Annotated in this window: 53 protein-coding genes (1 of these 53 only partly in view); 29 read left to right on the top strand and 24 right to left on the bottom strand. The window is 71.2% G+C overall.

Annotation, left to right across the window (positions count from 1 at the left end; genetic code table 11):
* Window positions 1-433: the 5' portion of a glycosyltransferase family 2 protein gene (locus ACFYPM_RS21050; RefSeq protein ID WP_387199413.1), read on the bottom strand. The gene continues 245 nt to the left of window position 1, outside the view; 433 of the gene's 678 nt are visible here — the first part of the coding sequence; its start codon is at window positions 431-433; its stop codon lies beyond the left edge, outside the window.
* A 147-nt stretch (window positions 434-580) separates the two neighbouring features.
* Between ACFYPM_RS21050 and ACFYPM_RS21055 the strand changes: the two genes are divergently transcribed.
* Window positions 581-1,936 carry a hypothetical protein gene (locus ACFYPM_RS21055; RefSeq protein WP_387199416.1) on the top strand — a complete coding sequence of 452 codons (1,356 nt, stop codon included), beginning with the start codon at window positions 581-583 and terminating at the stop codon, window positions 1,934-1,936.
* Here the strand turns inward: ACFYPM_RS21055 and ACFYPM_RS21060 are convergent.
* Window positions 1,908-2,987 carry an NAD-dependent epimerase/dehydratase family protein gene (locus tag ACFYPM_RS21060; RefSeq protein ID WP_387199419.1) on the bottom strand — a complete coding sequence of 360 codons (1,080 nt, stop codon included), beginning with the start codon at window positions 2,985-2,987 and terminating at the stop codon, window positions 1,908-1,910. The two genes, ACFYPM_RS21055 and ACFYPM_RS21060, sit on opposite strands and share 29 nt — an antisense overlap.
* A 149-nt stretch (window positions 2,988-3,136) precedes the next feature.
* On the opposite strand from ACFYPM_RS21060, the gene ACFYPM_RS21065 reads away from it, so the two are divergent.
* The gene (locus ACFYPM_RS21065; protein WP_387199654.1) at window positions 3,137-3,832 is read left to right on the top strand and encodes a response regulator transcription factor; all 696 of its coding nucleotides are present in this window, start codon (window positions 3,137-3,139) and stop codon (window positions 3,830-3,832) included.
* Window positions 3,825-4,841, top strand: a complete 1,017-nt coding sequence (locus ACFYPM_RS21070) for a sensor histidine kinase (RefSeq protein WP_387199422.1) — start codon at window positions 3,825-3,827, stop codon at window positions 4,839-4,841. The genes ACFYPM_RS21065 and ACFYPM_RS21070 overlap by 8 nt, the downstream gene beginning before the upstream one ends.
* 9 nt (window positions 4,842-4,850) lie before the next feature.
* Here ACFYPM_RS21070 and ACFYPM_RS21075 read toward each other — a convergent pair whose 3' ends face one another.
* Complete coding sequence (locus ACFYPM_RS21075) at window positions 4,851-5,603, bottom strand: hypothetical protein (protein ID WP_387199425.1); 753 nt, start codon at window positions 5,601-5,603, stop codon at window positions 4,851-4,853.
* A gap of 255 nt (window positions 5,604-5,858) precedes the next feature.
* Between ACFYPM_RS21075 and ACFYPM_RS21080 the strand changes: the two genes are divergently transcribed.
* From ACFYPM_RS21080 to ACFYPM_RS21090, 3 genes are all read left to right on the top strand, one after another.
* The gene (locus ACFYPM_RS21080) at window positions 5,859-6,773 is read left to right on the top strand and encodes a phosphotransferase (RefSeq protein ID WP_387199428.1); all 915 of its coding nucleotides are present in this window, start codon (window positions 5,859-5,861) and stop codon (window positions 6,771-6,773) included.
* Window positions 6,774-6,899: 126 nt separating this feature from the next.
* Complete coding sequence (locus tag ACFYPM_RS21085; protein WP_387199430.1) at window positions 6,900-7,445, top strand: hypothetical protein; 546 nt, start codon at window positions 6,900-6,902, stop codon at window positions 7,443-7,445.
* 181 nt (window positions 7,446-7,626) lie between these two features.
* Window positions 7,627-8,502, top strand: coding sequence for an endonuclease/exonuclease/phosphatase family protein (locus ACFYPM_RS21090; RefSeq protein WP_387199433.1), 876 nt, complete (start codon window positions 7,627-7,629; stop codon window positions 8,500-8,502).
* A 110-nt stretch (window positions 8,503-8,612) separates the two neighbouring features.
* On the opposite strand, the gene ACFYPM_RS21095 is transcribed toward ACFYPM_RS21090, so the two are convergent.
* From ACFYPM_RS21095 to ACFYPM_RS21105, 3 genes are all read right to left on the bottom strand, one after another.
* Window positions 8,613-10,673, bottom strand: a complete 2,061-nt coding sequence (locus ACFYPM_RS21095; protein ID WP_387199436.1) for a tetratricopeptide repeat protein — start codon at window positions 10,671-10,673, stop codon at window positions 8,613-8,615.
* A gap of 134 nt (window positions 10,674-10,807) precedes the next feature.
* Window positions 10,808-11,140: a hypothetical protein gene (locus ACFYPM_RS21100; RefSeq protein ID WP_387199439.1), complete on the bottom strand. Its 333-nt coding sequence runs from the start codon at window positions 11,138-11,140 to the stop codon at window positions 10,808-10,810.
* Window positions 11,141-11,313: 173 nt separating this feature from the next.
* Window positions 11,314-11,796: a hypothetical protein gene (locus tag ACFYPM_RS21105; protein WP_387199442.1), complete on the bottom strand. Its 483-nt coding sequence runs from the start codon at window positions 11,794-11,796 to the stop codon at window positions 11,314-11,316.
* 264 nt (window positions 11,797-12,060) lie between these two features.
* Between ACFYPM_RS21105 and ACFYPM_RS21110 the strand changes: the two genes are divergently transcribed.
* From ACFYPM_RS21110 to ACFYPM_RS21120, 3 genes are read left to right on the top strand one after another with little or no spacing between them, the layout of a single operon-like run.
* Entirely contained in the window at window positions 12,061-13,590 is a 1,530-nt protein-coding gene (locus ACFYPM_RS21110; protein WP_387199445.1) for a family 43 glycosylhydrolase, read from the top strand.
* 36 nt (window positions 13,591-13,626) lie between these two features.
* Complete coding sequence (locus tag ACFYPM_RS21115; protein WP_387199448.1) at window positions 13,627-15,066, top strand: glycoside hydrolase family 43 protein; 1,440 nt, start codon at window positions 13,627-13,629, stop codon at window positions 15,064-15,066.
* Window positions 15,067-15,118: 52 nt separating this feature from the next.
* Complete coding sequence (locus ACFYPM_RS21120) at window positions 15,119-16,612, top strand: RICIN domain-containing protein (protein ID WP_387199451.1); 1,494 nt, start codon at window positions 15,119-15,121, stop codon at window positions 16,610-16,612.
* 84 nt (window positions 16,613-16,696) lie between these two features.
* Here the strand turns inward: ACFYPM_RS21120 and ACFYPM_RS21125 are convergent, their stop codons facing one another.
* Window positions 16,697-17,008, bottom strand: coding sequence for a hypothetical protein (locus ACFYPM_RS21125; RefSeq protein ID WP_387199454.1), 312 nt, complete (start codon window positions 17,006-17,008; stop codon window positions 16,697-16,699).
* Window positions 17,009-17,109: 101 nt separating this feature from the next.
* On the opposite strand from ACFYPM_RS21125, the gene ACFYPM_RS21130 reads away from it, so the two are divergent.
* Window positions 17,110-18,702, top strand: a complete 1,593-nt coding sequence (locus ACFYPM_RS21130; protein ID WP_387199457.1) for a mucoidy inhibitor MuiA family protein — start codon at window positions 17,110-17,112, stop codon at window positions 18,700-18,702.
* Window positions 18,703-18,729: 27 nt separating this feature from the next.
* Here the strand turns inward: ACFYPM_RS21130 and ACFYPM_RS21135 are convergent, their stop codons facing one another.
* A complete protein-coding gene (locus ACFYPM_RS21135) occupies window positions 18,730-19,359 on the bottom strand; it encodes a TetR/AcrR family transcriptional regulator (RefSeq protein WP_387199460.1) in 630 nt (209 codons plus the stop codon).
* Between the two features lie 60 nt (window positions 19,360-19,419).
* Here ACFYPM_RS21135 and ACFYPM_RS21140 point away from each other — a divergent pair, with 60 nt between their 5' ends.
* The 4 genes from ACFYPM_RS21140 to ACFYPM_RS21155 all read left to right on the top strand — a co-directional run bounded on the left by ACFYPM_RS21140 (window position 19,420) and on the right by ACFYPM_RS21155 (window position 22,371).
* Window positions 19,420-19,713, top strand: coding sequence for a hypothetical protein (locus tag ACFYPM_RS21140; protein ID WP_387199463.1), 294 nt, complete (start codon window positions 19,420-19,422; stop codon window positions 19,711-19,713).
* 4 nt (window positions 19,714-19,717) lie between these two features.
* Window positions 19,718-20,404: a class I SAM-dependent methyltransferase gene (locus ACFYPM_RS21145; RefSeq protein ID WP_387199466.1), complete on the top strand. Its 687-nt coding sequence runs from the start codon at window positions 19,718-19,720 to the stop codon at window positions 20,402-20,404.
* Between the two features lie 171 nt (window positions 20,405-20,575).
* On the top strand, window positions 20,576-21,286 hold the full coding sequence (locus tag ACFYPM_RS21150) for a ThuA domain-containing protein (protein WP_387199469.1): 711 nt from the start codon (window positions 20,576-20,578) through the stop codon (window positions 21,284-21,286).
* The gene (locus tag ACFYPM_RS21155) at window positions 21,256-22,371 is read left to right on the top strand and encodes a Gfo/Idh/MocA family protein (protein ID WP_387199472.1); all 1,116 of its coding nucleotides are present in this window, start codon (window positions 21,256-21,258) and stop codon (window positions 22,369-22,371) included. The genes ACFYPM_RS21150 and ACFYPM_RS21155 overlap by 31 nt, the downstream gene beginning before the upstream one ends.
* Before the next feature lie 186 nt (window positions 22,372-22,557).
* Here the strand turns inward: ACFYPM_RS21155 and ACFYPM_RS21160 are convergent, their stop codons facing one another.
* Window positions 22,558-23,475, bottom strand: coding sequence for a cyclase family protein (locus ACFYPM_RS21160; protein WP_387199475.1), 918 nt, complete (start codon window positions 23,473-23,475; stop codon window positions 22,558-22,560).
* A 258-nt stretch (window positions 23,476-23,733) separates the two neighbouring features.
* Here ACFYPM_RS21160 and ACFYPM_RS21165 point away from each other — a divergent pair, with 258 nt between their 5' ends.
* Window positions 23,734-25,188: an alkaline phosphatase PhoX gene (locus ACFYPM_RS21165; RefSeq protein ID WP_387199477.1), complete on the top strand. Its 1,455-nt coding sequence runs from the start codon at window positions 23,734-23,736 to the stop codon at window positions 25,186-25,188.
* Window positions 25,189-25,248: 60 nt separating this feature from the next.
* On the opposite strand, the gene ACFYPM_RS21170 is transcribed toward ACFYPM_RS21165, so the two are convergent.
* Window positions 25,249-26,994 (bottom strand): RICIN domain-containing protein, encoded by a 1,746-nt coding sequence (locus ACFYPM_RS21170; RefSeq protein WP_387199480.1) that lies wholly within the window; start codon window positions 26,992-26,994, stop codon window positions 25,249-25,251.
* Window positions 26,995-27,429: 435 nt separating this feature from the next.
* Between ACFYPM_RS21170 and ACFYPM_RS21175 the strand changes: the two genes are divergently transcribed.
* Complete coding sequence (locus tag ACFYPM_RS21175) at window positions 27,430-27,894, top strand: hypothetical protein (RefSeq protein ID WP_387199483.1); 465 nt, start codon at window positions 27,430-27,432, stop codon at window positions 27,892-27,894.
* A gap of 78 nt (window positions 27,895-27,972) precedes the next feature.
* Window positions 27,973-29,268 carry a GAF domain-containing protein gene (locus ACFYPM_RS21180; RefSeq protein WP_387199486.1) on the top strand — a complete coding sequence of 432 codons (1,296 nt, stop codon included), beginning with the start codon at window positions 27,973-27,975 and terminating at the stop codon, window positions 29,266-29,268.
* Here the strand turns inward: ACFYPM_RS21180 and ACFYPM_RS21185 are convergent.
* Window positions 29,258-29,635 carry a winged helix-turn-helix transcriptional regulator gene (locus tag ACFYPM_RS21185; RefSeq protein WP_387199489.1) on the bottom strand — a complete coding sequence of 126 codons (378 nt, stop codon included), beginning with the start codon at window positions 29,633-29,635 and terminating at the stop codon, window positions 29,258-29,260. The two genes, ACFYPM_RS21180 and ACFYPM_RS21185, sit on opposite strands and share 11 nt — an antisense overlap.
* Window positions 29,636-29,706: 71 nt before the next feature.
* On the opposite strand from ACFYPM_RS21185, the gene ACFYPM_RS21190 reads away from it, so the two are divergent.
* A complete protein-coding gene (locus ACFYPM_RS21190) occupies window positions 29,707-30,468 on the top strand; it encodes a hypothetical protein (protein ID WP_387199492.1) in 762 nt (253 codons plus the stop codon).
* Between the two features lie 6 nt (window positions 30,469-30,474).
* Here the strand turns inward: ACFYPM_RS21190 and ACFYPM_RS21195 are convergent, their stop codons facing one another.
* The 7 genes from ACFYPM_RS21195 to ACFYPM_RS21225 form a co-directional block, all read right to left on the bottom strand.
* Entirely contained in the window at window positions 30,475-31,599 is a 1,125-nt protein-coding gene (locus ACFYPM_RS21195; RefSeq protein ID WP_387199495.1) for an LLM class flavin-dependent oxidoreductase, read from the bottom strand.
* Window positions 31,596-32,639, bottom strand: a complete 1,044-nt coding sequence (locus tag ACFYPM_RS21200; protein WP_387199657.1) for an aldo/keto reductase — start codon at window positions 32,637-32,639, stop codon at window positions 31,596-31,598. Before ACFYPM_RS21200 ends, ACFYPM_RS21195 begins: the two co-directional genes overlap by 4 nt.
* 23 nt (window positions 32,640-32,662) lie before the next feature.
* A complete protein-coding gene (locus ACFYPM_RS21205) occupies window positions 32,663-34,000 on the bottom strand; it encodes an LLM class flavin-dependent oxidoreductase (protein ID WP_387199498.1) in 1,338 nt (445 codons plus the stop codon).
* The gene (locus ACFYPM_RS21210; protein ID WP_387199501.1) at window positions 33,997-34,734 is read right to left on the bottom strand and encodes an ABC transporter ATP-binding protein; all 738 of its coding nucleotides are present in this window, start codon (window positions 34,732-34,734) and stop codon (window positions 33,997-33,999) included. The genes ACFYPM_RS21205 and ACFYPM_RS21210 overlap by 4 nt, the downstream gene beginning before the upstream one ends.
* Window positions 34,710-35,546, bottom strand: a complete 837-nt coding sequence (locus ACFYPM_RS21215; protein WP_387199504.1) for an ABC transporter permease — start codon at window positions 35,544-35,546, stop codon at window positions 34,710-34,712. Before ACFYPM_RS21215 ends, ACFYPM_RS21210 begins: the two co-directional genes overlap by 25 nt.
* The gene (locus tag ACFYPM_RS21220; RefSeq protein ID WP_387199507.1) at window positions 35,543-36,607 is read right to left on the bottom strand and encodes an ABC transporter substrate-binding protein; all 1,065 of its coding nucleotides are present in this window, start codon (window positions 36,605-36,607) and stop codon (window positions 35,543-35,545) included. The genes ACFYPM_RS21215 and ACFYPM_RS21220 overlap by 4 nt, the downstream gene beginning before the upstream one ends.
* A 440-nt stretch (window positions 36,608-37,047) precedes the next feature.
* Window positions 37,048-37,212 (bottom strand): hypothetical protein, encoded by a 165-nt coding sequence (locus tag ACFYPM_RS21225; protein WP_387199510.1) that lies wholly within the window; start codon window positions 37,210-37,212, stop codon window positions 37,048-37,050.
* 150 nt (window positions 37,213-37,362) lie between these two features.
* On the opposite strand from ACFYPM_RS21225, the gene ACFYPM_RS21230 reads away from it, so the two are divergent.
* Window positions 37,363-37,860: a hypothetical protein gene (locus ACFYPM_RS21230; protein ID WP_387199513.1), complete on the top strand. Its 498-nt coding sequence runs from the start codon at window positions 37,363-37,365 to the stop codon at window positions 37,858-37,860.
* On the opposite strand, the gene ACFYPM_RS21235 is transcribed toward ACFYPM_RS21230, so the two are convergent.
* Complete coding sequence (locus ACFYPM_RS21235; RefSeq protein WP_387199516.1) at window positions 37,850-38,206, bottom strand: winged helix-turn-helix transcriptional regulator; 357 nt, start codon at window positions 38,204-38,206, stop codon at window positions 37,850-37,852. The two genes, ACFYPM_RS21230 and ACFYPM_RS21235, sit on opposite strands and share 11 nt — an antisense overlap.
* A 73-nt stretch (window positions 38,207-38,279) precedes the next feature.
* Here ACFYPM_RS21235 and ACFYPM_RS21240 point away from each other — a divergent pair, with 73 nt between their 5' ends.
* The 8 genes from ACFYPM_RS21240 to ACFYPM_RS21275 all read left to right on the top strand — a co-directional run bounded on the left by ACFYPM_RS21240 (window position 38,280) and on the right by ACFYPM_RS21275 (window position 48,125).
* Window positions 38,280-39,077, top strand: coding sequence for a group II truncated hemoglobin (locus ACFYPM_RS21240; protein WP_387199519.1), 798 nt, complete (start codon window positions 38,280-38,282; stop codon window positions 39,075-39,077).
* 9 nt (window positions 39,078-39,086) lie between these two features.
* Window positions 39,087-40,256 (top strand): MalY/PatB family protein, encoded by a 1,170-nt coding sequence (locus ACFYPM_RS21245; protein WP_387199522.1) that lies wholly within the window; start codon window positions 39,087-39,089, stop codon window positions 40,254-40,256.
* Between the two features lie 164 nt (window positions 40,257-40,420).
* Complete coding sequence (locus ACFYPM_RS21250; RefSeq protein ID WP_387199525.1) at window positions 40,421-41,137, top strand: alpha/beta fold hydrolase; 717 nt, start codon at window positions 40,421-40,423, stop codon at window positions 41,135-41,137.
* A gap of 317 nt (window positions 41,138-41,454) precedes the next feature.
* Window positions 41,455-41,754, top strand: coding sequence for an acyl carrier protein (locus tag ACFYPM_RS21255; RefSeq protein ID WP_387199528.1), 300 nt, complete (start codon window positions 41,455-41,457; stop codon window positions 41,752-41,754).
* Entirely contained in the window at window positions 41,754-43,025 is a 1,272-nt protein-coding gene (locus ACFYPM_RS21260) for a beta-ketoacyl-[acyl-carrier-protein] synthase family protein (RefSeq protein ID WP_387199531.1), read from the top strand. The genes ACFYPM_RS21255 and ACFYPM_RS21260 overlap by 1 nt, the downstream gene beginning before the upstream one ends.
* Before the next feature lie 38 nt (window positions 43,026-43,063).
* Window positions 43,064-45,103: a 3-oxoacyl-[acyl-carrier-protein] synthase III C-terminal domain-containing protein gene (locus tag ACFYPM_RS21265; protein ID WP_387199534.1), complete on the top strand. Its 2,040-nt coding sequence runs from the start codon at window positions 43,064-43,066 to the stop codon at window positions 45,101-45,103.
* Window positions 45,104-45,114: 11 nt separating this feature from the next.
* Window positions 45,115-47,085, top strand: coding sequence for an asparagine synthase (glutamine-hydrolyzing) (asnB, locus tag ACFYPM_RS21270; protein WP_387199536.1), 1,971 nt, complete (start codon window positions 45,115-45,117; stop codon window positions 47,083-47,085).
* Window positions 47,082-48,125, top strand: a complete 1,044-nt coding sequence (locus ACFYPM_RS21275; RefSeq protein ID WP_387199539.1) for an NAD-dependent epimerase/dehydratase family protein — start codon at window positions 47,082-47,084, stop codon at window positions 48,123-48,125. Before asnB ends, ACFYPM_RS21275 begins: the two co-directional genes overlap by 4 nt.
* Before the next feature lie 5 nt (window positions 48,126-48,130).
* Here ACFYPM_RS21275 and ACFYPM_RS21280 read toward each other — a convergent pair whose 3' ends face one another.
* From ACFYPM_RS21280 to ACFYPM_RS21290, 3 genes are read right to left on the bottom strand one after another with little or no spacing between them, the layout of a single operon-like run.
* Window positions 48,131-51,004, bottom strand: a complete 2,874-nt coding sequence (locus tag ACFYPM_RS21280) for an FAD-binding and (Fe-S)-binding domain-containing protein (RefSeq protein WP_387199542.1) — start codon at window positions 51,002-51,004, stop codon at window positions 48,131-48,133.
* A 25-nt stretch (window positions 51,005-51,029) separates the two neighbouring features.
* Window positions 51,030-52,199: an anhydro-N-acetylmuramic acid kinase gene (locus tag ACFYPM_RS21285; protein ID WP_387199545.1), complete on the bottom strand. Its 1,170-nt coding sequence runs from the start codon at window positions 52,197-52,199 to the stop codon at window positions 51,030-51,032.
* 11 nt (window positions 52,200-52,210) lie between these two features.
* On the bottom strand, window positions 52,211-53,770 hold the full coding sequence (locus ACFYPM_RS21290) for a sodium:solute symporter (RefSeq protein WP_387199548.1): 1,560 nt from the start codon (window positions 53,768-53,770) through the stop codon (window positions 52,211-52,213).
* Between the two features lie 263 nt (window positions 53,771-54,033).
* Here ACFYPM_RS21290 and murQ point away from each other — a divergent pair, with 263 nt between their 5' ends.
* Window positions 54,034-54,927, top strand: a complete 894-nt coding sequence (gene murQ, locus ACFYPM_RS21295) for an N-acetylmuramic acid 6-phosphate etherase (RefSeq protein ID WP_387199551.1) — start codon at window positions 54,034-54,036, stop codon at window positions 54,925-54,927.
* Window positions 54,928-55,016: 89 nt separating this feature from the next.
* Window positions 55,017-55,160 (top strand): hypothetical protein, encoded by a 144-nt coding sequence (locus tag ACFYPM_RS21300; RefSeq protein ID WP_387199554.1) that lies wholly within the window; start codon window positions 55,017-55,019, stop codon window positions 55,158-55,160.
* A gap of 88 nt (window positions 55,161-55,248) precedes the next feature.
* On the opposite strand, the gene ACFYPM_RS21305 is transcribed toward ACFYPM_RS21300, so the two are convergent.
* Both ACFYPM_RS21305 and ACFYPM_RS21310 read right to left on the bottom strand, forming a co-directional pair.
* Window positions 55,249-55,527, bottom strand: coding sequence for a hypothetical protein (locus ACFYPM_RS21305; RefSeq protein ID WP_387199557.1), 279 nt, complete (start codon window positions 55,525-55,527; stop codon window positions 55,249-55,251).
* 13 nt (window positions 55,528-55,540) lie between these two features.
* A complete protein-coding gene (locus ACFYPM_RS21310) occupies window positions 55,541-56,467 on the bottom strand; it encodes a hypothetical protein (RefSeq protein WP_387199560.1) in 927 nt (308 codons plus the stop codon).
* Window positions 56,468-56,471: the final 4 nt, after the last annotated feature.

Below are 56,471 nucleotides of genomic sequence, written 5' to 3' on the forward strand. Positions count from 1 at the left end.
GGCTGATGTCGTACACCGGCACGCCGCGACGCCGCAGGAGCGCGGCCACCAGCGCGTTTCCCATCCGGGCGTGCCACGGCCAGGCCTGCGCCGAGATCGGCCGACGCCTCCCGACGGCGAGATCCGCCCGACCGTCGAGCACCGCCGCGACGAGCCTGGGCAACTCGGCCGGGTCGAACGAGCCGTCCGCGTCGAGGACGCAGACCAGCTCCGCGTCCGCCGCCAGCAGGCCGGTGTGCACCGCCGCGCCGTACCCGCGTCTCGGCTCGTGGACGACACGCGCCCCGTACTCGGCCGCGACGGCCGGCGAACCGTCGGTGGAGCCGTTGTCGACCACGATGGCCCGGTAGCCGGGTGGCAGCCCGCTCAGGACGGCAGGCAGTGCGGCCGCCTCGTCCAGGCAGGGCAGCACCACGTCGATCGTTGTGTGCATACCGGCGACGCTAGGCCCGCCACGGGCCGTCCGGACCGCCGTCGCTCCTTACGAATCGCTTACGCGGCAGGGGATCTTACGAGTCCCTGACGTCGCGCCGTCGCGATGTCGGATCCCTGGTCGGAGGTCGTATCGTCGGCCGTCACCATGACCATGATGACCCGGCCGGGACGACCCCGGTCCGCCGACCTGATCGTCCTCGGCGCCGAGGTGGCTCTGCTCGTCGCCGCCGTCGCCGTCGGCGCACTGCTCAACCATCGGGGCGTGCGGCTCCATGCGGACGCCGCCCCGCTCTACGCCGCGTGGCAACCGCATCTGGGTCCCGGCACTCCCGCCGCGCTCCTCGTCGCGGCGCTGTTCGTCTGGCGGGGCACGCGCTGGGGAGCCACCGCGCGGTGGCCACTGCTGCTGGTCGTCGGCTACCTCGGCGCGGTGCTCTGGACGCTGTCGCTGGCCCTGGTGGACGGTTGGTCCGCCGGGTTGACCGAGCGGCTCACCGTGCAGGCCGAGTACCTGCACGAGGTACCCCGGGTGACGGATGTCGGTGCGATGGTGGCCGGCTACGCCGATCGGATCCTCGACTTCCAGCCCGACTCGTGGTCCACCCACGCCGCCGGTCATCCACCGGGAGCGTTGCTGTTCTTCGTCGTCCTGGAGCGGATCGGCCTGGGCGGCGGTACCGCCGCCGGCCTCGCGTGTGTGCTGCTCGGCGCCACGGTCGCCGTGTCGGTGCCGGTGACGCTGCGGGCGCTCGGGGCCGAGGGCGCCGCTCGGGCGGTGTGGCCGTTCCTGGTCCTCTTCCCGGGGGCGGTCTGGGTGGGCGCGTCCGCCGACGGGATCTTCGCGGCGGTGATCGCCGCCGGACTGGCGCTGCTGGTGGTGGGTGGCCGACCCGGGGCCGTACTCGGCGGGCTGCTGCTCGGCTTCGCGCTCTATCTGTCGTATGGGTTCGTCCTGGTCGGGGTCCTCGTGGTGACCGTGGTGCTGCTGCGGGCACGGGACCGCCTCGGCGTGCTCCTGGTCGCGGCGACGGCGGTCGCGGTCGTTGTCGCCGGGTTCAGCATCGCCGGTTTCTGGTGGCTGGACGGCTACCACCTGGTGGCGCGTCGTTACTACCAGGGCTGGGCGGCGGATCGCCCGTACGGCTACTGGATCTGGGCGAACCTCGCCGCCCTGCTGCTCTTGACCGGGCCGGTGCTCGGGCCGGCGCTGCGCCGGGTGGTGGCCGCCGTGTCGATCCGACCACCACTCCCGACGACCCTGCGGCAGCGGATCGTCAGCGCCGGACCCACCGTGTGGTTGCCCGTCGCGGCGGCGGTGGCCGTGCTCGCGGCGGACCTGTCCGGGCTCAGCAAGGCCGAGGTGGAGCGGATCTGGTTACCGTTCGCCGTCTGGCTGCTGGTCGCCACCGCGCACCTGCCCGCCGGACACCGACGGTGGTGGCTGGCGGCCCAGGCCGGCACGGCTCTCGCCGTCAACCACCTACTGTGGACGGTGTCCTGACCGACGCCGGCTCCCGCATCACCGCGGTGGTGAAGTCGGCGACGCCGGCGGTGAAGCCGACCCGGGCGGTGAAACCCAGCAGCCGGGCGGCGCGGGCCGGATCGGCCACGACGTGCCGGACGTCGGCCACCCGCCCGCCGCCGACGATGACCGGCAGGGGTCCGCCCATCGCCGATGCCAGCTCGTGGGCCAACTCGCCGACGGTGTGTGGTTCACCGGAGCAGACGTTGACCGGGACCAGGGGCTCCGGGGCCGGTGTCGTCAGGGCCAGCAGGTTGGCCGCGGCGATGTCGTTCACGTGCACGAAGTCGCGCCGCTGCCGACCGTCCTCCAGGACCCGGGGCGCCTGCCCGGCGGCCAGGGCCGACCGGAAGATCGACGCCACCCCGGCGTACGGGGTGTCGCGGGGCATCCGCGGCCCGTAGACGTTGTGGTACCGCAGCGCCCAGACCGAGCCGCCGGTCTGCCGGGCCCACGCGCCGGCGAGGTGTTCCTGGGCCAGCTTGGTGGCGGCGTACGTGCTGTGTGGTTCCAGTGGCGCGTCCTCGGGCACGAGATCGGGGGAGAGCGTCAGGTCGCAGCGGGGGCAGGTCGGCTCGTACCGGCCCTCGGCCAGGTCGGCGGCGCGACGTCCGGCCGGCCGGACGATTCCGTGGACCGGGCAGTGGTAGCGGCCCTCGCCGTAGACCACCATCGAGCTGGCCAGCACGAGGCGGCGTACGCCGGTGGTGTGCATCGCGGCGAGGAGGGTGGCCGTGCCGAGGTCGTTGTGGGCGGCGTAGCGGGGGGCGTCGGCCGGGTCGACGCCGTGGCCGACCATGGCCGCCTGATGGCAGACCGCGTCGACTCCGGCGAGCAGCCGGGTCAGCAGCTCGTGGTCGCGCACGTCGCCGAGCACGAGGTCGTGTCGCTGCGCCCAGGGCGGTGCCGTCGCACCGTGCGCCTCCGGCAGGAGCGCGTCGACGGCCACCACCTGGTGCCCCTCCTCGCCGAGCAGGTCGGCGACGTGGGAGCCGATGAACCCGGCAGCACCGGTGACAAGTATCCGCATTCCGGTCACCGTAGGACCCCGCGTACGCGCACACCGGCTGCTGCGCGCAGCCGTAAGAACCTCGTTAGGTTTCGCCGGTGCGGTCGGCGCCCACCGGCTGGCTACGCTGGGCGGATGGACAGGTCGACGGGCCGGAGCGGGGGACGTTCGTGACGCAGCGGGTGCTGGTGGTCGACGACGACCAGACCGTCAGTGACGTCATCTGTCGATACCTCGAACACGACGGCTTCCAGGTCAGCCACGCCGGGGACGGGGCGGCGGCGCTGGCGGCGGTGGCCCGCCAGGCGCCGCACCTGGTCGTGCTCGACCTGATGCTGCCCCGGATCAACGGCCTGCAGGTGTGCCGGGAGCTGCGCGCCCGGCCGGATGGCATTCCGATCATCATGTTGACCGCGCGGGGGGACGAGTCCGACCGGATCCTCGGTCTGCAACTCGGCGCGGACGACTACCTGACCAAGCCCTTCTCGCCCCGGGAGCTGGTGCTCCGGGTCCGTTCGGTGCTCCGTCGCGCCGCCAGCGGGCCGCCACCCGAGCGGCCGGAGGCGCTTCTCGACGGCAGCCTGGTGGTGCAGACCACCTCCCGGACCGCCCGCCTCGCCGATGCCGACCTGGTGCTGACGTTGCGCGAATTCGACCTGCTCGTCCACCTCATGCGGCACCCGTCCCGGGTGTTCAGCCGGGCCGAACTCCTGGAGCAGGTCTGGGGCTGGAACTTCGGGGACCACTCCACCGTGACCGTGCACGTACGCCGGCTGCGCGAGAAGATCGAGGACAACCCCGCCGATCCGCGACGGATCGTGACCGTCTGGGGCGTCGGATACCGGTACGAGCCAGCCGATGCGTGACCTACTGCTGATCTTCGCGATCGCCCTCGGCGCGGCACTGGGCATCGGGCTCGCCGGCGCGCTGCTGCTGCGCGCGCTTCGGCGCAGCTCGATCACCGTGCACCTGAGCGTGCTGCTCGCCACCACGGTGGTCGCTGTCGCCGTGGGGGTGCTGGCGGTCGCGGAGGCGATGTTCCTCTCCGCACACGACCTCGAGGTGGTGCTGATCACCGTCTCGGCGGCAGGGGTGGTCAGCCTCGCCGTCGGCGGGCACTTCGGCCGTCGACTGGCCCGCGCGGCGGTCTGGCGCGACCAGGCCCGGGAACGGGAACGGCAACTGGAGAAGGGTCGACGCGACCTGGTCGCCTGGGTCTCCCACGACCTGCGTACCCCGCTCGCCGGGCTGCGGGCCATGGCAGAGGCGCTGGAGGACCGGGTGGTCCGCGATCCGGACACCGTCGACGAGTACCACCGAAGGATCCGCCTGGAGACCGACCGGATGACCCGACTCGTCGACGACCTGTTCGAGCTGTCCCGGATCAACGCCGGAGCGTTGCGGTTGTCGCTGACCGCGGTGCCGCTCGGTGAGGTGGTGTCGGACGCGCTGGCCAGCACCATCCCGTTGGCCGACGCCCGTCGGATCAAGCTGATCGCCAGCGAGTCGGGCTGGCCGACGGTGGCCGCGAGCGAGCCGGAGTTGGCCCGGGTCGTCGCCAACCTGCTGCTCAACGCCGTCCGCTACACCCCTGAGGACGGCACCGTACGCATCGAGGCCGGCCACGACGAGGACCACGCCTGGCTGTCGGTCGCCGACACCTGCGGCGGCATCCCCCCGGCCGACCTCCCCCGACTGTTCGACATCGCGTTCCGTGGCGAGCCGGCCCGCACGCCCGGCCCCGGCGACGGTGGGGCGTCCGGGGGGCTCGGCCTGGCCATCGTGCACGGCCTGGTGGAGGCGCACGGGGGCCGGGTCGAGGTGCGCAACACCCCGGAGGGCTGCCAGTTCATGGTCCGGCTGGCCACCGCCTGACGTGGTCCGCTATTCGTACAGCTGCCCACACCGGGCCAGGTCCGCCAGATCGTCCCAGCCGAGGAAATCGATGGGCTGATCGCCTGGCTCCCGTTCGTCCACCAACTCCGCGTCTGGGCCAGGAAGCGGCTGTCGTATGCCGTCGTCCTCGCTCCAGCCGCCCAGCGCCCCGGCCATCCCGCACTCCAGGTACGTCTTCGGATCGAAGTTGTACCAGGTGGTGCTCATGGCTCGCTCACATCCGGCGGGACGGGGCGCAGCGATGCCGAAGTAGGCGTACTTGTCGAGCGGTCCCTGGTCGGCGAAGTCGGCCAGGTCCGCGATCTGCGACAGGACGATGGCTTCCCAGTGGGCATACGTGGTCGGCTCGTGCGTGTGGCGGAACGAAGCGGATCGCCAGGAGGCCCGCAACGGAGCCGGCTCGACAATGCCCGCCGCCGTGACCATCGCGGCAACCGTGTCCAGGTCCAGCCGTACCTGACCTGACAGCAGCCGGGCAACCTGCCACCAGCCGCGCAGGAACCTCTCCAAACTGTGTCCGGCGGCGTTCATCTCCTCGCCTTCTCGGACAAGCCGTCGGTAGAGGTCGCGGTTCGTGCGGCAGACCGGCTCGGGCGACCCGTGGACCCAATAGGTCTGCTTGTGCACCACCCCAGACTCCAACGCCAGGGCGTTGGCCAGCGCCTCAATCCGATCAGCGAAAGCCCTTATCTGGACCCGGTTACCGTTGTCGTCCTGCCGCCACAGCTCCCACGAAGGCACGGCAGCACCGTAGCCGTCCGCGCTCACCGCGGACGATCGGGGAGTCGAGCAGGCCGCGTTCCCGGCCCTGCCCCAGAATCACGGACGTTGCAGGTAACCCAGCGTCCAACTGAGAGCGGTACCTAGAATGGGCCGATGAACCCGCCTGGTGATCTCATAGGGCGGCAGTCGGAGGCCGAGCTGCTGACCCATAACTCACTGAACGGGGCGACCGGTGGAATCTGGCGGGTGAACCGCGATGGCCGGAGAACAATCTTGAAGATCGCGGCACCGCCTGGCCGCAACGGGGTGCCCGCGCACTGGGCGGCGAGCGCCGACCAGGGCCACTGGAACTACTGGCAGCGAGAAGCCCTGGCCTACCGCGATCAACTGGCGAAGACTGCCTATTCGGTAGCGGGCATCCGCGCTCCGGCCCTGCTGGAGTGGACGGACCGGCCCGACGGGTCGGTCGCGCTGTGGTTGGAGCACGTCGACGGCGTGCCCGGCACTGCGGCAACGCCCGCGGCGCTGGGCGACTTCGCCGAGCGGCTCGGCGCTGGGCACGCGTTCTGGCTGGGCCGGCGCCCCACCGAGCCATGGTTGTCCCGCGACTGGCTGCGCGACTACACCACGACCCGCCCCGTCACCGAACCGATTCCCTGGGACCACCCCACCGCGGCCTCCGCCTGGCCGCACGACCTCCGGACCAGCCTTCGAGAGCTTTGGCTACGCCGGTACGACGTGCTGCGGGCCACGGATGAGCTGCCCCGCACCCTCTGCCACCACGACGTCTGGCCGACGAACCTGATCGTCGACGACTCGGGGCCGGTGCTGCTGGACTGGAGCTTCGTCGGCCCCGGTCCACTCGGCGAGGACGCCGCCAATCTCATCCTCGACACGTTCTTCGACGGCCTGGTCGACCTGGTCCTGATCGACGAGGTCGTCGAACTGGTCACCACCGGCTACCTTCGCGGCCTCGCTGGCGCGGTGGACGCGGCCACCGTCCGCCGCGCCATCCAACTCACCGGCGCCGCGAAGTACTTCTGGTTAGCCCCCCTGATGCTCAACCGCCTCATAACCACGCCCACGGATGCCCGCCAGACCTACGACCTCCGTAACACGGTCACCATGTTCACCGGTCGCCGCCGCCCGCTGGAGTTGGTCGCCGCCTGGTTTGAGGAAACCCGCTGACGGACCGGACGCCGGACGCCGGATCTGACTACCCTCTCGGTGGAACACCCGGGATGTCGGCCGGCGCCGCTGGCAACAGATCAAGAAGCTGCCCGCTGGTGCGCCGATCCGAACAGAGGTAGTGGCGTGAACCCCGACCTGCGGGAGCTCATCGCGGAGCTGCGCACCGACCTGGAGGCGGACCAGCCGGCGACGCTGGTGTGGGCCGAGATCTACGACGGCGCTCCGGCCGACCAGATTCCCAGAGATCTGCCGCAGTCGGTCCGGGAGCTGTTGGAGACCACCAACGGCCTCCGGGCCGGCTCGTTCGACCTTCGCGGAACTGACCTGCTCGGCGACGTCCAGTACTACATCGAGCTGATGCCCGAGTTCACCGGCGTCGCGGACGAGCCGGGCGAGTGGCTGGTATTCGGCACGCTGAGCGACGAGCCGCTGCTGATCCGACGCGACACCGGCGCGGTCTGGTACCTGCCGGCGGAGACCACCGACGAGTGGTTCATGCGTGAGGCGTTCCTCGATGTCGCGCCGGACCTCGACTCGTTCCTCGCCTACTACGTCTTCGGGGCCGGGTACGGCGAGGTCGGCTCCGACAACGACGAGTGGTGGGGCTTCCTCGACGAGCAGGGCCTGACCACGCCCGGCGACGACGAGAACGAGGACATGGATGACTGACCGCGGCACGAGGTGATCTACTTCCCGCTCGGCCGGGTCGACTCGACGTCGCTGCGGAGCATGGTCATCGATCGACCCAGGTCTGTCGATCCTTCGTTACCGGACGTTCGGTACTGCGTCGACCTGGGTCGATAGGGTTCGTTGGCCGCCACCGACGGCGGCTTGTGCGGAGGGGACATCGATGCGCAGGACAACGGACTGGCAGGCCCGCGCACTGGGCGCCCTCGCGGTTGCGGTCGCGCTGGTGGCGGTCCTGCTGCCGGCAACCCCAGCGGTCGCCGCGAGCGCGGGCTTCAGGGCGGCGACGCTGAACATCTACTACGGGCTGAGCCAGGCCGACTTCGTGCACGACCTGAACCTGATCGCGTCCGAGGCGGACCTCGTCGGTCTCAACGAGGTCGGTGCCCGCAAGGCGTTCCTGGAGAGCTGGGCCGCCGACAACGGCTGGTGGTTGTACGCGCCGGGCGGGACCAACCAGGCTGGCGAGGCGTTGATTGCCAGGAAGAGCATGTTCGACGTACTCGACAAGGGGTCGATCTTCGTCTGTGACACCAACGGCCCGGGCGAGGTGCCGCCCGCGCGATACAACAACTGGGTCAAATACCGGCACCCGGCCAGTGGCCGCACCGTGACCCACATCAACGCCCACGCGGTGGCCAGCATCGAGAGCGCTGGCCGACCGGAGGACCTGCCGCGCACCAGGTGTGCCGAGGCGCAGTTCCAAGGCCTCAAGGACCTGGCGGTGGACAAGCAGGACGAGGGTCAGGTCATCGTGAGCGGTGACTTCAACGTCGACTTCAGCGCCGACCGGAGCTACGGGTACGCGAAGTTCCCGTGGCAGGTCTTCGAGGCCAACGAGCTGCCGAATCTGCGCTCCATCTACAACCTCTACGGCGAGAGGGGCACCGGGACACACGGCAGTCGGCACATCGACTACGTCTACTTCTGGAAGCGGCTACCCGAGCACCAGCTGATGTGGATGACGGGTTACGACATCGTCGGTGCCACCAGGTCCGACCACAACGGTGTCGTCGCCACGTTCTCCATCCAGAACTGACGCGTCCGGCTTCGGCCGAGCGACGCAACCGACCTTCTCGTACACCCGCCTGACGCCACGACTGCTCGGGCGGACACCTCCCCGACATCGGGCGCACGTGCGCTGTCTAACTACGCCTCGTCCCGCCAGGCCCGCAGCGCGTGAACCGCTGTCACGGTGTCCGGGTGGTCGCCCAGTACCCGTGCCGAGTCGGCTACCACCTTCTCCATGATCGTGATGGCCTCGTCGGTGCGGCCTGCCTGGCGGTAGCAGGCGGCCAGGTTGGCCCGGGCGACGAACGTATACGGGTGTTCGTTGCCCAGGACCCGCGCGGCGTCGTCTACCACCCTTTCCATGATGGTGGTGGCCTCGTCGGTGCGGCCTGCCTGGTAGTAGGAGGCGGACAGGTTGACGCGGGAGGCGATCGTGTCCGGGTGTTCGTCGCCCAGCACCCGCACCGCGTCGACTACCAGCTCTTCCTCGATGGTGATGGCCTCGTCGGTGCGGCCTGCCTGGCGGTAGGAGGCGGCCAGGTTGGCCCGGGCGAGGATCCCGCGGGGGTGTTCGTTGCCCAGCACCCGCATGGCGTCGTTGAGTACCTCTTCCTCGATGGTGATGGCCTCGTCGGTGCGGCCTGCCTGGCGGTAGGAGGCGGCCAGGTTGGCCCGGGCGAGGATCGCGTCCGGGTGTTCGGCGCCGAGTACCCGCGCCGCGTCGTTGAGCACCTTCTCCTCGATGGTGATGGCCTCGTCGGTGCGGCCCGCCTGGCGGTAGGAGGTGGCCAGGTTGGAGCGGACGGTGATGGTGTGCGGGTGTTCGTCCCCCAGCACCCGCACCGCATCGTCGACCATGCGGTGCCAGTGGTCGACGGCGAGCGCGTACAGCCCTAGGCGCAGGAAGCTCTCGCCGGCCCGCCACAACAGCGGATGCCCGCCGGGCTGCCACAACAGGTCACCGGTGAGGCCGGCCAGGATGCTGGTGTTGGTTCGTAGCGCACCGGCCAGGTCGGTGCTGACGTGGTCGTGTTCCGGCCACAGGTGCAGCAGCGCGTCGGCAGCACTGTGGGCAACCGTTGCCGGGTCGACCGTGCTGACCTCCCGGCTGGCCCGGGCGGTCAGCGCGTGGACCCGCACCGCGCGGGGACCGTCGGTGGGGGTGTGGGTCAGCAGGCCGTAACGGTGCAGCGTCCGCAGGGCCATCCCGGCCTGTTCGGCGGTGACGGGCCGGTCGACCTGGTCGGACAGGTAGCGAGTGACGGTGGCGGTCGCCCACAGTTCGTCGGGGTGACCGTCGGGGCTTAGCACCGCTGCCAGCGCCAGGGTGGGGCGGGCCAGCCCGACCGGGTCGGCCCGGTCGGCGGCGTCCAGGGCGAGCAGGAGCGTGACCGTCACCGGCCGGCCGTAGCCGTCGGGGTCGCTACCGGCGGGCATCACCTCGGCCAGCCGGGCGGCGGCGGTGTAGCGGGCCAGATAGTCCGCGCACCCGACCGCCTGGTCGATCAGGTAGGCGCTGGCGTGGGACAGCGCCAGGGGTAGCTGCCCGACGGCGGCGGCCAGGTCGCGAGCGCTCGCGTCGAGCAGGCCGGGACAGCCGGCTTCGGTGAGCCGGTCGGTCAGGTACGCCAGCGACTCGCTCGGGCTGTACACGTCGATGTCGATGCTCTGCCGGCCGCCGGTGGCCAGGGCCGCGTCGCGGCGGCGGGTCGTTGCGAGCGTCCACCCGGTCGGTCGGTGCGGCGGCCACCAGCCGACCAGGTCGGCCGGGTCCGTGATGTCGTCCAGGACGATCAGCCAGGTCCGGTCGGTCGTGTGCAGCCACTCGCAGAAGGCGGTGGCGTCGGCGGCCGGTTCCGTGCCGTCGGCTCCCGGTGCGCCGACGCGCAACGCGGCCCGCGCGTACCCGGTGATGATCTGCTCGGGGCTGCCCGCGGGCACCCACACCACCAGATCCGCGGTCCGCTCTTCCTGGGCCTGATGGGCGAACCACGCCGCAAGCTGCGACTTGCCGACCCCACCCTCACCGGCGAGGACCCGCGTACGCGTCCGGGCCGGCCGGACGTCGTGTTGGGTCAACACCACGTCGGCCCCGTGGTCACGCGCGTCCTGGATCCTCTCCCGTACCCCCCGGCGGGGTTGGAACGCCGAGGCCAACGCCGGCGGCTGGCCCACCTGGACCGGCCACGTCACCGCCATGGGCGGATAGTGGCGATGCTGGTGGAACTGAGGCCGGACATCTCCGTGGATGACGCCGGTGTTGGCGACACCAGCCAGGTTGGCCGTCGCGGCACCGGATTCGGTGACCGTGGCCGCCGGATCGAGCGGTGAGGTCACGGTCGTGACCGGCGCTGAACACCGGTGTTGGCCGAGGAACCGGGACCATCAGCTGTCGCTTCCCCTGACCGCGTGACCTGTGTCGGACGGTCCGGACCGACCACGTCCGCTCCCGTGTTCGCCTGGCCGCCGCCGGTCGCGCGGGCCACTCCCGTGTCCTCGACCCGGTCCGGCTCCACCATCGACACACCCCCTGATCCGGCAGCAGGCAGCAGGTACGGCACGGCCAGTGCGACGAGCGCCACCACCACGCTCACGGCACTGGCCAGCTTGTCCGCCTCGTCCAGACCCACCACGATCAGGTACGCCGCCAACCCGGCAACGATCACGCCGAATGTGACGCGCCCCGCCCACAGCCCCCTACGCCCACGAGGCACCCTGCCTCCACTCATAACGATAAGTGTCGCTGGTCGCTGCTGGTCAGTCTACGAACGCGCGCCAATCTGCGCGCGGCGGTGCAGCGACCCCAGCCTGCGGCGGGACGGACCCCGAGTGCGGAGGGTCAGGACTGCCGCCACACCCGGAACGTCTGCTCGGTTCGCCACGTACCGTCGGGCTGTCGTGCCTCGTTGCGCCAGCGGAACTCGTCTGCCTCGATGTCGGAGAAGGTCCAGCGCAGATCGCCGCCGTCGAGCACGATCTGCTCGCCGACGCGGGCGGCCAGGAAGGTGTGCGTCCGCCGCCGTCCCGGCCCCACCCACGTCGAGCGCCAGACCCCCGCGCCGGCGGCGGGATCGGGGAATCGCACGCTGACGCCGTGTTCGACGCCGGGCAGGATCCAGACATCGGTGGTGGCCCGGCCGCCCAGCGCGTACCCGAAGTGCCACTCGCCTCGTCGAACGGTCGGGGGGCCGTCGCGGTCGTACTCCGTGCAGTCCAACGCCCAGGAGCCGGTGAACTGTCCGAACAGGCTGAGGTCGACGCCGTGGGCCGGCCCGTCAGCGAGGAATGCGGTGCCGATGGCAGCGGCTGACGTGAGCACCATGCCAGAACGATAGCGCCGGCCCTGGCGGCGCGATCAAGGTGAGCGAGCATCTTCGATCCTTGACACCCGTTGATGCGATCGCTAACACTGGTCCGCAACGCGAACTTAACGAGCAGAAAACATTGTGCCTGTACCGCGTGGCGCACCAGAGTTGTCCCGTGCGGCTGGACGCCTGCCGCGCACAACCACGAAGACCCCGCGCCACGCACGGTTTGATCTTGTTAACGCTAACATCGATGGCCGCCCGGAGGAGGAGTCGTCACCGTGATTCCCAGGCGAACGTCAGCGGCATCGATTAGCGGGCCTGCGTCGGCACCGGACGGCGCGGCCACCCCGCGCTGGGCCGACGCCGGCAGGGTCGACCACCGGTGGCGGCTGTGCTACGGGGCCGACGGCTACGTCCGCCTCCGGTTCCTGGCCCTCTCCGCTGTGGCCGCCGCCGCTCTCGTGGTGGTCGCCGACGGGCCGGCGCAGGCCGCCACGCTGCCGACCGGCGCCGTCTCGCTGGAGGCGGTCAACCAGACCGGACGGTACGTACGGCACATCGACTACCTCGGGCAGCTCGATCCGGTGACCTCCAGCAGCGCCAACCAGGTCAAGCTCGATGCCACCTTCACCGTGGTCAACGGTCTGGCATCGCCCGCCTGCTACTCGTTCCAGACCAAGACGGGCATGTTCCTGCGGCATCGCGACTACCGGCTGCGAATCGACAGCAACGCCGGTGACGCGGGGTTCCGGGCCGACGCCACCTTCTGCGCGGTCGACGGCTCGGTCTCCGGCTCGGTGGCGCTCGCCTCGTACAACTATCCGACCCGGCGGATCCGGCACCGTGACTTCGCACTCTGGCTCGACGCCTACCAGGACACGGCCGCGTTCCGGGCGGACAGTTCCTTCCGTCTCGTCGCGCCGTGGGCGCCCAGGACCACCAGGGGACCGGTGCTCCCGGGCCTCTTCGCCGACCCGCACCTCGCCGTCCTCAACGGTCGCTACTACCTCTACCCGACCACCGACGGCTACGCGGGCTGGGCCGGCACCTACTACAAGGCGTTCTCCTCCACCGACCTGGTCAACTGGACCGACCACGGCGTGATCCTCGACCACGGCCCGGACGTGTCCTGGGCGGACAACTCGGCCTGGGCGCCGGCGGTGGCCAGCGCCAACGGCCGCTACTACCTGTACTTCAGCGGCGGCGCGGCCACCGGCAACACCGCCAAACACCTCGGTGTGGCCGTGGCTGACAGCCCCACCGGGCCGTTCCGCGACGCGCTGGGTCGGCCCCTCGTCCGCAGCGACCAGTTCTCCGGTGGGCAGGCGATCGACCCGATGGTGTTCACCGACGACGACGGGCAGTCCTACCTGTACTGGGGTCAGGGCGTCGCGCGGGCCGTGCGGCTGAACACCGACATGACCTCCTTCGACGCCGCGCAGGTACGGGTCAACACGCCCGCCGGCTACAACGAGGCGCCGTTCGTGTTCAAGCGCAACGGCCAGTACTACTTCATGTGGTCGGAGAACGACACGCGCAGTGAGGACTACCGGGTCGCGTACGCCACCGGCCCGTCGCCCCTCGGGCCGTGGACCAGGCGCGGCGTGGTGTTGCAGAAGCGGCTCGACGTCGGCATCAAGGGCACCGGCCACCACTCAGTGGTCCGGGCGCCCGGCGGCGACACCTGGTACATCGCCTACCACCGGTTCGCCGTGCCGGCCGGCAACGGCACCAACCGGGAAACCGCCATCGACCGGATGGAATTCAACGCCGACGGCACCATCCGTCCCGTCGTACCGACCCTCTAGCCGATCCGGATGCCCCTCCGCGAAGGAGATAGACAGATGTCGAGAGTCCTCGCGCGGCTCGGCGCGGTCGCGGTGGCCGCGTGCCTGCTGTTCACCACCTGGTCGGCGGCGACACCGAAGGAGGCGTCCGCACTCGACCCGACCGTTGGTTACCTGATGGCGCACTTCACCGGCGAGTCGTCGACCGCCCAGCAGATCTACCTCGCCCACAGCACCGACGGCCTGCGCTGGACCGACCTCAACAACGGCGGGCTCGTCCTGCGTTCCACAGTCGGCACCCGCGGCGTCCGCGACCCCGCCCTGGTTCGCTCGCCCGCTGGCGACAGGTACTGGATCATCGCAACCGACCTGTGCATCGGCTGTGGTCAGGACTGGTCGGCCGCGATCAACAACGGCAGCCGCAACCTCGTCGTGTGGGAGTCCACCGATCTGGTCAACTGGTCCGCGCCGTGGTTGCTGAACGTCGCCGGCGCGATCCCGGACGGACGCAACGCCTGGGCGCCGGAGGCGATCTGGAACCCGGACACCGGCGACTACGTCCTCTACTGGGCGACGAACGTCCCACTCAACGGGGCGACCAAGCACCGCATCTACGCCGCGCGCACGACGAACTTCCGCAGCATCACCACGCCGCAGGTCTACATCAACCGACCCGGCAACCAGGAGATCATCGACACCCAGATCGTCGAGGTGCCGGCCGGCATCGGCGCCTACCGGTACGTGCGGGCCTCCCGGGACGGCCAGATCGCCATCGAGGGCAGCAACTCCATCCTCGGCACCTGGACGAACCTCGGGAACCTGTCCGGCATCGGGTTGACCGGCGCCCAGGTCGAGGGCCCGATGTGGCTGAAGTACAACAACCGCGACGAGTGGGTGCTCTACCTCGACCAGTACTCCTCCGGGCGCGGCTACCTGCCCGTCCTGACCACCAACCCGTCGAGCCCGAGCAGTTACCGGCTGCCCGCGTCCGGCTCGTACGCCATGGGTGGCACCAAGAAGCGGCACGGCACGATCCTCAACCTGACCGCCGCCGAACAGAACCGGGTGCTCGCCCGCTGGCCCGTCAGCGCCGTCAACCGGATCCAGTCGTACAACTTCCAGGACCGGTACGTGCGGCACTACGACTACGACGTCCGCATCGACCCGAACGTCAGCCCGGCCCAGGACGGCCAGTGGCGACTGGTGCCCGGCCTGGCCGGCTCCGGCACGGTCTCCATCCAGTCGGTCAACTACCCGGGCCACTACCTGCGCCACTACGGGTTCGACTTCCGACTGGAAGCCAACGACGGCACCGCCACCTTCGCCGCCGACGCCACCTTCCGGCAGGTCGCCGGTCTGGCCAACTCCTCCTGGTCGTCGTTCCAGTCCTACAGCCACCCGGACCGCTACCTCCGGCACTACAGCTACCTGCTCCGGCTCGATCCGGTCACCGATGCGCAGGGCCGTGCCGACGCGACCTTCCGCGTGACCAGCTGAACTCTCTGCACCTTCGAACCCGGAACGGCAGGATCTAGTGATTGGACATCGCATGGAACGGATCAGCCGGTCGTTGCGCCGGACGATGATCGCCCTGGTGGCCGCCGTGACGGCGATGGTCGGCGGCGTGGTCGTCGTCGCGTCGTCACCCGCTGCCGCCGCCACCAACCAGTTCCGCGGCATGAACTGGGCCATGTTGGGTGACAACTTCAAGACCAGCCCGCTCGTCGTGCAGGGTCTGAGCATGTCCGACAGCAACGCGACCGTACGGGCGAAGGCCAACGCCCTCTACGACGACATGGCGTCCACCATGGGGGTCAACACCATCCGGCTGCCCATCAACACCCACACGGTGGGTACTGCCTGGTGGGAGGCCTACCGGGGCGCCATCGACGCCGCCACCGCCCGCGGGTTCAAGGTCATCCTCGCCTATTGGGAGGACGGCGCCGCCTCCGGCGGCAGAATCACGAATCTCGCCGCGTGGAACACCATGTGGTCCACGGTGACCAACACGTACGGCTCGAACACCAACGTCTACTTCGAGCCGATGAACGAGCCGCACGGTTACAGCTCGACGGAGTGGCGCAACGTCGCCGCGAACTGGCTCAGCTACCACACCTCGGCGGTGCCCGGCCGGGTGCTGATCGGCGGCACCGGCTTCAGCCAGGACCTGCGCGACATCTGCAACGACAGCCGCTTCAACTCGACGCTGCTGTCCTTCCACTACTACGCCTTCTTCTACGGCGCGATGACCTACGACGCCTTCCGTAGCCACATCCAGGCCCGCCTCGGCAACTGCGCCTCCCGCGCGGTCGCGACCGAGTTCGGCGGACCCATGAACGACGGTCGCAACTACGCCGACGCGGGCAGCACCGACAACTTCGTGCGTTACATCCGGGCCATGGCCCAGGTCATGCGGGACAACCAGATGGGCGGCACCTACTGGCCCGCCCTCGGCGGCAAGACCGGCACCATCGGCTACGACTGGTACTCGATGTTCGCCCTCACCGGCAGCGGCACCGACCTGAACCTGACCGTCCGCAACACCTCCGGCGCGGATCGGATCCGGTACTCGTGGGGCGACACCATCGGCGGCGGCGACCCGACGACGCCTCCGCCGTCGACCGGCACGTTCTACCGGCTCGACGTGCGGCACAGCGGCAAGGCCATGAACGTCCAGGCACCGAACACCGACAACGGCGCGCGGGTCGCCCAGAACACGTACGGCGGCAACGCCTGGCAGCAGTGGCAGTTCCAGGACGCCGGCAGCGGCTACTGGCGCATCGTCAGCCGTAACAGCGGGAAGTGCCTCGATGTGGTGAGCGCGTCGACCGCCGACGGCGCCGAACTCGTCCAGTACACCTGCGGCAGCGGCACGAACCAGCAGTTCCAGATGGTCACCAACGGCAGCTACTTCCAGCTCCGGGCCCGACACAGCAACAAGTGCGTGGACGTACCGGCCGCGTCGACCGCCGACGGCGTGGTCCTCAAGCAGTACACGTGCAACACCGGCGCCAACCAGCAGTGGTCACGCACGGCCGTCTGATGGTCGGCCCGACGTAGTCACGAACCCACGGTGCGGCCCGTACACCCCGGGACACGAGGTGTACGGGCCGCACCGACGTCGCGGTCACCGTTTCACGGGTGCGGCGCGTACGGCGAGCTGGTCGAACCTGATCCGCGCGTAATTCGGCGTGGCGTCCCCGCTGGTCTGCACCTTCAGGGTGGCTGTCGGGCTCGGAGTGTCCTCGACGATGACCACTTCCGTCACACCGGCTGGCAGGTCGGCCGGCCATCCCGCGTCGTCGGTCGGCGCACTGCTCAGCAGCCGCGCGGCACGTCCATTCAGGCCCGTGTCGGTGGCCCGCACCGCCCGACACACCGCCGGGTCGCCGGCAGCGCCCGGGTCGGTCACCGGCCGATCGATGCGGGCCGCCGCCATCCGATCGTCCTTGAGTACAACGGCAGCCTAGAGGTCGGCCGCTAGCGCTGTCGGTGCTGCGAGGGAGCGCCGGCGCGGTACGCGTGGACTACCCTCGCGACGTGGAAAGCACCGAGATCGACGCACCCATCGTCGGCGTCACCGTCTACCCCGACCGGGCCCGGGTCACCCGTCGGGGCAGCCATCGGCTGACCGCCGGAGAGCACCGTGTACGCGTCGCGCCACTCCCACTCGGCCTGCGGCGCGACTCCATTCGGGTCGGTGGTCGGGGCGCGGCCACGGTGCTCGGTGTGGATCTGACCACCTGGCGGCAGGCGCGCAGCGCCGACGCGCAGATCGTCGCCCTCGAACAGCGACACCGCGAGCTGAGCGAGGAGTTGGCCGAGGTCGAGGACGCGGCCGGCATCGAGGAGCAGCGCGGGGAGTTCCTCGTCCGGTTGGCCGAGCGCGCCGGTGGCACGTACGCCCGGGCGTTGGCCTCCGGCGACGCGGCGCCGACCGACGTGGCGGCCTTCACCGACTCGGTGGCCGGTCAGCTCGCCGAGTCACGCGGCCGGCGGCGCGGGCTGTCCCGGCGGCGCACCGACCTGGCCGCGGAGGTGGCCGCGGTCGAGCGCGACCTGAACGGCGCGCGCGGCAAGCGGAGGCCGGACCGGTTGGCCGCCGAGGTGACGGTCCTGGTGACGGCCGACGACGCGGAGGTGGAGTTGGAGCTGACCTACCTGGTCGACGGTGCGGTGTGGCGGCCCTCCTATGACCTGCGGCTGGTCGAGGACACCGTGACCGTCACCTGGTTCGGGCTGGTCAGCCAGAACACCGGAGAGGACTGGCCGGAGTGCGAGCTGCAGCTCTCGACCGCCCGGCCGGCCGCGACGACAGTCGTACCCGAGCTGTCGCCCTGGTATCTCGACCGGCTCCGGCCGGCGCCAGTCCGGCCCGTGGCGGCGGCCATGCCGGTCGGGATGCCGCCCCCGGCACCGGGCGGGGCGCCGGCCTCCGCTCCGGGCGGGGCGCCGGGCCGGCCCGGGGCGCTCCCGCCCCGCATCAAGGAGAGCGTCGCCCAGGTCGAGCAGGGCGTCAGCGCGGCCACCTATCGGCCGGCCCGGCCGGCAGCGGTGCCGGCCGACGGCAGCGCGCACCGGGCCACCATCGCCGTGCTGGACATGCCCGCCCGGCTGGACCACGTGACCGTGCCGGTCCGCGTCGCCGAGGCGCACCTGCGGGCCACGGTACGCAACACCTCCGAGCACACGATGCTGCCCGGTGCGGCGGCGGTGTTCCACGGCGCCGATTTCGTCTCGGCCACCCCGCTGCCGATTTGGGCGCCGGGCGAGGAGATCGAGCTGGGGCTCGGGGTCGACGACCGGCTGCGGGTGGAGCGCAAGCTGCACCGGCGCTCGGAGACCAAGGCCACGCTCGGGTCGACGCGGCGGCGGGAGGTGGACTACCGGATCACCGTCGCCAACCACACACCGCGGACGGCGACGGTCGAGGTGCGCGACCAGTTGCCGGTGTCCCGCGACGAGGCGGTGGTGGTGCGGGAGACGAACCTGGTGCCGCCGCCGGCGGAGCGTACGGAGCTGGGGGAGTTGGCCTGGCGGCTGTCGCTCGCGCCGGGCGACAGTGCTGAGATCACCATCGGCTTCCGGGTGGAGCTGGCCAAGGGCGTGGAGCTGACCGGCTGGCGGGAGTAGGCGCCGCGTGGTGCCTCCGCTGCCGCGCTAACGGCAGAGCTGCATGTGCAGGGTGTCGTACACCCACTGCTCCCAGCGGTCTGGGGTCCAGCCTCGGTCGCGGATGAACAGCAGGTACAGCTGTGGGCTTAGCAGGCCGTAGAGCAGGTCGGCGGCGTGTTCGACGGTCAGGTCTGCCGTGGCGCCGGGCTTGGCGATGAGGCTGCGCGCGGCTGCGGTTTGGACTTCGAGGCGCGGATCGGTGTCCTGCTGCCACATCCCGGCCAGGCTTGGGTCCTGTGCTCCGGCAGCGCGCAGCACATCCATGATCGGTGCCACCCGCTGAAGCACCTCGCAGGTGCCGCTCACATGTGCCCGCAACTGCGCCTCGGCGGTGTCAGCCGCCAGAGCGTCGCGGAACCAGGCCCGTTGCATCGTGGGAATCGGCTCGTCGTCACCGGCGATGGTGACGTCGACCAGCTCCTTGAGCAGCGACGGCTTGTTGCCGAACGCGAAGTAGATGGTCTGCACGGCGACACCGGCCCGCTCCGCGATGCCCTGGAGCGTGGTGGCCCCGTAGCCCTGATCGACGAACATCTCGTACGCAGCCTGCAGGATGCGTCGCCGGGTCTGCCGGGACTTCTCGCCCTTCTTGCCGGAACTCTTGACCAGTGGCATGACTGCACTGTATCACTAGAGTTTAACTCTAATAACAAGCTCTATCGAAGGGGTGCAGCAATGTCTCTCATCCGGACCACCCGGTTCACCGCCGACGCCGCGGACGCCGACCTCGTGCTGGAACGGCGCGGCCAACTCATCGCGGCGATCAGATCGCAGTACGGCGGCCCGACCGAGACCAGGCTGATCCGCGTCGATGAGCAGACCTGGGTGGACATGTGGCGGTGGGACTCGCCGGAGATCCTGAGCGCGGCCCTGGCCGGCGCGCCGCACCTGCCCGAGGCCGCCGCCGCCTTCGCCGTCGCCCGCGATGTCACCGCGGAACAGGGCGAGCTGGTCGCCGAGGACGGCTGACCCGGTGACCGCCAAGCAGCGGTGGCTCGATGCCCGCTGGGCGTTCGTCCGCGCCCACCTGCCACCGACACCAGCCCGTGTGCTGGAGATCGGATGCGGCCCGGAAGGTGGCTTCGTCCCCGCGATGCGGGAGCACGGTTTCGACGCCGCGGGCGTGGACCCGGTGGCACCGACCGGACCCGGATACCACCAGACGGAATTCGAGAGGCACCAGCCGAGCGAGCCGGTCGACGTGATCGTCGCCTGCACCTCGCTGCACCACGTCACCGACATGGACGAGGTCCTGGGTCGGGCCGCCGCGGCGCTCACGCCGGGCGGCGTACTCATCGTCGTCGAGTGGGCCTACGAGAGGTTCGACGAGGCGACCGCGCGCTGGAGCTTCGACCGGCTGCCCGACAGCGGCGAGCGCGGCTGGCTGCACAGCCACCACGAGCAGTGGCTCGCCTCCGGGCAACCCTGGGACGACTACCTGGAAGGCTGGGCCGGGCGAGAGGGCCTGCACCGCGGCGACGCGATCTGCCAGGCGCTCCAGGCCCGCTTCCACACCACGCTGCTCACCCACGCACCGTACTTCTTCCCCGACCTGCACCCCGTCAGCGAAGCCGACGAACAGGCGGCCATCAACGCCGACGGGATCCGGGCCACGGGCATCCACTACGTCGCGACCAGGCCGGCCGCCGCCCTGGGCTGACCACGGCAGGCCCTCGCCTGCACCGTCGCGGTAGGACGGTTCGTCACCTGTCGATCCGTACACTCCACCAGGAGTACGGTTTCGGTGCCCGACAAGCACGGGTATCGGCGGTACGTCGCCGGGGTCGGGACCGGCCAGCCCGGTGGCGGCGGACCGTGGGAGGGAGCGAGGGTGGCGCAGCGCAGAGCACTTGTGGTTCGGGGCGGTTGGGAGGGGCACCAGCCGGTCGAGGCGACCGACCTGTTCATCCCGTTCCTCGACCGCAGCGGCTATGCCGTACGGGTCGAGGAGTCGACGGAGATCTACGCCGATGCCGCCGAGATGGCCGACACCGACCTCGTCGTACAGTGCATGACGATGTCGCAGCTCACCTCGGCCGAAGCGACGGGCCTGAGCGCGGCGGTCAGCGCCGGTACGGGTCTCACCGGCTGGCACGGCGGCATCGTGGACTCGTTCCGCGCGTCCTCGGAATACCTGCACCTGGTGGGCGGCCAGTTCGCGACGCATCCGGGCAAGGAGCCGTGCGAACGGCAGGGTGGCGCGGAGGACAACTTTCTGCCGCACACGGTGCGCGTCACCGACCTCGGCCGGGAGCATCCGATCACCGCGGGTGTCGAGGACTTCGACCTGTTCACCGAACAGTACTGGGTGCTGCACGACGACCTGATCGACGTCCTGGCCGTCACGACCCACCCCACGCAGGCATGGCATCCGTGGCACCGACCGGTCACCTCCCCGGCGATCTGGACCCGGCGCTGGGGTGCCGGGCGCATTGTCGTGACGACCCCGGGACACAGCCTGGACGTGTTGAAGCACGCGAGCGTGCGTACCGTCATCGAGAGGGGGATGGTGTGGGCGACCCGCACGGCGTCGGCATCGTAGGTCTCGGGGTCATCTCCCGCGCCTACCTGGACACCCTCGCCCACCACCCCGCGGTGCGGATCGCCGCGCTCGCCGACCTCGACGCCTCCCGGTCGGCCGCGGTGGCCGCCACGATCCCCGGGGCCGAGGCGATGAGCGTCGAACAACTGCTCGCCCGCCCGGACGTGCGAACGGTGCTCAACCTGACGATCCCCGCGGCGCACGCCGACATCTCGCTGGGCGCGATCGACGCCGGCAAGAACGTCTACGTCGAGAAGCCGCTCGCCGTGACGTTCCCGGACGGCCGCACGATCATCGACCGGGCCGCGTCGGCCGGCGTGCGGGTCGGGTGCGCGCCGGACACCGTCCTGGGCACGGGCACGCAGACGGCGCGGGCGGCGATCGACGACGGACTCATCGGACGCCCGATGTCCGCGTCGGCCGTCATGGTCACCGCGGGGCACGAGCGCTGGCATCCCCACCCCGACTTCTACTACGCCCCGGGCGGCGGACCGTTGCTGGACATGGGTCCGTACTACCTCTCGGCGCTCATCCACCTGCTCGGACCGGTGCGCGCGGTGGTCGGAGCCGCCAGCCGCCTACGCGCCGAGCGCGTCATCGGCTCGGGTCCACGGACCGGTCAGCGAATCCCGGTGGAGGTGGACACCCACGTCACAGGCGTGCTCGAACACGCCAACGGCGCTCTCTCCACCATCACCACAAGCTTCGACGGGGTCGCGACGGCCGCCGCACCGATCGAGGTACGAGGGGAGACCGGCACGCTCGCCGTACCCGACCCGAACTACTTCGACGGCGAGGTCCGCCTCTTCGCGCTCGGCGGCACCGAATGGCGCGTCCTCGAACCACGGGCCGGTTACGCCGCAGGTGCCCGAGGCATCGGTCTGCTCGACTTCGTCAGGGCCGACGCCCAGCGCCCGCCGCGTGCCGGCGGGGACATCGCGCTGCACGTACTCGAAACGATGACCACCCTGCTCCAGTCGGCAGCCGAAGGCCGTCGGATCGAGCTGACGACCGGGGTGCGGCGGCCCACGCCGGTCCCGCTCACCCCGGCCGAGGAGTGGAAGGGGCACCACACAGCCTCGTAGACAGACGTCCATGCGCGCAGCGGTACCGGTTCGTTGCGGGCAGGGCGTGCGCATCCGCTGAGCCAGCGGTTCGTTCACCGTGGCTCGCCATTCGGAGGTGCGCTGCCGACGCGGAGTCGGTGACGATCCGCCTGCGACGCCTGGGTGTGTAGCGCGAGATCGGGCGGGCCACCGCGCGACGCGTGGTCAGAAGGTGGCGATCGGGTTGACCAGGCTGCCGGACGTGCCGGCGAAGCGGACCGGCGCGACCGCGAGCTGGAAGTCCCATTGGTCCAGCTCGGCAGCCGTCGTCGCGCACGCCTCCAGGTCGCAGTTGTCGAGAAGCCACAGACCCATCGCGACGAGACCGACGGCGTGGACCGGCATCAACACCGCCTCGTACCCCGACGGTTGCACGTCCTGGGGGCTGTCCGCGCCGATCAGCGCGACCTGCCGTTCCTGGAGCCACGGCAGGCAGGACGCGTGCCAGCCGGCCTGCGTGAAACCGCTGGCCACACCGACCTCGTGCCGGAAGCGGCCACAGCCGGTGCGCAGGAGCACCGCGTCGCCGGGGAGCACCCGTACGCCCTGGCGACGTTCGGCCTCCTCGAGATCCTCGGGGAAGACACCCTGCCCCGGCTCCAGCCAGGGCACATCGCGGGCTCGGGCGACGTCCAGCAGGACACCCCGGGTGATGATCCCGTTGGCTGCCGCCGTCACGGCGGCCCACGCCGATCCCGTCTCGGCGTGGACCAACGAGTGCGACCGCCCGTTGTACATCGTGCCGTCCCAGAACAGGTGGCACGGCGAGTCGACGTGGGTGAGGGTGTTGCCGTGAAACGTGATACCGAGCCGCTCGGACGAGAAACCCCAGCTCCGGTCGCCGTGGAAGTGGGGCGGCATGTGCTCGGCGCCCGGCATGTCGGCGGCGCACGGGCACGTCGTCGTGGACCGCTCCATGTCCGCCGGTGCGGCGACCTCCCACGCGCAGGACACGCTCCTGCCGTGGCGCACGGCCCGCGCCGCCGACAGCCGGACGTCGTCGGTGATGTGGTTCAGTGTGCCGCGTTCGTCGTCGTCGCCCCACCGTCCCCAGTTCGACAGCGTGTCGAAATAGCCGAGCACTCGTCCTGGGAGGGCATCTGTCGCTCTGCCGTCATTCCCGCGTCGACTCCTCCGGTCCGGCTCCGCTGGGCACCGCGGTCAGGCTATCGCGCCGCCGGATCGAGGTCCGGGACGACCTGTGACCAGCTTCGCGACGGGTGCGCGGCACTGATTCTTCACCTCGATGTCACCGTGGGAACCCTCGGGTGACGTGTCGGTGTCCGTCCACAGGAGTTGGCTGTCAGCCGTCGTACATCCCTGGACCAGGAGCTGATCCGCGTGCCTTCCTCCCGTCGTACCTTCCTCGCGGGCGGCGCCGCCGCCGGCGTGGGCCTTGCCGTCGCCGGCGGCCTGCCGTCCCTGGCCCAGGCCAGCCCCGGCCGGCCGCACTCGCCGGTCCAGGGCGGCCACGTGCCCTTCCCGCCGCTCGTGGACGACCCCAAGGGGATCCTGGCCCTGCCCGAGGGCTTCAGCTACACCGTGGTGACCCGGACCGGCGTCACCCGGCTCGACCGGGGTCAGGGCGTGACGCCGTCGGACCATGACGGCATGGCCGTCTACGACGCCGGCCAGGGCCGGTACACCCTGATCCAGAACCACGAGATCGACCCGGGCGCCGAGTTCGGCGTACCGCACGTCAAGGGCACGGTGTACGACGCGGGCGCCGTCGACGCCGGCGGCTGCACCGTGATCAGAACGGACCGTGCGGGCCGCAACCTGGGTGAGTTCGTCGCCCTCTCCGGCACCATCTCCAACTGCGCCGGCGGGCCGACCCCCTGGGGCACCTGGCTCACCTGCGAGGAGACCGAGGACCGGGCCGGCGACGAGTGGGAAGAGGGCGACCGGTCCGGCGTCTACCAGAAGGACCACGGGTACGTCTTCGAGGTCTGGGCCGACGGCAGCGCGGACCCGAAGCCGATCAAGTGCCTGGGTCGCTACTCGCACGAGGCCCTGGCTGTCGACAAGGACCGCAGCGCCATCTACCTATCCGAGGACGCCGACGAGCCCAACGGCCTCTTCTACCGCTGGTCGGCGCCCCGCGGCGTCAAGCTCGGCCCCGGCGTGCTCACCCGCCTCGCACCGAACGCGGGCGTCCTCGCCGCCATGCAGATCATCCTGGACGACGGCTCGGTGCTGCCGGACGTCGCCTACCTGACCTCCGCCCAGTTGGGCCGCCCCTTCCCCGTACGGTGGATCGAGGTGCCGGACCGCGACGCGCGGCACACGTCCGTGCGCGAGCAGTTCGCCGACGGTCAGGTCACCCGGGGACGCAAGTTCGAGGGTGTGTGGAGCACCGACGAGGGTGTGTACGTGGTCAACTCCTACGCCTGGGACGAGGGTGACCTGCCGGCCGACGCCGCGCCGCACGACGGCATGGTCTGGTTCTACAACTTCAAGGCCCAGACCATCCAGTTGGTGACGTACTTCCCGCACCAGACGGCGTCGGAGGAGGGCACTCCGGTCAGGTACAACGACCTCACCTTCGACGGACCGGACAACGTGTCCGTCACGCCGTGGGGCAGTCTGGTCCTCGCCGAGGACGGCACCGGGGCCTCCCACGTGCTCAGCACGACCCCGGGTGGGCCGACGTACGCGATCGCCCGCAACCAGCTCAACGATTCGGAGTTCTGCGGGCCGACCTTCACGGCCGACGGCCGGGTGCTCTTCGTCAACATGCAGGACCCGGGCCTCACCCTGGCCATCACCGGCCCGTGGGAGAAGTACCTGGGCTGACCGAGGGGGGCGGCCCGGTGGGGATCAGGTGATCCCCACCGGAGCCGCACCGGTGGACCGTCAGCCGACCTGGACCAGCCGCCAGTTGTTCCTGGTGCTGCCGTTGTCGGTGTACTGGACGGCCTGGGCGCCCCAGGTGCTGGAGCCGTTGAGGATGGCGAGCACCTTGCCGCTGTTGACGTTGCGGATCCGGTAGGAGCCGTCGCTGTTGGCCACCAGGGTCCAGCGGTGGTCGGCGGTGCCGTTGTCGCTCCACTGCATGACACGGGCGTTGTCGGCGGTGGACATGTTCTCGACGCCGAGGACCTTGCCGCTGTTGACGTTGCGGAACCGGAACGCGTTGCCGTCGGTGACCCGGACCCAGTTGTGGTCGGCGGTGCCGGTGTCGCCCCACACCACGGCCAGGCCGCCGTCGGCGGTGGACATGTTCTGTACGCCGAGGACGACACCGGTGTCGACGTTCACCAGCTTGTAGGTGTCTCCCACCGGGTTCGTGCCGCCGCTCACGGTGGTCACGAAGGTCATCACGCTGCGGGCGGGGAGCGTGACGGTGAGCGAGCCGTTCGACATGGTGAGCGCACCCTGGGGCGCGACCGTCCTGCTCCCGTCGGTCAGCCAGTTCGAGACGCTGCCGGTGGCGGTGGTGTTGGACAGGGTGAACTGCTGGCTCACCGCCGAGGTGTTCTTGTTGACGGCGACGATCACGACGGTGTCACCGCCCCGGTACGCCGAGACGTAGACGTTCGACGTCGGGTTCGCCGTCGCGTCGATCCGCTGGTATCCGGGACGGACGAACCTGGCGAAGTGCGCCATCATGGCCCCGCGCTTGCTGATCTGACCGTCCTCGCGCATGGGGCCGTAGCTGCGCCGGAGGTACCACCAGACGTACGCCTGGAACTCGGCGTCGACCATGGCGCGGTGGATGTGCTCGCCCACGTCGAGTGCCTCGGGCCAGGCGTCGCCCGAGTTCGTGTTGCTGTTCGGGTAGTAGACCTCGGTCATCCAGAGTTCTTTGCCCGCCCCCTTCTGCTTGAACAGGGGGTACGCGAAGTTCGAGTACGAGGTGCCGTACAGGTGTGCCCCAATGATGTCCACATTGGCCAGTGCCGTGGAGTCGTTGAGGATCGGGTCCGACACGGATTTCACGTACTGGAAGGACTCCGGCGCGATGACCCTGGTGCTGATCGAGCCGGCGTTCTCCCGCAGGAACCGGAGCATCTCGGTGCTGGTCCACCACGTCCACTCGGCCGCGTAGTCGGGCTCGTTCTGGACGGAGATGGCGTGCAGGTTCACCCCGTTGTTGCGCAGGTGTGTGGTGAAGTTGTTCAGGTGCGTGGCGTAGGCGGCGTACGAGCTGTACCGCAGGCGCCGGGCGTTGGTCTGGCTGCCGCGGGTGAACGTCTCGATCATGCTGGCCGGGGGGTTCCACGGGGATGCGAAGACCGTCGCTCCGAGCGCGACCGCGCGTTGCGCCGTCGCCAGGTCGGCGCTCCAGTCCGCCTGGTTCTCGTTGACGGGGATCCGCAGCAGGGAGAACCCCAACTGACCCTGGCCGGTGCCGAAGGCCGTGTCCCGCTGGGCGGCCGTCAGGTCGCCGATCCAGGCGGCGTGGGCCATGGCGCCGAAGCCCCGGATCGTCTGCCGGGTGGCGGACGGATTGATGCTCGCCGGTGCGGCGAAGGCCGCCGTGGGCACCGCGACCGCGGCGACCGCCGCGACCGGTACGGCCCCCATCGTCGTCAGGACGGTTCTCCGGCTCAGCAACTTCCGCTCGCCGCTCACCGGCTCGTTCTGCTCGTGCGTCATGTCTCGTCCTCCTGGCTGGTGGTGGTACGCGCCTTCGCGGTCCCATCGGCCCGGTCGGCACCGGTCTGTCGCGTCGCCATCGGGGTTGACGGGGACCCCGGTGGCGATGACCTGTCGATTACGATCGAGTGACGTAACTGTTAACGTTAACAATCACGGGAGTCTAAGTTCTGCCGTCGCCAGGGGTCAAGAACGAGCAGCTCAGTGAGCGGATGGGCACTCTGCGTGTCGCATCGAGCAGTGCCGCCGCGCCACCGGTGCCGACGATTTTGGCGGGCATCCTCGGGTTCGGCGGGTGGTGGCGCGGCGGTGCGTACTCTCGCTTGCCGGCGGCCTCAGCCGGTCACGTCGTCGTGCCGCGCCTCGCCCAGTCGCGGGAGGAGAGCCCCCCGAACGAGGGAGGCGTCATCGGACCGGCGCGACGATGGTGCTCGTATGCCTGCCAGCAGAGATCCGCGTTGGGCGTACGGCGCCCTCGCCTGGTTGATCTTCTTCGTGGTGTCCCATGTGTTCCTGGTGTTCTTTCCCGGTGACGATCCGACCGGTGGCGGACCGTGGAGTATGCGGGTCTACGTGATCTTCAACGTCGTACTCATCTCGGTGTCGGCCGTCGGGGCGGTCGTCGTCCACGCCACCGTCCGTCCCTGGGCTCGGCACCTTCCCCGGTGGCTCCTTCTGCCGCCGCTTCTGGGTGGCAGCATCCTGCTCGTGATCCGGGGTGTTCCCGGGATGGCCGAGAACCTGCTGATGGTCACCGGTGTCCGCCGCGGCGGCTTTGTCGGCGCCGACGACATCTCCACGGGCGAGTTCTGGGCCGGCCTCGGCATCAACACCTACTTCTTCCTGGGGGCGGTGCTGCTGGTGGGGACGACCGTCTCCTACGGCCGTCGGAGGTCCTGAACCTGCGTGCGTTCGCCGTCGGTCCGTCCCGCCGGTAGGCTGCATCGGCGGTAACCCGGACGAGAGGCGGACCACGACGTGACGGCGGTACCAGGCCAACTGCCCAGGGCTGCGGATCCGGCGGGCTCCGGGCAAGGTGGGGCGGAGGAGGATCTGCGGGCGTTGTTCGGGCAGTCCAGCGCCGTCTTCGCCTCGCTGGCGGGGCCGGCGCATCTGGTGGAGACGGCGAACCCGGCGTTCTTCGCCACCATCGGCGAGCAACGGGCTCGCACCGGGGTCGCGCTTGTGGACCTGATGCCCGAACTGGCCGGTCAGGGCTTCATCGGGCTGCTGGACCAGGTCTACCGCACGGGTGAGCCCTACACCGGCAGTGACGCCCGGATCATGCTGGGCACCGGCCCGCAGGCGCGGGAGGCGTTCTTCGACTTCACCTACGAGCCGCGCCGGGACGTCTCCGGTCAGGTCTCCGGGATCCGGGTGCTCGGTGTGGAGACCACCCAGGTCAAGCAGGCCCAGCGGTTGATGGCCGAACACCGCGCCCTGGTGGAGCAGATCGCCCGGCAGGCACCCCTGACCGAGGTGCTCGACGGGATGGCCCGCTGTATCGAGAATCTCGCACCGCAGGAGGTGCTCGTCTCCGTCCTCCTCGCCGACCCCGACGGCCGGCACCTGCGCCACGGTGCCGCACCCAGCCTTCCCGACTTCTACAACGAGGCCATCGACGGGATCGCCACCGGCGAGGGCGTCGGGTCTTGCGGCACGGCCGCCCACCGGCGGGAGCCGGTGATCGTCACCGACATCGGCACCGACCCGTTCTGGGACGACTTCCGGGCACTGGCCGAGCGGGCTGGTCTGTCGGCCTGCTGGTCCACGCCGATCCTGGCCCGCGACGGCGGCCTCCTGGGCACCTTCGCCATGTACCACCGCACCCCGCGCGCCCCGCAGGACTCCGACCTCGCCCTTGCCCGGGTCTTCGCCGGCACCGCCGCCCTGGCGATCGAGTGTCACCACAGCGAGCAGGCGCGCCGAGCCGCCGAAGCACGTGCCAGGTCCGCTCATGACGAGCTGGCCAAGGTGGTACGCGTGGAACGGGAGCTGCGCGCCGAGGCCGAGCAGCGCGCGAGCGCCGCCGCGGAACTCGCCGCCCGGATGCGCGCGGCGGCGGCCACGCAGGCGGCCATGCCGCACCCGGAGCACTGCGAGCTCGGTGGCGCTCCGGGATGCACCGCCCCGGCCGAGATCAAGATCGCCGATTCGTGGGGCGACGCGGCGTGGGGCTGCTCCGCCCACGTCGAGGAGGCCATCCTCAACGTACGGTCGGTGTTCATCGCCAGCGAGGAGCTCGGCGGCCTGGCCGCGTACCTCAAGCGCTAGACGAGTAATTTTCCACCCTGGCTGCGGCGGTGGGCGCAGCCCGCGCTCGTGCCTGTTCGATCTCGGACGCGTGATCGACCGCCCACTCACCGAGGGCGATGACCAACGGCAGAAGTGAGTGGCCCAGGCCGGTGAGCGCGTACTCGACGCGATCCGACATCTGTTGGCGACTGATCAGCCCATCGGCCTCCAACGTTCGCAGCGTGCGGGTGAGAATGCGCCGGCTCAGCCCATGGACGGTGCGATCGAGTTCGTTGAAACCGTACGGACGCTCGTGGAGTACGGCGAGAATGAGAACTGTCCACTTCTCACCCACCCGCCGCAGGACGTCGGTCGCCGTGCACGCCGCACGGTCGGCCAGGGTCACGGGTAGCGGTAGTACCGGTGACATCGATGTGCCTTCTTTCCGCGAACTCGGGCGAGACCCACGATGAAAGTATGCGCACAGTGGTAATCACGGGCGGGACACGAGGCATCGGCGGAGCACTCGCTCACCGTCTCCGGCAAGCCGGCGACCGGGTCATCGCGATCGGCAGCGCCGACGCGGACCTCACCTCGGTCCGGCAGACCGCAGCACTGACACACCGGCTCCCCGACAAGATTGACGTGTTGGTGCTGGCCGCGGGACGTTTCGGCCAGCGGCGGGTCGTCACCGACGAGGGTTTCGAGCAGACTTTCGCGATCTACGTCCTCAGTCGTTATCTACTCGCCGAACGGCTTCGCCCCGCGCTGGAGCGTGCGGAGGCGCCGCTCATCCTCAACCTCAGCGGCACCGGTGGAATCCGGGCCGGCGGAATCAACTGGAACGACCTCCAGCTCGCCGATGGATACAGCCTGTTCAAGGCCACCATGCAGGGCGCACGCGCCAACGACCTCCTGGGAGCGGGCTTCGCGACCGCGCATCCCCAGAGCCAGATCCGCTACGTGCTCTACAACCCCCTGTTCGTCAACAGCGGCATGCACCGCTACCTCCGCCAGCCGGCACGTGCCATCGTCGGCGCGTCAGCCGCCCTGTTCGGACGATCCACCGACACCGCAGCCGCCCACCTGGCCGCCCTGCTGGCCCAACCGCCGACCGCCCGACTGACAGCGCTGCGTCGAGGAGCGCCGGTGTCTCTGGCCCGGCCGGAGTTCGACCGGTCGACGGCCGCTCGGCTCTACACGCTGCTTGCCGAGCTGACCGCGCCGCACCGCGGGTGATCGGGCTCAGCTGACCGCCGGCACCGTGCCCCGGTCCCGCGTGCTGGTCCGGCGGGCGTCGGTCGCCCCTTCCCGCAGCAGGGGCAGGAGCTGCGTGCCCTGGCGGTCGATCTCCGGTAGGTAGGGCGTGTCGGAGAGCACGAAGTGTGTGACACCCAGACTCTCGTACCTGCGCAGTGCTCGCGCCACGTCCTCGGCCGAGCCCACCAACCAGGTGGTGCCGGCCCCACCGCCGCCGTACCTGCCGGGTGCGGTGTAGAGGTTGTCGTCGAGCACGTCGCCGCGTGCGGCGAGGTCGAGCAACCGCCGCTGGCCGACGGCGGCCTGCCAGTGTCTGTTGCGTTCGATACCGCCGGTGCGGTTCGCCAGTTGGGCGACCTTCGCCTCGGCGTCGGCCCACGCCTGGTCGGTGGTGTCCCGGACCAGGGTGGTGACCCGCAGCCCGAACTCCAGTGGGGCGTGCTCGCGCCCCAGCTTCTCGCTGAGCTGCCGCAGGCGCTCGATCCGCTCCGCCACGCCGTCGAGTGGCTCGCCCCAGAAGAGCTGGACGTCGGCCTCGGTGGCGGCCACCTCCTCGGCGGCGGCCGAGGCGCCACCGAAGTACAGGCGCGGGTGCGTGCGCTCGCCGCGAACGACCGGTCGGAGCGCCAGGGTGGAGTCGGTGACGCCGAAGTGCTCGCCATGGTAGGTGACGGCGTCCTCGGTCCACAGCCGGCGCACGAGCTGGATGAACTCCCTGGTCCGGGCGTAGCGGGCGGCCTGGTCGCCGTCGGTGTCGCCGTACGCCGCCAGGTTGTCCTTGCCGGACACGATGTTGACGAGCACCCGCCCCTGGGTGAGGTGGTCCAGCGTCGCGGCGGCCGAGGCGAAGTTGGCCGGACGCCAGTAGCCGGGCCGGATCGCGATCAGCGGCTGGAATGTCGTAGTACGGGCGGCGAGCGCGGCGGCGACCGTGAAGGTGTCGGGGCGTCCCCAGCCGGTGCCGATGAGGGCGCCGGACCACCCGTGCCGCTCGAGCGCCTGGGCGTGGCCGGTGAGCGTGTCGAGACTGTTGTGCTGCTGGACGACGTCGTCGCCGCGGTGGCCCGGTTCGACCTGGTTGGGGATGTACCAGAGAAACTCCGAACTCATCGGCCGTTCCTCCCGTCGCGACGCCGGTGTGCCGGGTCGGTCAACGACGGCGGTTGGTATCCGGCGTCGGCGGGGTTCAGCGTGGTGCCCGGCGGGACGATGGCGTCGATGCGGTCCAGCACGTCGCGGGACAGGGTCACCTTGGCGGCGCCGAGCTGTGACTCCAGGTGGGTCAACGTGCGTGGGCCGATGATCGCCGACGTGACGGCCGGGTGTTCCAGGACGAACGCGATGGCCAGGTGGATCAGGGACAAGCCGGCGTCGTGGGCGAGGGCGGCCAGCTCGTCGACGACGGCGAGCTTGGCGGCGTTGGCCGGCCACGACGGGTCGAACCGGGCGGGTAACCGGTCGGCCCGGCGGGAGATCGGCGTGTCGAGCTTGCCGTGGTAGCGCCCGGAGAGCCATCCGCCGGCCAGTGGGCTCCACGGGAGCACCGCCAGCTCGTAGCGCTGCGCCACCGGCAGCACCTCGCGTTCGATCCCGCGGGCCAGGATCGAGTACGGCGGCTGCTCGCTGACCACCCGCTCCCGGCCGCGCCGCTGCGCGACCCACTGACCCTCCACGATGGCCGACGGCTCGAACGTGGAGGTGCCGAGGTAGCGGATCTTGCCCTGGCGGACCAGGTCGGTGAGCGCGCCCAGGGTCTCGTCGAAGTCGGTGTCCGGCTCCGGCCGGTGCACCTGGTACAGGTCGATCCAGTCGGTGCCCAGCCGGCGCAGGCTGTGCTCCACCGCCTGGAAGATCCAGCGGCGGGAGTTGCCCCGGTGCTGCGGGTTGTCGCCCACCTGGCCGTGGAACTTGGTGGCGAGGAAGACCTCGTCGCGACGCCCACCGGCGAGTGCCTTGCCGACGATCTCCTCCGACTCGCCGTGCGAGTAGACGTCGGCGGTGTCGATGGCGTTGATGCCCGCGTCGAGGGCTCGATGGATGATCCGGATGCCGTCCTCGTGGTCGGGGTTACCCCGTTGGCCGAAGTTCATCGCGCCCAGCGTCAGTGAGCTGATTCGTACGCCGGTGCGCCCGAAGGGTCGGTGCTCCACCATCGTTCGTCCTCTCCAGGTGATCAGTGGGAAGCGGCGGCGAGCCGCCGTGCGGACTGGTTGACCGGGCGGGGCAGCCCGTAGTGGTCGCGCAGGGTGGTCCCGGTGTACTCGGTGCGGAACAGGCCCCGGCGCTGGAGGATCGGCACGACGTGGTCGACGAACGTCTCCAGCCCGGACGGCAGCACCGGCGGCATGATGTTGAAGCCGTCGGCGGCACCGCTGCGGTACCACTCCTCGATGGCGTCGGCGACCTGCTCCGGCGTGCCGGCGAAGGTGCGGTGCCCGCGACCGCCGCCGAGCCGACCGATGAGCTGGCGTACGGTCAGGCGCTCCCGCCGGGCCAGGGTGACGATCAGCGTGTACCTACTCTTGGCACCCTGGATCTCGTCCTCGCTGGGCAGGTCGGCGGGCAGTTCCTTGTCCAGGTCGAGGTCCTCCGGGGCGACCCGCAGCGTGGTGGCGAGCTGGGCCCTCGCGTACTCGGGTCTGATCAGCCGATCCAGCTCCTCCTCCAGCGCGCGGGCCTCCGTCTCGGTGGGGGCGACCGCCGGCACGATGCCGGGCAGGATCTTGACGCCGTCCGGGTCGCGGCCGACCTGCGCGGCACGTCGCTTGAGGTCGCGGTAGAAATCCTGCGCCTCGGCGAGTGTCTGCTGGGCGGTGAAGACGGCCTCGGCGTACCGGGCGGCCAACTCCTTGCCGTCCTCGGACGAGCCGGCCTGAACCAGCAGCGGGTAGCCCTGCGGTGAGCGGGGCACGTTGAGCGGGCCGGCCACCCGGAAGTGCCGTCCGACGTGGCGGGGCGGGTAGAGCAGGTCGTCGTCGCCCCACCGGCCGGCGTCCTTGTCACCGAGTGGGGCGTCGTCGTCCCAGCTGTCCCAGAGTTTCAGCGAGACCTCCAGGAACTCGGCGGCTCGCTCGTACCGGTCCCGGTGGGCGGGCAGCTCGTCCAGGTTGAAGTTGCGGGCGGCGTCCACGCCGGCGGTGGTGACGATGTTCCACCCCGCGCGGCCGCCGCTGATGTGGTCCAGCGACGCGAACCGGCGGGCCAGGTTGAACGGCTCGTTGTACGTCGTCGAGGCGGTCGCGATGAGCCCGATGTGGCGTGTCGCGCCGGCCAGCGCGGTGAGCAGCACCGTCGGTTCGAGCGTGCCCGCCGGCCGTCGGCCGATGCTGTTCCAGAGCACCGGGCTGTCGGCGAGGAAGAGCGAGTCGAGCTTGCCCCGCTCGGCGATGCGCGCCAGGCGGGTGAAGTGCTCGACGTCGGTCTGCGCGAACGGATCGCTCTCCGGCAGCCGCCAGGCCGCCTCGTGGTGGCCGACGCCCATCAGGAACGCGTTGAGGTGCAGCATGGTCATCCCTCCGTCGGGTCGACGCCGAGTGCGCGGAGCAGGGTCTCGCGGTACGCGAGGAATTGCGGCTGCCGGTACGAGCGCGGCGCCGGCAGATCGATGGCGAGGTCGACGGCGATCCGGCCGGCGTCGAGCAGCAGCACCCGGTCGGCCAGCGTGATCGCCTCGTCGACGTCGTGGGTGACGAGCAGCACCGTGGGCCGGTGCCGGGCGCACAGTTCACGCAGCAGGCCGTGCATGCGCAGGCGGGTCAGCGCGTCCAGCGCGCCGAACGGCTCGTCGGCGAGCAGCAGGTCCGGCTCGGACACCAGCGCCCGGGCCAGCGCCACCCGTTGCTGCTCGCCACCGGACAGCTCGTTGGGCCAGGCCCGCTCCCGCCCGGCCAGGCCGACCTCGGCGAGTGCGGCCTGGCCGCGCTGGTGGGCGTCCGGCCCGCGTAGGCCGAGAACGACGTTGTCCAGCACCCGCTGCCAGGGCAGCAGCCGGGCGTCCTGGAAGACGACCGAGGAGTTCTCCGGTACGTCGACCAGGCCCGTGCCGGTGGCGTCGCCGTCCAGGCCGGCGAGTGCCCGCAGCAGGGTGCTCTTGCCCGAGCCGCTGCGGCCCAGCAGCGCGACGAACTCGCCCTCGCCGATCTCCAGGTCGAACCCGTCCAGGACGGCCCGATCCCCGAAGCGGCGGATCAACCCCTCGACCCGGACGGTACGGGTGGCGGTCAGTCCGCCATGGTGCGTCGCCATGACAGGGCCCTCCTCTGCACGAGTCGGACGGCACCGTCGGACAGCAGTCCGAGCAGTCCGTACAGCACGAGTCCGACGATGATCACGTCGGTCTGGCCGTACTCGCGGGCCAGGTCCATCATGTAGCCGATGCCGCTCGTCGAGTTGATCTGCTCGACGACCACCAGGGACAGCCACGCCCCGACTACCGCGAACCGCATGCCCAGCAGGAAGCCGGGCAGTGCGCCGGGCAGCACGATCCGGCGGATGAAGGCGGTCCGCCGCAGTCGCAGCGACTCGCCCAGCTCGACGTACCGGCTGTCGATGGTGCGCAGCCCGTTGTGGGTATGGATGTAGACGGGAACGAACACGCCGAGCGTGATGGTGATGACCTTCATCTGCTCGCCGATGCCGAACCAGAGGACGAGCAGCGGGATCAGCGCGAGGGCCGGGATGGCCCGCTTGATCTGGATCGGGCCGTCGAGGATGGCCTCACCCCACCGGCTCAGGCCCGCGAGCAGGGCCAGCACGATGCCGACGACGGTGCCGATGGCGAGGCCCAGGCCGGCCCGTTGGGCCGAGATGGCCAGGTTGTCCTGCAGTCGGCCGTCGGCGATGAGGTCACCCGCCGTCGTCACCACGGTCCAGGGCGCCGACAGGGTACGGGGATCGATCCACCCGCCTGCCGAACCAGCCGCCCACACCGCCAGGAGCAGGAACGGACCGATCGCCGCCCCGTACGGGATGGGGCGTCCCGGCTTCAGCCGACGCCGCGGGCGCCGGGCGGCAACGGTGGCGGGCGGCCGGGGTCGGATCAGTGTCAGGACTGTCACTTGGCACCTCCCACGGTCAGCGCCTGCGCGCCCACGGACTCGTACCGTCGGTCGTAGAGGTCCTCGGCCCTGAGGGGCTTGTTGCCCGTCTCCTTGGCCAGCAGATCGATGGTCTCCTGGTGCCGGCCGATGGCCTCCGTCCAGCTGGACGGGATGTCGGCGACGCCGCCGTTCTCGACCAGCCACCTGCCGTCGTCGGCGGTCAGGCCCTGGTCCTTGACGTAGTACCGCTCGATCCACTCGTCCGGGTTGGCCTCGCGCCACCGCCAGGCCCGCGCCCACGCCTGCACGTACTCGCGGATCGCCGCCGCCTTGGCCGGATCGCCGAGCACGGTGACCGGGGCATACAGGTGACCGGGGTCGTCCCGCAGTCCGTGCGAGATCAGTGTCGCGCCGTCCCGGCCGTACTTTGTCTCGTAGCGTTTGATCTGTACGCCCCCGATCGGGGCCACCTCGACCTGGCGGCTGGCGAGCGCCGTCCCGTAGACGTCGCCGGTGCTCGGCAGCTCGACCAGCGTGACGTCCTTCTTGCTGAGGCCGGCCTTGTGCAGTACCCGCAGCACCAGCGCTCCCTGCGCCTGCCCCGGGCTGTACGCGATCTTCTTCCCGCGGAGGTCGGCGAGGGTCGCGACCGTGACGCCGGGTGCGATGCCGAGCCGGTAGATGGCGTGGTTGAGCGGGTCCTGGCGGTACTTGGAGGCGACGATCTTCGTGGGGATGCCGGTCCAGTGCGAGTGGATCGGGGGGATGTCCGCCACCGAGCCGAGATCCACCGCCTTCGCGCGGAACGCCTCCAGGGTCTGTGGGCCGCCGCTGATGTTCGCCCACTCCACGGTGAAGGACAGCTTCTCCGCCTCCCCGGAGAACTCGATCGCCTTCTGGTGCTCCTTGTCCCCGATGACGAGCTTGGTGCCCTTCGGCACCACCTCCGGCAGTGGCTCGCCGGCGGCCAGGGCCACGGCGGGTGTCTCGTCGCCGGCGCAGGCGGTCAGGCCCAGCGTGACCGCGCCGAGGGTGGCAGACAGGAACGCCCGTCGATCCAGGAGGGATGGTGATCTCACGTACGACTCCTTCGTGGCTGGTTGCGGGACGGGGGCAGCACCCCACGTGGTCGAGGGGCGGCGTCGTCGCCGGGACTGCCGATCGGTGGCTCGGCGCGCACGATCGCGTGGCCACCAGCGGGCAGCGCTGGGTGACGCGACAGAAGCCAGGTGACCGGCTCGGCGCGCATCCGTTGATCGGGTGGAGGGAACGGCTGCCGGTCGTCGTCGAGCCGGCGGCGCCGCGGATGGAAGAAGTGGGTAACGCTCGCTCAGCGGCAGCAGCCGCAGGCGGCGGTCCAGCCACGGCAGCATCCCCGCGACACCGCGATGGCGGTGCCCCGAAGCAGGGTGTGCTGGCTGGTCATGGATACGACGCTAACCCACAATTCCTATGTGTCAACTAGGATTTCACGCGCTGGGACACGTGGGGTGCGACGCCGACCCATCGACGGAGTCGCTCAGCCGCTCAGCGCAACGCCGGCGCGGTACACGGCCAGCGGGCGGCGCAGCACGGTGATGTCGTCCGTCGGATCGCCGTCCACGACCAGCAGGACGAGCACCCCTCCGTCCACGAGCCGCTCACCGTCGAACATCCGCGCCGCCCGGACCGCGTGCCGTGTCATTGACCCTCCCCGTGGGTTGAACCATCCCGGTCAGGCGCTGAGCTGACGACGCCGCGCGGGTACCCGCTCCGACGGGCGGATCCGTGGCACGTGCAGAGGCTCGGCCGCTCCGGATCGAGGACCGGTGTCGGATTCACTAACCTGGCCGACGTGACGGCATTCGACTGGACCACGCTGCAGGCGGCGAGGGACGCGACAGCGGACGAGATCCCGGAGATGATCGACCGCGCGTTGCGGTTTCTGGAGGATCTGCTGGTCGGGACCAACCACGTCGGCACGTTCAGCCTCACCAGCGGACCGCTGCTGGGCGACGTGACCACCGGGGTGAACGCGCTGTTGCCGAAGGACTGCGCGGTATCCCGGCTGGCGCCGGTCAGCTCCTGGCCCGCGCTTGTCGACGCGGCGCTACCCGGACTGTTCCTCCCCGGGGATCCGGCGTACGTGTGGGCCGAGAAGATGCCGGCCCGGCAGTTGGCCGAGGCGGTCGCCGGCTGGGTCGTGGCGCTGCTGCGGCGACTCTGGCCGGGTTCCGTGCAGTCCTGGGAGCTCACCGTCGACACCAGACAGTGGTACGAAGGTGTCTACGTCGACCTTGTCGTCCGCCGCGACGACCGGGTGTGGCTGCTGCACCTCGGTCTCAGCGACTGACGGCACCGGCAGCGGGTTCGTCGATGGCGGTGCCGGTACGGGCGGCCCGTGCGGTGCCCCAGTCGTAGAGGGCCTGCAACACCGGGGCGAGGCTGAGTCCTTCCTCGGTGAGCCGGTACTCGACGTGCGGTGGGTTGCTCTCGCGGTCGTGCCGCAGGATGAGCCCGTCGGCCTCCAACTCGCGCAGACGCTGGGTCAGCATCTTCTCGCTGACCCCCGGCATCCGGCGGCGCAGTTCGCCATAGCGGTGTACGCCCTCCTTGAGGTGGGCCAGGATCACCGGCCGCCACTTACCGCCGATGACGTCGACGGCGAACTCCACCGGGCAGTGGTAACGCTTGGGCATCGTGGCCTCCCTCGGGGCACGCACCAGATGGTGCGTACTTGATCGGCGTCGCTGCGGGTGTTGGGCTGTGCCCATGGTCATCGAGTACATCAGGTACCGCGTGCCGCAGGAGCGGCTGGACGGCTTCGAGGCGGCGTACGAGCGGGCCGCCGACGCGCTCCGCGCCGCACCGCAGTGCGTGGACTACGAGTTGAGCCGCTGCCTGGACGAGCCCGCCGCCTACCTGCTGCGCATCACCTGGACGTCGGTGGACGAGCACCTCAGGGGGTTTCGGGGTGGCCCGGTGTTCGGGCGGTTCTTCGCCGCGATCAGGCCGTACGTCGAGGACATCGAGGAGATGCGGCACTACCGTCCGACCGGGATTTCCGGGTCTGGTGGCGCCGCACCGCCGAGTCTTTACCAGTGGGCCGGTGGTGTCGACGCGTTCGGGCGGCTCTGCGCTGCCTTCTACCGCCTGGTCCGCTCCGACGACCTGCTCGCACCGATCTTCGCGCACATGGATCCGGCGCACGCCCACCATGTGGCGATGTGGCTGGCCGAGGTCTTCGGCGGCCCGGCCACCTACACCGCCGAGCGCGGCGGCTACCGCCACATGCTCGGCCAGCACCTGGGCCTGGCGATCAGCGAGGCGCAGCGTCGGCGGTGGGTCAACCTCATGATGGATGCCGCCGACGAGGTCGGCCTGCCCGACGATCCGGAGTTCCGCGCCGCCTTCACGGGCTACCTCGAGTGGGGAACCCGGTTGGCGGTACGCAACTCCCAACCGGGGGCGGACCCGATCCGGCAGGCGCCGGTACCACGCTGGGGCTGGGGGGTCGCTCCGCCCTACCAGGAGGGTCCGCGGCCCGCCGGCACGCGGGGAGCGGAATAGGCTTCAGCGATGAGCGGTACCCGAGACTCGATGAACCCCCTTCGCCAGCTCACGATCGATCAGCTCCGCGAACGGACGAGCCTCAAGTGGCGGGAGTACCCCGACGACGTGCTGCCGCTCTGGGTCGCGGAGATGGACGTGCCACTGGCCGAGCCGGTCGCGGCGGCGATCACCGACGCGGTCGCGCGCGGCGACACCGGCTACCCCGCCGGGACGGCATATCCGCAGGCGTTGGCGGAGTTCGCCCGGCGGCGGTGGGGGTGGGACGGGCTGGCGGTGGAGCGCACCGCGCTGGTGCCCGACGTGATGCACGGTGTCGTGGAGGCGCTGCGGCTGGTCACCGAGCCGGGCGACGCGGTGGTCGTCAACTGCCCGGTCTACCCGCCGTTCTACGAGTTCGTGGCGCACGCCGACCGTCGGATCGTGGAGGCGCCGCTCGGCGCGGACCTGCGGCTCGACCTCGGCACGCTGGAGGACGCGTTCCGCCAGGCCCGGGCCGGTGGGCGAGCGGCCGCGTACCTGCTGTGCAGCCCGCACAACCCGACCGGCGTCCTGCACACCGCCGACGAGCTGGCCGCTGTCACCGACGTGGCCGAGCGACACGGGGTGCGGGTGGTCGCCGACGAGATCCACGCTCCGGTGGTGGGTGGGGGAGCGCGGTTCGTGCCGTACCTCTCGGTGCCTGGCGCGGAGAACGGCCTGTCGCTCATGTCGGCCTCCAAGGGATGGAACCTGGCCGGCCTGCGCGGTGCGCTGCTCATTGCCGGCCCGGCCGCGGCCACCGACCTCGTCCGCGTCCCGTTCGATGCCAGCGTCAGCACCAGCCACCTCGGCGTGATCGCGCACACCGCCGCCTTCCGCGACGGCGGCGAGTGGCTCGACGCCCTGCTGGCCGGCCTGGACGACAACCGCCGGCTTCTCGCCGCGCTGCTCAGCGAGCACCTGCCGGCCATCCGTTACCGACCCGGGCAGGCCACGTACCTCGCCTGGCTGGACTGCCGCGCCCTCGGCCTCGGCGACGATCCCGCCGCCGTGTTCCTCGACCGTGGCCGGGTGGCGCTCAACTCGGGTCCGGCCTTCGGCACCGGCGGCGACGGGCACGTCCGGCTGAACCTGGCCACCGCACCGGAGCTGATCACCGAGGCGGTACGCCGGATGGCGACCGCCGTCGCCGGATAGATCCCGGCACCGAGAGCGGGGTGGTCGGCGACGGCCGAGGGGTGCCTGCTGCACCTGACGAAGGAGCGGAGGGGGCCGGATGTTTCGGCCTCGCGGGACGGGTATTCAGGCGCACCGGCGCGGCCGTGGGTGGAACAGCGTCACGGAGTAAGGGAGTGCGTGTTATGTCTGATCCGCAGCCCACAATCGTTCTCGCCCACGGGGCGTTCGCCGAGTCGGCGAGCTGGAACGGCGTGATCGAGCGGCTCGGCGCCGCGTACGACGTGGTGGCTGCCGCCGTCCCCCTGCGGGAGGTCGCCGGCGACGCCGCATACCTACGGGACGTGGTACGCGGGATCGGCGGCCCGGTCATCCTCGTCGGACACTCCTACGGTGGCATGGTGATCACGCAGGCCGCTGCCGGCGAACCACTGGTGCGAGCCCTCGTGTACGTCAACGCGTTCGCCCCGGACACCGGCGAGTCGGGGCTGTCGCTGTCCGGGCAGTTCCCCGGCAGCACGCTCGCGGACACGCTGGTGAAGTACCCGCTCTCGTCCGGCGGCAACGAGGTGGCGATCGGCCAGGACGCCTACCACCAGCAGTTCGTCGCGGACGTGTCGGCCGACGTCGCCGCGCAGATGGCCCGGACGCAGCGGCCGATCACGGAGAAGGCGCTGGGTGACGGACTCACCGGCGACCCGGCGTGGCGCTCGCTGCCCAGCTGGTTCGTGTTCGGGGACTCCGACAACAACATCCCGGTCGCCGCGCACCGGTTCATGGCCGAGCGCGCCCAACCGCGCGGCCAGCGTGAGGTCGCCGGCGGTTCGCACGCCATGGTGGTGGCCCGGCCGAGCGAGGTCACCGAGACGATCATCGAGGCGGTCCGGGGCGTGGGCGGCTGAGGCCCCGATCTCGGTGGGCACGCCGGGGACCCTTGGCGCGGTTGGGCCGGGGTCTCACACGTCTGCTGCTCCGCGGCCCCGCGACACGACGCGGGGCCGCTGTCGTGCGTCCGCCGGCGGAATTGCCGTTCTTGATCCGTTATCGATGCGGACGAAATGAGCGCGTCGTATTGGCGATCGGCATATCCGAGTCGGATCCATGACGCAGGCGTATTCGAGGCCTTACTGGTCAACGACCCTGCGTGCTAGCCTGCCTCAAATCTCGCCGGTCAAGCCCAATTCGGCACCGATTGTCTCGGGTGATTGTTGGAGGTCACATGGACAGACTGCAGGCTCTTGCGGTTTTACGTGAGATTGCGGTCGAGGTGCTGGTGGTCGAGCCAGAGTCAGTGACCGAGGACGCCGACTTCCGTAAGGATCTCGACGCGGAGAGTCTCGATCTGGTGGAGCTGATGATGGCGCTGGAGGACCGGCTCGGGATCCGGCTGCCGCAGGACGGGCTGCGTGAGATCAACACTGTCGGGCAGGCGCTCGACATGGTGCTCGACGGTGGGGCCGGCGATGTCGCCGAGGGCGCCGAGGTGGTGGGGGAGGTCGAGCGGAAGACGCCGGCCTGATGGCGGGCGACAGCCCCGTCCGTCAGCGGGTTGCCGTCACCGGGCTGAGCGCCAGGACGCCTGCCGGTGACACCTCTGGCGCCCTGTGGTCGGTACTGCGGTCCGGGCGTTCGGTCATCGGCCCGATCCGCAGCTTCGACGCCTCCGGGCTCGCGACCCGCATCGCGGGCGAGATCCAGGGCTTCGATCCGACCGCCTACCTCACTCCGAAAATGGTCCGGCAGACCGACCGGGTCAGCCAACTCGCCTTCGCGGCGGCGCTCGACGCGTTTGCCGACGCCGATCCCCGGCAGTTCGACCCGGACCGCTGCGCGGTGGTGGTCGGCACCGGAATGGGCGGATCGGACAGCTTCTACCGGCAGGTCCGCGCCTTCATCGAGAATGGTCCGGACCGGATCAGTCCATGGGCCATTCCGATGATCATGCCGAACGCGGCGGCGTCACTCATCGCCCGGCAGCTTCGCTGGCGCGGTCCGAACTTCTGCATCTCGACCGCCTGCACGGCCGGCGCCAACGCGATCGGCGAAGGCGTCCGACTCATTCGTGACGGCAGCGCCGACGTCGTCCTGGCCGGCGGTTCGGAGGCGGCGGTCAACCCCATCGTCGTCGCCGGGTTCGCCCGGATGCACGCGCTGAGCACCCGCAATGCCGAGCCCGAGAGCGCCTCGCGTCCGTTCGACGGCGCACGGGACGGCTTCGTGCTCGCCGAGGGCTCGGCCTTCGTGCTCCTGGAGCGCCTCGACCGGGCCTTGGCCCGGGGCGCCCGCATCCATGGTGAGGTCGCCGGCTACGGGTTCAACAGCGACGCCTACCACTCCACGATGCCGCATCCGGAAGGGCGCGGCGCCGTGCACTGCATGCGCCTGGCGCTGCGCGACGCCGGCGTCGACCCGGCCGACGTCGGTCACATCAACGCGCACGGCACCTCGACGACGCTCAACGACGCCGCCGAGGCGCAGGCCATCCACACCGTCTTCGGTGGGGCCGCGCCGCCGACCACCTCGGCGAAGGGCGCGCTGGGACACCTGATCGGGGCGGCCGGCGCGGTCGAGGTCGTCGCATCACTGCTCGCCCTGCGCCACGGCGAGATCCCGCCAACGGCCAACCTGCGCACCCGCGGGTCCGACATTCCCATCGACGTCGTCGCCGATGCCCCGCGCACCGGGCGTCCCGGCCCGATCCTGACGAACTCGTTCGGTTTCGGCGGGCACAACGCCTCGCTGGTGCTCGCCTCCGTCGACGACACCGGCGCCATCGTCCACTCCAACTGAAGCATCCGCACCGTCCAAGACAGACAAGGTGGTCGAGGGTGAACATCCAGGTCGCCCCGGCGGGGACGGGCAGCGTCATCGACAGCATCGGCGTGGCACTGCCCGACCGGGTCATGACCACCCGCGAGGTGCTCGACGGTTGCCGGAGCCGGTTGGCCCTGCCGCTGGAACAGACCACCGGCATCGCGTCGCGGCGCGTCGCCGGCGACGTGGAGTACGCCCTCGACCTGGCCACCCGGGCCGCGCAGGACTGCGTCTCCCGCTCGTCGATCGGGCTCGCCGACGTCGATCTGCTCATCAGCGCCAGCATCTCGCGGGTCGACAGCCCGGAGCGGTCGACCTACGAGCCGTCGGCGGCCACGCAGCTGCGCCACCGGCTGGGTTGCGATCGGGCCTGGGCGTTCGACGTGACGAACGCGTGTGCCGGCCAGTTCACCGGCATCTACGTCGCCGACGCGCTCATCCGGGCCGGTGAGATCGGGTCGGCGCTGATCGTCAGCGGGGAGTACATCTCCCACCTGATGCGTACCGCGCAGCTGGAGATCGTCGACGAGCTCGATGCCCGCATCGCCTGCCTGACGTTGGGTGACGCGGGTGCGGCGGTCCTGCTGACCAGGGCCGACGACGGGCCGGGCGGCTTCGAGTACATCGGCCTTCGCACCGTCGGGCGTTACCACAACCTGTGCGTGGCCGGGCCCACCGATCAGCCGCACGGTGGCGTCATCATGAAGACCGACATGATGGGTCTGGCGGCCGCCGGCATCCGGGAGATGGTGGCGCACACTCAGCAGGCCCTCGGCGCGATGGGCCTGTCGCCGAGGGACTTCGACCGGTTCATCCCGCACCAGACGTCCACGCTGGCGATCCAGGCCGCCGTCCGCCGTACGAACAAGGTCTTCGGCGGTGTGGTGGTGGACGAGCGGGACGTCATCAACAACCTGTCGAGGCGCGGCAACACCGCGACCACGACGCACCCGGTCGCGCTGCGCGACGCGAGCCTCGACGGGCGGATCCGGACCGGCGACCGGGTGCTGTTCGAGGTCGCCGCGTCCGGCGTCAACGTCGGCACCGCCGCGTACCGGCTGGACGGGCTGCCCGACCGGCTCGCCCGGGGGACCCGGTCCTTGCGGGCCGCGCCCCCGCGCCGCCGCCCGGCACCATGGCCGGACCCGGTGCGCGCCGTCGCGATCGGCCTCGCGGGACCCGAACCCGCGGCCGGACCCGAACCCGCGGCCGCAGCCGAGCCCGTGACGACGTTCCAGCTCATCCGCGCCGCCACCGACGACTGCCTGCGCCGGGCGGGCGTCCGCGCCTCCGGCGTCGACCTACTCATCCACGTCGGCGTGTACCGCACCGGCATGATCGCCGAACCGGCGATCGCGGCGATCGCCGCGGGCGAGCTGGGCTTCGACGGCAGCACCGCCGCCGCCGGCGAACTCCTCGCCTTCGACGTCACCAACGGCGCGCTGGGCACGCTCGACGGCTGGCGGATCGCCGCCGAACTCATCCGGGCCGGCAAGGCCGACACCGCCGTCGTGGTCGCCTCCGAGGTCGAGCAGCGTGAACCCGGTGCCGCCGGGCCCGCGGTGGCCAGGTACGCCTCGGCGGTGCTGCTGCGCCTCGACCCCGACCGGGTGAGCGGCTTCCTGGGTTTCCACAGCCGCTCCGTCGCGACGCCCGATTCCGACCGGGGCGCCTGGGTGATGCAGGACGGCGGGCACAGCTTCATCCGCGCCACCGACCGCAGCGAGCCCGCCGCCGCGTACGCCGAGCACCTGCCCGTGGTCGTCGCCGAGCTGCTGGAGCGCCTGCGGGTGCGACCCGACGCGATCCGCGCGGTCGTACCGCCCTGGCTGCCACCGTCGGTCGAGCGCCGGCTGCGCGACACCTGGCCGGTGCTCGGTCCGCGGCTGGTCACGCTGCCGTCCGCGTCGAACGGCACCGACCTGTTCACCTCGGCCCTGCCGGTCGGCCTGCGCGCCGTGTCCGCCGGCGGCGAGGTGTCGCCAGGCGATCTGGTGGTGGTCGTGGGCGCGAGCACCGGCATGGAGGTCGGCGCCGCGCTGTACCGCATCTGAAGGGAACGCGTATGTGTGGTGTCGCCGGCATCCTCGATCTCGACGCCGCTGTCGAGCCGCACCGGCTGGCCCGGATGGCACACGCGCTGGCCCATCGCGGCCCGGACGGCGAGGGGTACTTCGTGGCCCCGGGGATCGGGCTGGCGTACCGGCGGCTCGCGATCGTCGACGTGGCCGGTGGTCAGCAACCACTGAGCGACGAGCGCGGTGACATCCAGGTCATCTTCAACGGCGAGATCTACAACCACCGGGCACTGCGGGCCCGGCTCGTCGAGCGCGGCCACACCCTCACCAGCGGCAGTGACGGTGCCGTGATCGCCCACCTCTACGAGGAGCACGGCCTCGGCTTCGTCGACCACCTCGACGGGGACTTCGCCATCGCGTTGTGGGACGGTCGGCTTCGTCGGCTCACGCTCGCCCGGGACCCGGTCGGGGTCAAACCCCTGTACTACCACGTCGCCGGGGGCCGGCTTCAGTTCGCCAGCGAGGTGAAGGCCCTGTTCGCGTCGGGGTTGTGCGAGGCGCGCGTCGACCCGCAGGGGCTCCGCGACGTCTTCGGCTACGGCCAACCGACCGCGCCGGGCACCTTCTGGGCCGGTGTCCACGACCTGCCGCCCGGGCACCTGCTGGTGGCCGACGGGCAGGCGGTCGCCCTGCGCCGGTACTTCACCCCGCTGGACGGGGACCCGGACGATCTGCTGAGCGGGCGGGCGGCCGTCGAGCAGTTCCGTTCGGCGCTGGTCGAGGCGGTCCGCAAACGGCTGCCGGACGAGGTCGGCTTCGGCGCGACGCTCAGCGGCGGCCTGGACAGCACCGCCGTCGTCGCGACGATCTCCGCCATCCTCGGCACACCGGTACAGACCGCCAGCATCCGACTGCCCGGCTCGGACCTCGACGAGGGTCACTACTCGCGGCTCGCCGCGAAGGCCCTGGGGGTCGACAACGTCGAGATCGAGTTCGACGGCGCCGAGGCGTGCGAGCACCTGGCGAAGACACTGTGGCACCTGGAGGCGCCGCAGTGGTTCGGCGTCGCCACGCCGTTTCTGAAGGTGACCCGGATCGCCGCCGAGCGGGGCGCCAAGGTCGCGCTGACCGGCGACGGCGCCGACGAGCTGCTCGGCGGCTACTCCTGGTACGTCCTCCAGCGGCTGGAGCAGCGGCTCGGCCGGCTGACCCGGGTGGGCCTGGACCCGCTGCGCCGGCTGATCCTGGCCGGGGTGCTGGCCCGCAACGGCGCCCCCGCCGGCGCGGCCACCCACCTGGCCGCCGTGCCGAGGCGACTCACGGCCACCGCGGACCGCTTCGGCGGTGGCGCGCCCGCCTGGTTCTACCTGTGGTCGGCGATGGACGCGGTCGCGCCCGCGCTGCTGCGCCCGTCCAGCGGCGCGCTCACCCCGTCGCCGCTGCCGGCCCCGCCGACACACACGGCGCTGCACCGCTCGTTGCACTACGAGTACCAGACCCGCCTGCCCAGTTGGGTCCTCATGCTCAGCGACCGGCTGTCCATGGCCAACGGCGTCGAGGTGCGCGTGCCGTTCATGGACCGGGCGCTGCTGGACCTGTCGGCACGACTGGATCCTCGGGTGCTCATGCGCGGCACCAGCGAGAAACACATCCTCAGGCAGGCCCTTCGCGACGTGGTCCCGGCACCGATCCGACGCCGCCGGAAGAAACCGTTCTTCACGCCCATCACGCCGTGGTATCTCACCGGCCCCGGGGAGGAACTCGCGGCGACCTATCTCGGGCCGGCGGCGGTACGCGCCAGCGGGCTCTTCGACCCGGCGCAGGTGACCGCGTTGCACCGGGCCGCGCTGCGGGGGGCCGGCCGCACCTGGGAGGGTACGGTCGCCGAGTGGGCCAGCATGGCCGTCCTCACCACCCACCTGCTGCTGGAGGTGTTCCGCGACGCGGCGGCCACCCCCGCCCCGGACGCGCTCCCGGCGGCGCTCGCCAGCGCCCTGCAACGCGCCGAGCGGCGATGACGAGCCCCGAGCGGCACCGCTGGCCCGGCATCGCATCCCGCACCATCCTGGTCACCGGGGCGACCGGTTTCATCGGCGCCCGGCTCGTGCGACGGTTGGCGGACCTGGGGTGCGCCCCCGCCGCGATGGTCCGCCCCACGTCCGACCGCGCGGTCCTGGCCGGCATCCCCGGGCTGCGCTACGCGGTCGCCGACCTCGACACCGGCGCGGGTGTGGCGGCGGCCGTCGCCGGCGTCGACGCCGTCGTGCACCTGGCCGGCCAGGTGAAGGCCCGCCGCCCAGGGGCGTTCCGGCGCGGAAACACCGAGTCCACCGGCCGGCTGGTCGCCGCCATCGCCGCCGCCGAACCGACCCCTCGGCTGGTGCTGTGCTCGTCCCTGGCCGCCGCCGGGCCGTCGCGTCCCGGCCGGCCACGGGACGAGTCCACGCCGGCCGCGCCGGTCTCCGCGTACGGACGCAGCAAACTCGCCGCCGAGGAGATCGCCCGCGCCGCTGGCGTGCCGACCGTCGTGCTCCGCCCGACCATCGTCTACGGCCCAGGCGACCACGACTTCCTGCCGTCCTTCCTGCCGATGGCCCGGATGGGCACCCACCTGCGTCCCACCCGCCCGGAACGCGAGTACTCATTCGTGCACGTGGACGACCTGTGCTCGGCTCTGATCGCGGCCGTCGTCCGGGGCGGGACGCTGCCACCCGACGGCGGTGCCGAGGGGGTGTACCTCATCAGCGACGGCGCGGTGTACGGCTGGAGCGACTTCTGCCGCGAACTCGCCATCGCGGTCGGCCGCCCCCACCCGCGCTTCATCGCGGTGCCGGGCCCGCTCGTGCACGCGACCGGTTGGCTGTGCGACCTGAGCCCGGTTCGCCGGGGCGCGGCGCTGACGATGAACCGGGACCGCGCGCACGAGATCCGGCAGTTGGCGTGGACGTGCGCCACCGATCGGGCCCGGACGGACCTCGACTTCACGCCCGCGTACCTCCTGCCGGAGGGCCTGGCCAGCGCGGTGGCGTGGTACCGCGACCAGGGCCTGCTCCGGTGACGCGGCTACGCGGGCGGCTCGACCGCCTCGACGAGGACCTGGAGCACGTGCCGGTACGGCTGCCCGGTGGCCCGGCTCATGCCCATCTCGCAGGTGCGGTTGCAGGAGGCGTACGCGTCGTGGTCGCGCTCGTTGACCTCGGCGGCCTGGGCGGCGGTGGCGCTCGCGGTCACCTCGGGATGCAGCATTCCCCGGTCGCCGGCGAAGGCGCAGCATCCCCAGCTGTCCGGCACGGTCACCGTGTCGGCGACGGCCTGGGCGACCGCGCGCAGCTCGTCGATGCCGTCGAGGTGCACCGTGGAGCAGGTGGGGTGCAGGGCCAGCGAACCCAGCCGCCGGGGCTCCGGCAGCGCCGGCAGCAGGTGCTCGGCGGTGAACGTGACGCTGTCGACGAAGCGCAGCGCGTCGTACCGCGCCCGGTCCTCCTCGGCCAGGGCGGCGGTCAGCTGCGTCAGCCCGTGGGTGCAGGACGACGCGTCGCACACGACGGGCAGGCGGCCCTGGTCGCTGGCCTCCCACAGCACGGCGAGGGTCCGCTCGGCCATCTCGCGGTGGCCGGCCGGATAGCCCTTGGACTGCCACGGCGTCCCGCAGCACAGGCCGGCCGTGCCAGCCGGCACGACGACCGACACGCCGGCCAGCTCGCACAGGCGCAGGAACGCCGCCGCCGCGCCGCCGGCCGGACCGTCCTCCGGTGCGAAGAGGCTGCCCACGCAGGCCGCGAAGAACACCGCCTGGGCGTCCGGTGCGCTGCGGGGTCGGGGGCGGGGAGCGCCGGCGCGCGGCATGTCGTCGCTCCACTGTGGCACCAGTTCGGTGGCGCCGAGCCCACGGATCACCCCGGTGGCGGCGCGGGTCAACGGTGTCGGTACGGCGTGTGCGGCCCTCAGCCCCAGGCGGACACCGGTCACGGCGCCCTTCCAGTGCCGGGCGACGCCGCGGGCGGTGCGCTGGGCGGCAGGGCGGTGCCGTTCGGCGCGCAGCCGCTTCATCGCCGCGCCGGTGTCGATGCCGACCGGGCAGGCGGTGACGCAGAGGCTGTCCGCGGCGCAACTGTCCACCGCCGCGTACGCGTAGTCGGCCGTCAGCTCCCGGCGGCGCTCCTCGTCGCCGGCGGCGGTGGCGAGGGCGATCTGCCGTTGCAGGACGATGCGCTGCCGGGGGGTGGTGGTGACGTCGGCGGTGGGGCAGACCGGCTCGCAGTAGCCGCACTCGACGCAGGCGTCCAGCTCGGGGTCGACCGTCGGGACGGCCTTGAGCTGCCGCAGGTGCACGGTCGGGTCGTCGTTGAGCAGCACACCGGGGTTGAGCAGGCCGCTGGGGTCGCACAACCGCTTGAGGTCGCGCATCACGTCGTACAGCTCGTCGCCGTACTGGCGGCGGACGAAGGGGGCCATGGCCCGGCCGGTGCCGTGCTCGGCCTTGAGGGTGCCCCCCTCGCCGAGCACGAGGTCGACCATGTCGTCGGTGAACCGGGCGTAGCGGTCGATCTCGGCAGGTGTGTCGAAGGACTGGGTCAGCATGAAGTGCAGGTTGCCGTCGCGGGCGTGTCCGAAGATCACCGCGTCCGGGTAGCCGTGCCTGTCGAACAGGTCGATCAGCCCGTCGCAGGTGCCGGTCAGGCGCGGCATCGGCACCGCGATGTCCTCCAGCAGGGCCGTGGTGCCGGGCGCGCGGGCACCGGCGACCGCCGTGTAGAGGCCCTTGCGCAGGTGCCAGAGTTTGGCCCGTTCGCGGGGGTCGCGGGTCAGTGCGGTGCCGGTGACGGCGGGCAGCCGGTCGAGCACGGGCTGGGCGTCGGCAAGCGTCGCGGCCAGCCGTTCCGCGCTGTCCTCGGCGAACTCCACGAGCAGCGCGGCGTGCCCGGTGACAGTCAGCCCGCGAAGGGTCGCGCTCGCGTCGGGGTCGCGCTGGCTGACCCGCAACGCGGCCGCGTCGAGCAGTTCGGCGGTACGCGCGCCCGCGGCGAGCAGGGCGGGTAGCGCGTCGGTGGCGGCGCTGAGACCGGGCAGGATCAGCAGTCCGGTGGCGGCGTGTTTGTGGATCTCGACGGTCCGGAAGACGGCCTCGGCCACGAACCCGAGGGTGCCCTCGCTGCCGATCATCAGGTGGGCGAGCATGTCGGCCGGGCTGTCGTGGTCGAGCAGGGAGTTCAGCCCGTACCCCATGGTGTTCTTCATGGCGAACAGCCGCTCGATCGTGGCGCGTGAGCCCGGTGTCGAGCGCACCCGGTCGCGCAGGCGCAGCAGCCCGGCGTACAGCTCCGGCTCGTCGGCCCGCAGCCGGTCGTCGGCGTCGCGCGCGGCGGAGTCGACGACGGTGCCGGACGGCAGGACGACGCGCAGCGACTCCATGGTGCGGTACGCGTTGTCGGTGGTGCCGCAGGTCATCCCGCTGGAGTTGTTGGCCACCATGCCGCCCACCGTGCAGGCGGCCTCGCTGGCCGGGTCCGGGCCGAGCCGGCGGCCGTAGCGGGCCAGTCTGGCATTGGCCTGCCGGATCGTGAGGCCCGGCTGGAGCCGGATGCGGCGGCCGTCGTCGAGCACCTCGGCGTGCCGCCAGTCGGTCCGGACGTCGACGAGCACGCCCGCGCCGCCGGCCTGCCCGGCGAGGCTGGTGCCGCCGCCGCGCAGGGTCAGCGGGACACCGGCCTCCCGGGCGCCCGCCATCAGCGCCCCCACCTCGGCCGCCGAGGCGGCGCGCACCACGGCCTGCGGCTCGAACAGGTACGGCGAGGCGTCGTGCGCCGCCGCCAGCCTGCGGGGCAGCTCGGTGCTGGCCCGGGCCGGGTCGTCGAGACGCGAGCGCAGCAGCTCGGCGACCTCGCGGGCGCGGACGCCGGCCGTGGTCGGCGCGGGTACTCCTACGACGGGTCTCATGGGCGGGTCCTCCCGAAAGGGGCGGTCAGAAGGCGACGATCAACCGGTCCGGCGCGGTGTCGACAGGCGTCGGCAGCCGCAGCGGCTGGCGGCCGGGGGTGATGCTGCCCAGCACCGAGGCGTGCCGCGCGCCGGTGCCCGAGGGCAGGGTGCCGGGCAGCCCGTGCACGGTCAGGTAGCCCAGCAGCGCGAAGGCCAGTGCCTCCTTGGCGTCCGACGCGACACCCAGGTCGTCGCTTGACGACAGGTCGACGCCCGGCAGCTCCTCGGCGATCATGCGCAGCAGCGTCGGGTTGTGTGCGCCGCCGCCGGAGACGACGAGCCGGGTGACGCCGTGGTCGCGGCAGGCGCCGGCCACCGTGACCGCCGTCAACCGGGTGAGGGTGGCCAGGACGTCCTGCGGATCCGGCGTGGGCACGTCGGCGAGTGCGGCGAGCAGGTACGGCAGGTGGAACAGCTCCTTGCCGGTGCTCTTCGGGCCGGGCTGCCGGTAGTACGGCTCGTCGAGCAGTCGCCGCAGCAGGGCCTGGTCCACCTGCCCGGCCGCCGCCCCGCGCCCGTCCCGGTCGTACTCCTCGGTGCCGCCGCTGAAGTGCCGCGCGGCGGCGTCGAGGAGCGCGTTGGCCGGGCCGGTGTCGTACGCGAGCGGGTCCGCGTCCGGCGCGACGACGGTGATGTTGGCGATGCCGCCCAGGTTGAGCGCGGCGGGGACGCCGGGCAGGCCCCGCAGCAGCAGCGTGTCGAAGAGAGCGACCAGGGGAGCGCCCTGGCCGCCCGCGGCGACGTCGCGGGAGCGCAGGTCGGCCACGACCGGGAGGCCGGTGGCCTCCGCGATCCAGGCCGGCTGACCCAGTTGCAGGGTGCCCCGGACCACACCGCCGTCGACCCAGTGGTGCATGGTCTGCCCGTGCGAGACGACCAGGTCGGCGTCTGCGCCGCACAGCTGGGCGAGCGCCCGCGCGCCGGCCTCGGCGAAGGCCTGGCCGATGCCGGTGTCCAACACCGTGATCGCCTCGGTGGTGGTCGGCGCGGGCGGTAGGGCGGCGGCGATCCGGGTGCGCAGCTCCTCGGGGTACGGGTGGCTGAGCCGGCCCAGTGGCCGCATCCGCAGGGTGTCGCCGCTCATCTCGAACTCGGCGGCGGCGGCTTCGATGCCGTCGTAGGAGGTGCCGGACATCAGGCCGATGACACGCATCACGTCCTCCTTCATGCCCGGGCGGCGGGCTCTGCCGCGTCGTCGATCTCGTCGGCGCGTCCATGGTCGTAGGGCGTCGCCGGGGCCGCGTGGAACCGGCTCGACACCGCGCCGACCAGCAGAGTGATCAGGACGCCGATCGGCACCAGCCACTGCGCGGCGATGGCGGTGGGGACGGTGTGCCCGGCCGCCGTGACGTCGATCTTGACGTAGCGGACGATGTAGGTCATCACCGCCACGGTGACGAGGAAGGCGACGAACGCGTCGACCTGGTTGGCCCGGCTGACCAGGCGGCCGAGCAGGAAGGCACCGAGCAGCGCTCCGTAGGTGTAGCCAGCGATGGTCAGACCGGTCAGGTAGACGTTTCCGGTGCTGGAGCTGAACGCGCAGGCGAAGACTGCCATCAACACCGCCCAGACCAGGGTCATCACCCGGGCGAGCCGCAGCATCGCGTCGTCGGACGGGACCTTCCGGAAGAAGCTGTGGATGAAGTCGGCGACCGTGGAGTTCGACATCGAGTTCAGCGCCGACGACAGCGACCCCATCGCGGCGCCGAGGATGCCGGCCACCAGCAGACCGGAGATGCCCACCGGCAGGGCGTGCAGGATGAAGTTCGGGTAGAGGTTGTCGCTGCTGTTCAGGCCCAGTTCCTTGAAGGTCTGACCCTTGTTGTACGACCACAGCAGCGCGCCGACCAGGGAGAACGCCGCGAACTGGATGACCACGAAGATGCCCGAGGAGATCATTGCCTTCTGGCCGTCGCGCAGCGTCCGGGTGGACAGGATGCGCTGGACGATCAGCTGGTCCGACCCGTGGCTGGCCATCGCGAAGATCGCACCGCCGATGATCGCGGTCGGCAGGGCGAACGGGCTGGTGAGCACGTGCGCGAGCGACAGGTTGGTGTCGAAGAGCTGGAACTTGCCGGCGTCCAGCGCCTGCGAGTAGCCGTCGAAGCCCACGGCGTGGCTGAGCACCGCGATGGCCAGGATCGCCCCACCCAGGTAGAGCCCCATCTGGATGGCGTCGGTCCAGATGACCGCCTTGATGCCACCGAGGTAGGTGTAGACGACCGTGATCAGGGTCAGGACCACGATGATGACCTGATAACCGACGTTAAGGCCGATTTCGTCGAGGAGCAGCTTGATGGGGATGGCCGAGGCGAACAGCCGTACGCCCTCGGCGAGCAGGCGGGTGAAGACGAACGTGACCGATGCCAGGCCCTGGAGTTTCAGGCCGAACCGCTCACCGAGGTACTGGTAGGCGCTGACGAAGCCGCCCCGCTTGTAGAGCGGGATGAGCACCGCTGCCACGACGACGCGACCGATCACGTAGCCGAGGGCCAGTTCGACGTTGCCGAACCCCTGCCCGCTGTAGGCGCCACCGGGCACGCTGATCACGGTCAGGACGCTGGTTTCGGTGGCGACCACGGAGAACGAGACGGTCCACCACGGCAGCCGACCCTCGCCCACGAAGTAGTCCTTGGCGGACTTCTGCTTGCCGGACAGGCGTAGTCCGACGTAGGCGATCACCACGAGGTACAGCACGATCACGACAAGGTCGAGTTGACGCACAGCTCGCTCCCAACCAGGAGTTGTCAATAAGTGACGCATGTCTAGCGTATCCCGAAACTTTTTGCCAGTCCGCGTCCGGGCTGGCTACGCTGTGGTCCCGGCCTGCGGATACGGGGAGGCGGGGGGTCCAGCGGAGTGCCCACCTCCCACCGTGCCGACCAGGCTGGCACGGCCGGAACGGCACATCGCGGACGCGGCGCTCGACGAGCCGCAGCCCGTCGTTCGACCGGCGACTGAACACAGTGAGAGGAACGAGTAACCCCGTGGACCTCAGCACCCTCGGCACCGAGACCCGCAACGACAAGACCAGCGACCTCGACCTGATGTCCCCCACCGAGCTGCTCCTCGCGATGAACGACGAGGACCAGACGGTGGCCCAGGCGGTCCGGCGGGCCGTGCCGGACATCGCGGCCGCCGTCGACGTCGTCGTGGCATCGCTGCGCCAGGGCGGGCGACTCATCTACCTCGGTGCCGGCACCAGCGGCCGGATCGGCATGCTCGACGCCGTCGAGATCCCGCCCACCTTCGGTACGTCGCCCGACCGGGTTCTCGGCCTGCTCGCCGGGGGAGCGCGAGCCTTCGGTGTCGCCGTCGAGGGCGCGGAGGACGACCCGAAACGTGCCGTCGCCGATCTCGACGCGGTCGGCCTGACCGCCCGCGACACGGTGGTCGGGCTCGCCGCCAGCGGCCGCACGCCATACGTGGTGGGCGGGCTGGAGCACGCCCGCGCGCTCGGCGCGTCGACAGTCTCGGTGGCCTGCAACTCCGACGCGGTGACCAGCAGGTACGCCGACGTCGCCATCGAGGTGCCCACCGGTCCCGAGGTGCTCACCGGCTCCACCCGGCTCAAGGCCGGCACCGCCGAGAAGCTCGTCTGCAACATGCTCTCGACCGCCACGATGGCCCGGCTCGGCAAGGTCTACGGCAATCTGATGGTGGACATGAACGCCACGAACGAGAAGCTCGTCGACCGGGCGCGGCGGATCGTCGCCGAGGCCGCCGACACGGACCTCGACAGCGCCGCGCGGGCACTCGTGGCGGCGCACGGGCACGCCAAGACGGCAATTGTGCTGCTGCTCGCGAACTGCACCGCCGAGGAGGCCGCGGCGCGGCTGCGCGCCGCCGACGACGACGTGCGGGCGGCCGTCGCGGCCTGACCGTCCCGCCATGGCACGGGGACAGATCCGGGCACGGACTTTCTGTCGGGCCGCTCACCTGAGGTTCGCCGCATGTACTTCGTGTGCCGGTGGCCTCGCCCGACGCCGACCGGACCCTGGGCCTGGCTGGCGCCATCGCCTTCCCCGGCCGCACCCTGCCGGACCTCGCCGCGCGTCCGCGTGCCGCCGACGCGCCCGGCACCCGCCGATGGCCCCACGATGCCCAGCGGTAGCTCTCCATCGTGGCCGGTGAGCGCTCCTCCGGCTCGGTCGAGAGTCGACGAAGCGCCCCATCCGCGTCGGACGGGGCGCCTCGTGGTGTCAGCCGAGCGGTGGGTAGGAAACCGTGCGGTCCCCGTCGGCGTCGGTCGCGGTGGCCAGCTCGATCCGGGGGGACCGGTCCGGCGGGAGGTGGGCACGGTCGGCGATGACGACGACGTCCACCTCTCCGTCGATCATGGCCTGCTCGATGGTCTCCCACGATCCCCGCATGATTCCCGTGAATCGGTACGAGTGTCGGCGAAGGTGCGCAAGACACGTCGCGACGGCGTGCTCCGCCGGCTCGATGTGGGCGGGAATCCAGATGACGGCTATCTCCATGGTCTTCTCCTGATCAACGTCGCGGACGCGAGTGGGTGATCAGGAGTTGCCGTGGTGGCGGAGGACCCCGCTCCACCGGTCGGCTGGCAGCGCGCCTGTCGACCGCGGTGACGGTGAGCCCTGGACCCAGCGGCGCGCTGGGCGGCACAGCCTCAGCCGCCGACGTGGGTGGATCGGTGCCGCCGGTGCTGGCACCGGCGGGCGCCGACGCGAGTGCCAGCACGAGCGCCGGTGGCCCCGACGCGGGACGGACGGGTGGTCGGGACGGGTCGTCGAGGACCGCGGCCATCGCCACCCGCGCCCGATCCGGTGTTCGGCCGTCGGAGGTGTCGTGCCCGACGCGGGACACCGTCGCCGGCACGGGCGTCGACGGTGCCGGCGCCGACCGCGCGGCGGCGCGGGCCTCGCTGGAGGCCGAGTTCGGGGGTGGGGGCGTGGCCTGCGGCGAAGACGACGGCGACGTACGGGCCGGCCGCGTCGGTACGACGGCAGAGGGATCGCCCGACCGCGTCGGCAGCGGATCGGCCGGCTGGGTCGGCAGCGGGACGGCCGACGGCAGGGGCAGGGGAATTGCCGACGGCAGGGGCAGGGGAATCGCCGACGGCAGGGGCAGGGGGAGTGCGGTCGGCAACGGCAGGGGGACGGACACCTGCACCTCGACGAGGTCGGGCACCCGTACCGTGATGGTGCCTGGCGAGGAGTTGACCTCCACCGGTTGGAGACTCGTCGGCAACGGTAGCGGTGTGTCGGCGTGGGCAGGGTTGGCGCCCAGGGTCGCCCCGAGCGCCGCGGCCCCGAACGCCGCCGCTGGAAGGCTGTGCCTCCACCGCATCAGACGGAGGCCGTCGACAGGTGCGCCGCGAGCCCGGCCCGGGTGCGATTCACCGGTGCGCTGCCGCTGCCCGAGCGGATGCCCGTCGCGTCCTGCCGTTCCCTCCATGTGC

The organism is Micromonospora sp. NPDC005203 (genome assembly GCF_042872705.1).
GTDB lineage: Bacteria > Actinomycetota > Actinomycetes > Mycobacteriales > Micromonosporaceae > Micromonospora.

What these genes read in the sequence shown, in the direction of transcription:
- ACFYPM_RS21190 (WP_387199492.1), top strand. Translation starts at nt 29,707, where the DNA reads ATGCGCACAGTGGTAATCACGGGCGGGACACGAGGCATCGGCGGAGCA.
- ACFYPM_RS21125 (WP_387199454.1), bottom strand. Translation starts at nt 17,008, where the DNA reads ATGGCGGCGGCCCGCATCGATCGGCCGGTGACCGACCCGGGCGCTGCC.
- ACFYPM_RS21120 (WP_387199451.1), top strand. Translation starts at nt 15,119, where the DNA reads ATGGAACGGATCAGCCGGTCGTTGCGCCGGACGATGATCGCCCTGGTG.
- ACFYPM_RS21115 (WP_387199448.1), top strand. Translation starts at nt 13,627, where the DNA reads ATGTCGAGAGTCCTCGCGCGGCTCGGCGCGGTCGCGGTGGCCGCGTGC.
- ACFYPM_RS21225 (WP_387199510.1), bottom strand. Translation starts at nt 37,212, where the DNA reads ATGACACGGCACGCGGTCCGGGCGGCGCGGATGTTCGACGGTGAGCGG.
- ACFYPM_RS21275 (WP_387199539.1), top strand. Translation starts at nt 47,082, where the DNA reads ATGACGAGCCCCGAGCGGCACCGCTGGCCCGGCATCGCATCCCGCACC.
- ACFYPM_RS21210 (WP_387199501.1), bottom strand. Translation starts at nt 34,734, where the DNA reads ATGGCGACGCACCATGGCGGACTGACCGCCACCCGTACCGTCCGGGTC.
- ACFYPM_RS21245 (WP_387199522.1), top strand. Translation starts at nt 39,087, where the DNA reads ATGAGCGGTACCCGAGACTCGATGAACCCCCTTCGCCAGCTCACGATC.
- asnB (WP_387199536.1), top strand. Translation starts at nt 45,115, where the DNA reads ATGTGTGGTGTCGCCGGCATCCTCGATCTCGACGCCGCTGTCGAGCCG.
- ACFYPM_RS21255 (WP_387199528.1), top strand. Translation starts at nt 41,455, where the DNA reads ATGGACAGACTGCAGGCTCTTGCGGTTTTACGTGAGATTGCGGTCGAG.
- ACFYPM_RS21170 (WP_387199480.1), bottom strand. Translation starts at nt 26,994, where the DNA reads ATGACGCACGAGCAGAACGAGCCGGTGAGCGGCGAGCGGAAGTTGCTG.
- ACFYPM_RS21135 (WP_387199460.1), bottom strand. Translation starts at nt 19,359, where the DNA reads ATGCCACTGGTCAAGAGTTCCGGCAAGAAGGGCGAGAAGTCCCGGCAG.
- ACFYPM_RS21195 (WP_387199495.1), bottom strand. Translation starts at nt 31,599, where the DNA reads ATGAGTTCGGAGTTTCTCTGGTACATCCCCAACCAGGTCGAACCGGGC.
- ACFYPM_RS21240 (WP_387199519.1), top strand. Translation starts at nt 38,280, where the DNA reads ATGGTCATCGAGTACATCAGGTACCGCGTGCCGCAGGAGCGGCTGGAC.
- ACFYPM_RS21140 (WP_387199463.1), top strand. Translation starts at nt 19,420, where the DNA reads ATGTCTCTCATCCGGACCACCCGGTTCACCGCCGACGCCGCGGACGCC.
- ACFYPM_RS21095 (WP_387199436.1), bottom strand. Translation starts at nt 10,673, where the DNA reads ATGGCGGTGACGTGGCCGGTCCAGGTGGGCCAGCCGCCGGCGTTGGCC.
- ACFYPM_RS21310 (WP_387199560.1), bottom strand. Translation starts at nt 56,467, where the DNA reads ATGGAGGGAACGGCAGGACGCGACGGGCATCCGCTCGGGCAGCGGCAG.
- ACFYPM_RS21070 (WP_387199422.1), top strand. Translation starts at nt 3,825, where the DNA reads ATGCGTGACCTACTGCTGATCTTCGCGATCGCCCTCGGCGCGGCACTG.
- ACFYPM_RS21285 (WP_387199545.1), bottom strand. Translation starts at nt 52,199, where the DNA reads ATGCGTGTCATCGGCCTGATGTCCGGCACCTCCTACGACGGCATCGAA.
- ACFYPM_RS21060 (WP_387199419.1), bottom strand. Translation starts at nt 2,987, where the DNA reads ATGCGGATACTTGTCACCGGTGCTGCCGGGTTCATCGGCTCCCACGTC.
- ACFYPM_RS21250 (WP_387199525.1), top strand. Translation starts at nt 40,421, where the DNA reads ATGTCTGATCCGCAGCCCACAATCGTTCTCGCCCACGGGGCGTTCGCC.
- ACFYPM_RS21280 (WP_387199542.1), bottom strand. Translation starts at nt 51,004, where the DNA reads ATGAGACCCGTCGTAGGAGTACCCGCGCCGACCACGGCCGGCGTCCGC.
- ACFYPM_RS21205 (WP_387199498.1), bottom strand. Translation starts at nt 34,000, where the DNA reads ATGACCATGCTGCACCTCAACGCGTTCCTGATGGGCGTCGGCCACCAC.
- ACFYPM_RS21235 (WP_387199516.1), bottom strand. Translation starts at nt 38,206, where the DNA reads ATGCCCAAGCGTTACCACTGCCCGGTGGAGTTCGCCGTCGACGTCATC.
- ACFYPM_RS21305 (WP_387199557.1), bottom strand. Translation starts at nt 55,527, where the DNA reads ATGGAGATAGCCGTCATCTGGATTCCCGCCCACATCGAGCCGGCGGAG.
- ACFYPM_RS21105 (WP_387199442.1), bottom strand. Translation starts at nt 11,796, where the DNA reads ATGGTGCTCACGTCAGCCGCTGCCATCGGCACCGCATTCCTCGCTGAC.
- ACFYPM_RS21055 (WP_387199416.1), top strand. Translation starts at nt 581, where the DNA reads ATGACCATGATGACCCGGCCGGGACGACCCCGGTCCGCCGACCTGATC.
- ACFYPM_RS21260 (WP_387199531.1), top strand. Translation starts at nt 41,754, where the DNA reads ATGGCGGGCGACAGCCCCGTCCGTCAGCGGGTTGCCGTCACCGGGCTG.
- ACFYPM_RS21175 (WP_387199483.1), top strand. Translation starts at nt 27,430, where the DNA reads ATGCCTGCCAGCAGAGATCCGCGTTGGGCGTACGGCGCCCTCGCCTGG.
- ACFYPM_RS21090 (WP_387199433.1), top strand. Translation starts at nt 7,627, where the DNA reads ATGCGCAGGACAACGGACTGGCAGGCCCGCGCACTGGGCGCCCTCGCG.